This is a genomic window from Pseudomonas reactans (assembly GCF_013387025.1).
GTDB lineage: Bacteria > Pseudomonadota > Gammaproteobacteria > Pseudomonadales > Pseudomonadaceae > Aquipseudomonas > Aquipseudomonas reactans.
The window spans coordinates 284,531-342,201 of sequence record NZ_JACAQP010000005.1 but is presented as its reverse complement, the minus strand read 5'-3'; the positions used below and the strand labels follow the sequence as shown (position 1 = coordinate 342,201).

Here is a 57,671-nt window from a genome sequence, read left to right as displayed (position 1 = left end):
TGAATAGCCAAGCAAACGTCAACGTTGTCCACGAATCCGAAGCCCAGCGCCAACATGCCCGCGTGAAAATCCCGGCCAAGCTGCGCTTCTTCAACACTGACCGCACGCCGACCGAAGCCCGGGTGATCGACCTGTCCGCCGGCGGCCTGGCCTTCACCTCGACCCAGCCGTTGACCGTCGGCGAAGTGCACAAGGGCCGCCTGCAATTTGTGATCGATAACCTGGGCCTGGCCATGGACGTGGAGCTGCAAATTCGCTCCTACGACCGCCAGACCGGCCGCACCGGTTGCCAGTTCCAGAACCTTGAACCTCAGGATATTTCCACCCTGCGCCACCTGATCACTTCACATTTGTCCGGTGACATCGTGACCATGGGTGACGTGCTGGCGACCCTGCAACGTGACAACTTCACCAAGGCGCGCAAGGTCAAAGATGGCGGCAGCAACATGAGCGCCGCCGGCCGTCTACGCGCCGTGGTGTTCAGCACAGGCATCTTCATCGTGGGCCTTGCCGCCTTCGGTTTCGTCTTCAAATCGGTGTACGGCATGTACTTCGTCAGCCACGCCCAGGCGGGCCTGGTCAGCGTACCTGGCATGAACGTGACCATGCCGCGCGACGGCACCGTGCAAAGCCTGCTCAAAGGAGACGCGATCGCCGCCAAAGGCGCGCCGCTCGCCACCTTCAGCACCAGCATGCTCGATGTGCTCAAGGGCCACCTGGACGAAGACCAACTGCAACCGGCCAAGGTCGAAGAGCTGTTCGGCAAGCAAATGACCGGTACCCTGACCTCGCCGTGCGATTGCGTGGTGGCCCAGCAAATGGTCGCCGACGGTCAGTACGCCAACAAAGGCGACGTGATCTTCCAACTGGTGCCACGCGGCAGCCTGGCCAATGTGGAAGCGCGCTTCACTTATCGCCAGTTCGCCGATGTTCGCCCAGGCACGCCGGTGAGCTTCCAAGTGGCCGACGAAGAACAGGTCCGCACCGGCACCATCGTCAGCAGCACCAGCCTGAACAGCGCCGACCTGTCGTCCGACATCCGCGTGCAGATCAAGCCTGACGCGCCACTGGACAGCACCTACGCCGGTCGCCCGGTGGAAGTGACCAGCGACCGTGGCCCCTCGCTGAACTGGCTGATCGATAAAGCCATGGCTGCGGGTCTTTAATCATGAGCGCCCTTCGAAACCTGCCGGTGCCCCTGGCGCTGGCCATCGCCCTCGCCGGTTGCGCCGGCCTGCCCGACCAACGCCTGGCTAACGAAGCTTTGAAACGTGGCGACACCGTCACCGCGCAGCAGAATTACCAGCAACTGGCAGACCTGGGTTACAGCGAGGCCCAGGTGGGCCTGGCCGATATCCAGGTAGGCACCCGCGATCCGGCGCAAATCAAACAGGCCGAAGCCACCTACCGCGCAGCGGCGGACACTTCGCCCCGCGCCCAGGCCCGCCTCGGTCGCCTGCTGGTGGCCAAGCCTGGCAGCACCGAAGCCGAACACCATGAAGCCGAAGGCCTGCTGAAAAAAGCCTTTGCCAATGGCGAAGGCAATACCCTGATCCCGCTGGCGATGCTGTACCTGCAATACCCGCACAGTTTCCCGAATGTGAATGCGCAGCAGCAGATCAGCAAATGGCAGGCAGCGGGTTACCCGGAAGCCGGCCTGGCCCAGGTGCTGCTGTATCGCACCCAGGACACCTACGACCAGCATCTGGATGATGTGGAGCGCATCTGCAAAGCCGCGCTGAACACCACCGATATCTGCTACGTCGAGCTGGCCACGGTCTACCAGAAAAAAGCCCAGCCGGAGAAACAGGCCGAGCTGCTCAAGCAGATGGAAGCCGGCTACAGCCGTGGCACCGTCACCGCACAACGCGTCGACAGTGTTGCCCGCGTACTCGGCGATGCCACGCTTGGCCAGCCGGACGAAAAAACCGCCCAGGCCCTGCTGGAAAAAATCGCCCCTGGCTACCCGGCGTCCTGGGTCAGCCTGGCGCAGTTGCTCTACGACTTCCCGGAACTGGGTGACGTCGACCAGATGATGAAGTACCTGGACAACGGCCGCGCCGCCGACCAACCGCGCGCCGAGCTGTTGCTGGGCAAGCTCTACTACGAAGGCAAGTGGGTGCCGGCTGACGCCAAGGCTGCCGAAGCGCACTTTGAAAAAGCCGTGGGCAAGGAAGTGGCCGCCGATTACTACCTCGGCCAGATCTATCGCCGTGGCTACCTGGGCAAGGTCTACCCGCAAAAAGCTCTGGACCACTTGCTGACCGCTGCGCGCAACGGCCAGAACAGCGCCGATTTCGCCATCGCCCAACTGTTTTCCCAAGGCAAGGGCACCAAGCCCGATCCATTGAATGCCTACGTCTTCAGCCAATTGGCCAAAGCCCAGGACACGCCAGAGGCCAATGACTTGGCCACGCAGCTGGAAACCCCGCTGACGCCTGAGCAACGCGCCCAAGGCCAACGCCTGGTGCAACAGGAACTGGCCGCCCGCGGCACCCTGGCCCAGAGCACGCTGCAACTGCACGCCCTGGAAGAAGACGACGGCGAGGAATCCCTATGAAGCTCAACCCATTCGTCAAGGCCGGTATCGGCCTGACCTTCGCCCTGCTGTGGTCGTGTCCGACCCTGGCCGCGCTGACCGAAGCCAAGAACTTCGGCCTGGAAGTCAAAGCCACCGCGCAGTCCGAAGACGACCGCGACCTCGGCACGCAGAAAGGCGGCGACGTCAACGGCGTCGGCCTCGACCTGCGCCCGTGGATCTACGGCGAAAGCGGCGCGTGGAGCGCCTACGCCATGGGCCAGGCCGTGGTCTCCAGCGACATCATCGAGACCGACCCGCTGCAACAGTCGGCCGATGACGAAAACCAGCAAACCACCAACAACGACCGCAAGACCAAGAAAAACTACTTGGCCATGCGTGAGTTCTGGGTTGGCTACAGCGGCTTCACGCCCTACCCTGGCGAGATCCTCAAGCTGGGCCGTCAACGCCTGCGCAACGACGACGGCCAGTGGCGCGACACCAACATCGAAGCGCTGAACTGGACCTTCGACACCACCCTGCTCAAGGTCAATGTCGGGGTTGCCGAACGCTTCAGCGAATACCGCACCGACCTCAAGGAACTGTCGCCCAAGGACAAGGACCGTCAGCACCTGTACGCCGACGCCGCCTACCAGTGGACGCCCGGCCAGTGGATCGGCTTGCGCGGCCATCACACCCATGACAACGGCAAGCTCGACTACCCGGAACCCGGCGTACCGACCGACTCGTTGGACAAGCGTGAAAATGGCGACCTGAGCTGGCTCGGCATCGAAGCCAACAGCGACGCCTACAACTGGCGCAACACCAACACGGTCAACTACTGGGCCAGCGTCACCGGCATGCGCGGTGACCGTGATTCGGTCAACGCGTTGAACGCCGACGGCACCCGCCCGACCAACGCCAAGCGCAGCGACGATGTCAGCGGCTGGGCCACCGACCTCGGCGTGCGCCTGCGCCTTGATCCACAGTGGCAAGTCGGTGCGGCCTACTCCCGCGCCAGCGCCGAGTACGAACAGAACGGCCTGCAGAGCAACCGTTCGAACTGGACCGGTACCCAGTCTCGTGTACACCGTTTCGGCGAAGCCTTCCGTGGCGAGATGAACAACATGCAGTCCATGAGCCTGTTCGGTTCCTGGCAACTGCGTGAGGACTACGACGCAAGCCTCGTGTACCACAAGTTCTGGCGTGTCGACGGCAACAAGCCAGTCGGCAGCAACGGCATCGACGCGGTGCAGAACAATACCGACGACGTGACCGGCGCGATCCTGTCCAGCACTTCCCTGCCGCTTGAAGACGGCAAGAAAGACCTGGGCCAGGAGATGGACCTGGTCGTCACCAAATACTTCAAGACCGGCCTGCTCCCGGCCGCCCTCAGCCAATCCATTGACGAACCGTCGGCCCTGGTGCGCTTTCGTGCTGGTGTATTCAAGCCGGGCGATGCCTATGGCAGCAACGTCGACTCGTACATGCACCGCGCGTTCGTCGACGTGATCTGGAAATTCTGATGGGAGCCTGCGCTATGAAACCTCATAAGTTGCTGGTCGCGGCGATGCTGATGGCTAACGCCACCGCCTTCGCCGACACCGCGCAGCCGGTCAAGGCGCCAACCATCGCCAAAGAGCTGCAACAGGCCAAGACCTACACCATCTCCAGCCCGCCGACCGCGCCGCTGGAAATGGCCAAGCCGGCCCTGCCGGATCTGTCGGGCTACACCGATGCGGCGATGGAAAAAAAGATCGTCCGAAGCAAGCCGGGCAAGATCAGCATCCGCCGCATGATGCAGGAAGACGCCCTCAAGGACTTCATCGGCGGTGACAACAAGATGGCTGAATGGGTGGTGCGCCAACACGGCATTCCCCAAGCGATCTTTGTCGACGACGGCTACATGAACCTCAAGGACCTGCTGGGCAAGGTGCCCAAGCAGTACCTGAGCGAAACCTCGCCGGGTGTGATCGTGGCCAAACTGCCGATCGTGGTGGGCCGCAAGGGCATCCTGGAAATCGACAAGAAGACCCAGGAACTGCGCCTGTCCCAGGAAGCCGGTTCGTTCCTGATCAACGACGGCCAGTTGTTTGTGCGTGATACTAAAGTTACCGGCTGGAGCGAAAAGGCCAACGGCCCGGCGCTGTTCAAGTCGCCCAAGGAATTCCGCCCGTTCCTGCTGGCCTGGGGCGGTACCGAGACGTACATCTCCAACACCAAGATGGCCAGTTTCGGCTACGCCAACAGTAAGTCGTACGGGGTGAGTATTTCCCAGTACACGCCGAACATGGCCAAGGTGCTCAAGCGTCCGGAGCCGACCGGCTGGATCATCAACTCCGAGTTCTCGGACATGTGGTACGGCTTCTACTGCTACGAGACCACGAACTTCGTGATCAAGGGCAATACCTACAAAGACAACATCGTCTACGGCATTGACCCCCATGACCGCTCCCACGGCCTGATCATCGCGGACAACACCGTCTACGGCACCAAGAAGAAGCACGGCATCATCATTTCCCGGGAAGTGAACGACAGCTTCATCTTCAACAACCGTAGCTACGACAACAAGCTCTCGGGCCTGGTACTCGACCGTAACAGCGTCAACAACATCGTGGCCGACAACGAGTTCTACCGTAACCACACCGACGGCATCACCCTCTACGAGAGCGGCGACAACCTGCTGTGGGGCAACAAGGTGATCGCCAACCGTCGCCACGGCATCCGCGTGCGTAACAGCGTGAACATCAAGCTGTACGAAAACACCTCGATGGCCAACGGCTTGACCGGCCTCTACGGCCACATCAAGGACTTGACCGACACCGACCGTGACATCGCCCTCGACCCGTTCGACGCCAAGGTCTCGCTGATCGTGGTCGGCGGTGAACTGGCGGGTAACGGCAGCGGGCCGCTGTCCATCGACTCGCCATTGAGCGTGGAGCTGTACCGCGTGTCGATGCTGGCGCCGACCAAATCCAGCGGTATCAGCTTCAACGGCGTGCTGGGCGATCGCCAGGAAGAGATTCTCGACCTGCTGGTGCGCCAGCAGAAAGCCGTGCTGATCGACCCTGTCGAACGCCAGACCGAATTGCAGGACTGAGGATGACCCTTATGCACCCACACATGATCAAACTGCTGAGCCTCTCGGGTCTGACCCTCGGCCTGCTCGCGGCCAGCCAGGGCGTACGCGCCGACGAAATCAAGGCGCCGACCTTTACCGCCGAGCCGTGCTGCAGCCTGTGCCCGGCCGCTCACGATGCAAAGAACTACACCACGCGCTACCAGCAGAACTTCACCACCCTGGTGCAAGCCCAGGGCGACTGGCTGTTCCGTACCCAGGAAGACTTGCGCACCGAGTTCGACACATCGCCTGCCGGCTACAAACGCATGCAACAACTACACGATGCGTTCAAGGCCAAGGGCGTGGAACTGGTGGTGGTTTATCAGCCGACCCGTGGCCTGGTGAATCGCAACAAGCTCAACCCTGAAGAAAAAGCCAAGTTCGACTTCGACAAGGCGCTGGGCAACTACAAGACCATGCTCGGCCGTTTCGCCAAGATGGGCTACGTGGTGCCGGACCTGTCGCCGTTGACCAACGAGCAGTTGCCGGACGAGTTGCCGGCCCACGATTTCTACTTCCGTGGCGACCAACACTGGACCCCGTATGGCGCCCAGCGCACCGCGAAAATCGTCGGTGAGAAAGTACGCGCCATGCCTGAGTTCGCGGATATTCCGAAGCGCGAATTCGAGACCAAACGCTCCGGGCGCATGGGCAAGACCGGCACCCTGCACAACATGGCCGGGCAACTCTGTGGCACCAGCTATGCGATCCAGTACATGGACCAGTTCACCACCGAGCCCAAGGGCGAAGCGGGCGACGGCGACCTGTTCGGCGATTCGGGCAACCCGCAGATCACCCTGGTGGGCACCAGCCACAGCGGCAAGAACTACAACTTCGCTGGCTTCCTGGAACAGGAAATCGGCGCCGACATCCTCAACGTCGCCTTCCCCGGCGGTGGCCTTGAAGGCTCGATGATCCAGTACCTGGGCAGCGATGAATTCCAGAAGACCCCGCCGAAGATCCTCATCTGGGAGTTCTCGCCGCTGTATCGCCTGGACCAGGAGACCATCTACCGCCAGATGATGTCGCTGCTCGACAACGGCTGCGAAGGCAAGCCGGCACAGATGACGGCCAGCACTTCATTGAAGCCCGGCAAGAACGAATTGATGGTGAACAGTTCGAACAAAGACCTGCGTAATGCCAATCACCAGGTTGATATCCGCTTCGCCGACCCCTCGGTGAAAACCCTGCAAGCCACCCTCTGGTACATGAACGGGCGCCACGAGGACATCAAGATCGAGAAACCCGAAACATCCGATACAGACGGGCGCTTCGCCTTTGAACTGCGTACCGATGAAGACTGGGCCTCGCAGAACTTGCTGGCCGTGGAAGTCCAGGGCCCGGAAGCGGGCCAGGCTGCGCAGAAGGTTGAAGCGAAAATTTGCACACGCAACGTATTCCCAGCCGGTGGTCAACAGACCGCTTCAACTGGGCAATGAGGTTACTTATGCAGAAGTTATTGATTCCAACGTTACTCGGCCTGGCGATGTTCGCAGGCTCAGTCAACGCCGCCGCGCCACTGCGTCCACCCCAGGGCTATTTCGCCCCGGTGGAAGCGTTCAAGACCGGCGACTTCAAGAATGACTGCGACGCCATGCCGGCGCCGTACACCGGCTCGCTGCAATTTCGCAGCAAGTACGAAGGTTCGGACAAAGCCCGCGCCACCCTGAATACCCAGTCCGAAAAAGCCTTTCGCGACAGCACCGCCGACATCACCAAGCTGGAAAAAGACACCAGCAAGCGCGTGATGCAGTTCATGCGCGACGGTCGCCCGGAGCAGTTGGAATGCACGCTCAACTGGCTGACCAGCTGGGCCAAGGCAGACGCACTGATGTCCAAGGACTTCAACCATACCGGCAAGTCCATGCGCAAATGGGCACTGGGCAGCATGGCCTCGGCCTATGTGCGCCTGAAGTTCTCCGACTCGCACCCGCTGGCCAACCACCAGCAGGAATCGCAACTGATCGAAGCCTGGTTCAACAAACTGGCCGATCAGGTGGTGAGCGACTGGGACAATCTGCCGCTGGAAAAAACCAACAACCACTCCTATTGGGCCGCCTGGTCGGTGATGGCAACGTCCGTCGCCGTCAACCGTCGCGACCTGTTCGATTGGGCAGTGAAGGAATACAAGGTCGGCGTGAACCAGGTCGACGACCAAGGCTTCCTGCCCAACGAATTGAAGCGTCAGCAGCGGGCCTTGTCGTACCACAACTACGCCCTGCCACCGCTGTCGATGATCGCCAGTTTTGCCTTGGTCAACGGTGTCGACCTGCGCCAGGAAAACAACGGCGCGCTCAAGCGCCTGGGCGACAAGGTTCTGGCCGGGGTCAAGGACCCGGAGATCTTCGAGCAGAAGAACGGAAAAGAGCAGGACATGAAGGACTTGAAACAGGACATGAAATTCGCCTGGCTCGAACCCTTCTGCACCCTCTACACCTGCGCGCCGGATGTGCTCGAGCGCAAGCACGGGATGCAGCCGTTCAAGACGTTCCGCCTCGGGGGTGACCTGACCAAGGTCTACGACCCGACGCATGAAAAAGGCAACAAAGGTTCCTGATGATTGGACTCGGTCCAATTGTGGGAGCTGGCTTGCCTGCGATAGCGGTCTGACATTCAACATTGATGTCGACTGACACAAAGCTATCGCAGGCAAGCCAGCTCCCACAATTAACCAGGTTCCTTCAGTGAAATTGCAATACAGCCCTCCCCCAAAATTGGGTGGGGGGGTTTGGGGGGGCTCTGGCCCTTGACTGTTGGTTAAACATGGAGAGATCGGGATGGTTTTCTCGTCCAATGTGTTCCTGTTTCTGTTCTTGCCGATCTTTCTCGGCTTGTACTACTTGAGCGGGCAACGCTATCGCAACTTGCTGCTGCTGTTGGCCAGCTACGTGTTCTACGCCTGGTGGCGAGTGGACTTCCTGGCGCTGTTCGCCGCCGTGACGCTGTGGAACTACTGGATCGGCCTCAAGGTCGGTGCGGCCGGCGTGCGCACCAAGCCGGCCCAGCGCTGGCTGCTGCTCGGCGTGGTGGTTGACCTGTGCATCCTCGGCTACTTCAAGTACGCCAATTTCGGCGTCGACAGCATCAACGTCATGATGAAGTCGGCCGGCCTGGAGCCGTTCATCCTCACCCATGTGCTGTTGCCGATCGGGATCTCGTTCTACATTTTCGAGTCCATCAGCTACATCATCGACGTGTACCGTGGGGATACGCCGGCGACCCGCAACCTGATCGACTTTGCGGCGTTCGTGGCAATCTTCCCGCACCTGATTGCCGGCCCGGTGTTGCGCTTTCGCGACCTGGCCGACCAGTTCAACAACCGCACCCACACCCTCGACAAGTTCTCCGAGGGCTGCACGCGGTTCATGCAGGGTTTCATCAAGAAGGTTTTCATTGCCGACACCCTGGCAGTGGTGGCCGACCATTGCTTCGCCCTGCAAAACCCGACGACGGGCGACGCCTGGCTCGGCGCGCTGGCCTACACCGCGCAGCTGTACTTCGACTTCTCCGGCTACAGCGACATGGCCATCGGCCTGGGCTTGATGATGGGCTTCCGCTTCATGGAGAACTTCAAGCAGCCGTACATCAGCCAGTCGATCACCGAGTTCTGGCGGCGCTGGCACATCAGCCTGTCCACCTGGCTGCGTGACTACCTGTACATCACCCTGGGCGGCAACCGTAAAGGCACGCTGACCACTTACCGCAACCTGTTCCTGACCATGCTGCTCGGTGGCCTGTGGCACGGTGCGAACATCACCTACATCGTCTGGGGTGCGTGGCACGGCATGTGGCTGGCGATTGAAAAAGCCATCGGCCTCAACACTTCGCCGCGCAGCTTCAACCCGGTGCGTTGGGCCTTCACCTTCCTGCTGGTAGTAATGGGCTGGGTGATCTTCCGCGCCGAAAACCTGCACGTCGCCGGCCGTATGTACGGTGCGATGTTCAGCTTTGGCGAGTGGTCGCTGTCGGAACTCAACCGCGCCAACCTCACCGGCCTGCAAGTGGCAACCCTGGTGGTGGCGTACGCAACCCTGGCGTTCTTCGGCCTGCGCGACTTCTACACCAACCGTCCTGCCGAGAAGACCGAGAAAACCGAGAAAACCCAGCCGGCCGACCCGAGCCTGATCAAGGCCGTACCGGGCGACAACCCAGGCAGCATCCACGAGCCCGGTTTCACCGTGGGCAAAGATGCCGCCGTGCAACCGGCCTACTGGACCGCTGACTGGCCACGCTACGCCATGCGCGCTGCGGTGCTGCTGCTGTTCGTGGCGTCGATTCTCAAACTGTCGGCGCAGAGTTTCTCGCCGTTCCTTTACTTCCAATTCTGAGGGAGCCGACCATGACCCGTTCATTACGCGTCCTCTATATCGGCCTGTTCCTGGTGCTGCTGTTGGCTCTGGGCGCCTGGTCGCTGCGCAGTTTCTTCGGTTTCAGTACCAATGCCGACGCAACCGTGCTCAATGGTCGCTGGAGCAAAGCCGTCGAGACGCACTACGACGACGAGTTCCCGATCAAGCGCATCGGCACCAACCTGTGGGCGGCGCTGGACTACAAGCTGTTCAATGAAGGCCGCCCTGGCGTGGTGCTGGGCCGCGATCACTGGTTGTACAGCGATGAAGAGTTCAACCCAGCCGTCAACGAAGACCAGAACCTGCAAGGCAACTACGCGCTGGTCGAAGGCGTGCGCCAGAAGCTCAAAGCCCAAGGCATTCAGCTGGTGATGGCGATCGTGCCAGCCAAGGTGCGCCTCTACCCGGAACACCTGGGTGAAGTGAAACCGGCGAGCATCCACGCCAACCTGTATGAGGACTTCCACGCCCGTGTCGCGGCCGACAAGATCATCGCCCCGGACCTGCTCGGCCCGCTGCAACAGGCCAAGCTCGGCGGTAAGCAGGTGTTCCTGCGCACCGACACCCACTGGACGCCGGACGGTGCTGAAATCGCCGCCAAACAGTTGGCCAAGACCATCGCCGACAAGACGCCACTGAGCGGTGAGCCACAGCGCTTTGTCACCGAGGCGGAAAAAACCGAGCCGCATAAAGGCGACCTGCGGCTGTTCCTGCCGCTGGACCCGCTGTTTGAAAACCTGATGCCGCCGAAAGAGCCGCTGGAAAAACGCGTGACGCACCTGGCCGAAACCAAAGGTGACGACGCCCTGTTCAGCGACAGCGAAACCCCAGTCGCCCTGGTCGGCACCAGCTACAGCGCCAACCCCAACTGGAACTTCGTCGGCGCACTCAAGCAAGCCCTGGGCAGCGACGTGGTCAGCTACGCCGAAGACGGCCACGGCCCGATCCTGCCGATGCTCAGTTACCTGAAAAGCGATGACTTCAAGAACAGCCCGCCGCAGGTGCTGATCTGGGAGTTTCCTGAACGTTATCTGCCCGTGAACAACGAAATCGGTGATGCCGACCCCGCGTGGGTTGCGCAGCTTAAACAAGCCGGTTCGCGCCAACAGAACATGGCAATCAACACCACAAAATCCGAGACGCCCGACCGGGCGCAAAACTGAAAGAGAGGTAACTCACATGACTTTCACTACAACTCCGCGTCGTCTCGCTAAAACCCTGGCTATCGCAGCAGGCCTGAGCTTCGTATCGATGTCCGCCTTCGCCGGTGGCGACGCCGCCCTCTACGGCCCGACCGCGCCAAAAGGTTCGAGCTTCGTGCGTATCTACAACGCCAGCAACCAGGAAGTCAGCGCCACCGTCGGCGCCACCAACCTGAGCGATGTTGCGCCACTGGCCAGCAGCGACTTCAGCTTCATGCCCGGCGGTGACTACAGCGCCAAGGTCGGCAGCCAGACCGTGCCGGTCAAACTCGCCGCCGACCACTACTACACCCTGGTCAACAGCGGCAGCGGCCAGCCCCAGCTGATCGAAGAGCCACCGTTCAAGAACAAGCAGAAGTCCCTGGTGCGCGTGCAGAACCTCAGCGACAAGGCCCTGACCTTGAAGACGGCTGATGGCAAGACTGATGTGGTCAAGGCAGTTGCGGCCAAAGGGCGTGGCGAGCGCGAGATCAACCCGGTGAAGGTCAGCCTGGCACTGTACGACGGCGACAAGAAAGTCGGCGATGTGAAGCCGGTGGCCCTGGAGCGTGGTGAGGCAGCGGTGCTGTACGTCACCGGCTCCGGTTCGAGCCTGTCGCCAGTGTGGGTGAAACGCCCTGTATCGACCCGCTAATTAGATTTTCGACCTGGCTCCGCTCCCCTGTGGGAGCTGGCTTGCCTGCGATGGCATCACCTCGGTGTACCTGACAAACCGAGTCGTCTGCATCGCGGGCAAGCCCGGCTCCCACAGGGACCGAGGAGTCCGGTCGGACCGAGACAAAAACAAGAGTGAAACGACAAACCTTCGTAGCTCTGACCCAAATCGATTCAAGGAGAAACACCCATGATTCCAGTCATCCTTTCCGGTGGTAGCGGCTCACGTCTTTGGCCGCTTTCCCGTAAACAGTTCCCTAAACAATTCCTGGCCCTGACCGGCGAGCACACACTGTTCCAGCAAACCCTGGAACGCCTGGTGTTTGAAGGTATGGACGCTCCGATCGTGGTCTGCAACAAGGACCACCGTTTTATCGTCAACGAGCAACTGGCCGCCCGCAAGCTGGAAAGCCAGCGCATCCTGATGGAGCCGTTCGGCCGCAACACCGCGCCGGCCGTGGCCCTCACTGCGATGATGCTGGTCAATGAAGGCCGCGACGAGCTGATGCTGGTGCTGCCCGCTGACCACGTGATCGACGACCAGAAAGCCCTGCAACGCGCGCTGGCCCTGGCCACCGTGGCCGCCGAACGTGGCGAGATGGTGCTGTTCGGCGTACCGGCGACCCGTCCGGAAACCGGTTATGGCTACATCAAGTCCACCAACGATTCGCTGCTGCCCGAGGGCGTGAGCCGCGTCGAGCAGTTCGTGGAGAAACCCAATGAAAAACGCGCCGTCGAGTTCGTCAAAAGCGGCGGGTATTTCTGGAACAGCGGCATGTTCCTGTTCCGCGCCAGCCGCTTCCTCGAAGAGCTGAAAAAGCACGATCCGGATATCTACGACACCTGCCTGCTGACGCTTGAGCGCAGCGAACAGACCGCTGACACCGTGACCTTCGACGAAGCCACCTTCGCCTGCTGCCCGGACAACTCCATCGACTACGCCGTGATGGAAAAAACCCAGCGCGCCTGCGTGGTGCCGCTGAGCGCCGGCTGGAGCGACGTGGGTTGCTGGGCATCGCTGTGGGCCGTCAACGACAAAGACGTGCACGGCAACGTGAGCAAGGGCGACGTGGTGATCCAGGACAGCCGCAACTGCATGATCCATGGCAACGGCAAACTGGTGTCGGTGATCGGCCTGGACAACATCGTAGTGGTGGAAACCAAGGACGCGATGATGATTGCCCACAAGGACAAGGTCCAGGGCGTCAAGCAGATGGTCAACACCCTGAACGACCAGGGCCGCAGCGAAACCCAGAACCACTGCGAAGTCTATCGTCCGTGGGGCTCCTACGACTCGGTGGACATGGGCGGACGTTTCCAGGTCAAGCACATCTCGGTCAAGCCGGGCGCGTGCCTGTCGCTGCAGATGCACCACCACCGTGCCGAACACTGGATCGTGGTCAGCGGCACCGCCGAAGTCACCTGCGACGAGAACGTGTTCCTGCTTACCGAGAACCAGTCCACCTACATCCCGATCGCTTCGGTGCACCGCCTGCGCAACCCGGGCAAGATCCCGTTGGAGATTATCGAGGTGCAATCGGGCAGTTATTTGGGTGAAGACGATATCGAGCGTTTTGAAGATATCTACGGTCGCTCGACGCCGATTGAACGTGGCGTGTCGGTGAAAACTATCGCGCAGTAAAACAGTCGTACAAGAAGCCCTCGCCCAGCCCACTGCGTCCCCTATCCGCAGTGGGTTGGGTGGGGGCTTTTTCTTTGGGGCCGTGGTGATCAATCCCACCTACGCTTAAGTTAGGATGCTCATTCCCTACTTGAGGTGGTCTCCATGTTTTTCGGCGTTCTACTGATCATCACCTGGCTGATCCTGTTGCTGCGCTACCCCGCCAAGGCACTGCCCGTATCCCTCGCGGCCGCCGTGGGCTTGGGTTTCGTCGCGATCTGGGTGGTGTGGCTGGACAGCCGGGAAGCCTCGCAACTGGCACGCCTGGAACTGCGCATCAGCTACGCCCCGCAGGAATGCCCCGCCGATCGTCCACTGAAACTGGTCCTGAACAACGGCAATGACGTGCCCCTCACCGAGCTGCGTTGGCGCGTCGCTGCCTATGCGCCGGGCGACACGGTCAACCTGGCCGACAACGTCTACGCGGCCCCACGCTATCGCGGGCCCGGCGAGTTGCAGGCCGGCGCCACCTGGGATGATTGCCTGCCCACGCCGCCCTTGCGCCCCGGCTACCGCCCGCAAACCCTGGAATTTCGCGCCGAGCACCTGCAAGGCAGTTTTTCGGACTGACAAAGGATTGATCCATGCCAAACGTACTCATCACCGGTTGTTCCAGCGGCATTGGCCGCGCTCTGGCGGATGCCTTCAAAGCAACCGGCTACACCGTCTGGGCCAGCGCCCGCCGCCCGGAAGACGTCGCCGCCCTTGCCGCTGCCGGCTTTAATGCCGTCGAACTGGACGTCAACGACAGTACCGCTTTGCAACGGCTGGCCGAACAACTGGGCGAACTGGATGTACTGGTCAACAACGCCGGTTATGGCGCCATGGGTCCGCTGCTCGACGGCGGCACCGACGCCATGCAGCGCCAATTCGAGACCAATGTGTTTTCCATCGTCGGCGTGACCCAGGCGCTGTTCCCGGCCCTGCGGCGCAGCAAGGGATTGGTAGTGAATATCGGCAGTGTTTCCGGTGTGCTGGTAACGCCGTTTGCAGGCGCCTATTGCGCGTCAAAAGCCGCCGTGCATGCCTTGAGCGATGCGCTGCGCATGGAACTGGCGCCGTTTGGCGTGCGGGTCATGGAAGTGCAGCCCGGCGCCATCAACACCCACTTCGCCAAAAACGCCGGCGCCCAGGCCGAACTGCTGATCAATGAACAATCGCCATGGTGGCCGTTGCGCGACGGCATCCGCGCGCGCAGCCAGGCTTCCCAGGACAAGCCAACGCCGGCCAATGTGTTTGCTACGGATGTATTGAAGGCGGTGCAACAACCACAACCGCCCCGTCTGCTGCGCTCGGGCAATGGCAGCCGCGCGTTGCCGTTGATGGCGGCGTTGTTGCCCAAAGGGTTGCTGGAGAAGGTGTTGAAGAAACGCTTCGGGCTGGCCGGTTCGCTCTAACCCTTCATAAAGTCAATAAACGCCCGCACCTTCAGGGGCAAATGCCGGGTATCCGGATACATCGCGTAGATCCCTTGCGGGGCAAAGCGATGGTCCGGCAACAGGCGCACCAATCGTCCGGCGTCCAGGTCATCCTGCACCAGCCATTGCGGCAACACCGCCACACCGTGCCCACGCACGGCGAAGGCTTGGAGAACGGCTGCGCTGTCAGCCACTAGCGACGCATGGCCGGGGCGATAAGAATGTTCGCCGCCTTGTGGATCGGTCACGCTCAACTCCGTCAATCGGCTATGTCCCAGCTTGGGCAACTGCTCCAAGTCATCCAGCGTATCAACCCCTCCAAACTGTGGCGCCGCCACGGCAAACACGTCGAACGTCGACAACTGCACCGCGCGGTGATTGGAGTCCAGCAAGCGTCCCAACCGAATCGCCACGTCGAAACGCTCGGAGATCAGGTCCGCGTGAGTGGAGGATGTGGATAAGTGTATGTCCAGGTCCGGGTGCAGGCGGCGGAAGGCTTCGACCGCCGGGGCAACCACGGCCAATGCGTATTCCACGGTGGTAGTAATGCGCAACGTGCCTTTGAGTTGGGCATGCTCCGAGCGCGCCTCCTCCACCGCCAATCGTGCTTCTTCGAGCATGCGTGTGCAGCGCAGGTAGAAGCGCTCGCCGGCATCGGTCAGCGCCAGTTGACGGGTGTTGCGGGTCAGCAGAGTGACGCCCAGTTCCGCTTCCAGGCGCTTGAGGTTGAAGCTGACCACGGCGCGAGTCTGGCCCAGCAGGTCAGCAGCAGCGGTGAGCGAGCCGGCCTCGACCACGGCCTTGAAGGTGTCGAATCGGTCCAGGCTGACCATCGGCGGCGCCCTCCTTTGTCAAAATATTTTTGACAAAGTAACAGGCAAACCGACGTATCCCAAATAGCGCGCCCCGCCTACCCTGCCCGCTTCACTCGCCGGATCGCACTCATGACCTACCGCTCGAAAGTCGCCTGGATCTTTTTATTGGGCTTTGCCCTGGACCTGGTGAACATGTTTGTCGCCACGGTCGCCTACCCGGATATCGCCCGCGACCTGCACGCCTCGGTCACGCAATTGGCATGGATCAGCAACGCCTACCTGCTCGGCCTCACCGTGATCATTCCGCTCAGTGTCTGGTTGGCTGCGGTGATGGGGGAGCGAACTCTGATCGCGGCAAGCCTGTTGCTGTTCGCCGGGGCGTCGGTGATGGTGGGCCAGGCGAGTACGATTGAAACACTGATCGGCTGGCGTGCCCTGCAAGGGCTGGGTGGTGGCTTGCTGATTCCCGTCGGGCAGGCCATGGCTTACCGGCATTTCCCGGCGGCTGAACGCAGCCAACTGACAGCGCGAGTGATGTCGGTGGCATTGCTGGTGCCGGCGCTGTCACCGGCGCTGGGTGGTTTGATTGTCGATAACGTGTCGTGGCGCTGGATTTTCTACGCCAATCTGCCACTGGCGTTGATGACCCTGCTGCTGACCATGCTGTGGATAAAACCTGACAGGCCGTCGAGCCGTCGTGTGCCACTGGACGTGGGCAGTATTTTCCAACAGATGCGCAGCCCGATGCTGCGCACCGCGATGCTGATCTACCTGTGCATCCCCGGTGTGTTCATCGGCACCAGCCTCATCGCCATTCTCTATCTTCGCGGCCTCGGGTACGACGCCACACAGACCGGCGCCTTGATGCTGCCGTGGGCACTGGCGTCGGCACTGGCGATTTTCCTCAGCAAGAAACTGTTCAACCGATGTGGCCCGAAGCCGTTGCTGTTGGCGGGCATGCTGCTGCAATGCCTGGGCATCCTGTTGCTGAATGGCCCTGCACTGATCATTCCAGCCTATTTGTTGATGGGTTTGGGAGGCAGCCTGTGCAGCAGTACCGCGCAGACCCTGGCCTTTCTCGATATTCCTGCCGAACGCATGGGCCACGCCAGCGCACTGTGGAACATCAACCGACAACTGAGCTTCTGCCTGGGCGCGGCGGCGCTGAGTGCATTGCTGTCGGCCTTGGATTCCTTCGCTATAACCTTCACGATGGCGGCAACCCTGACCCTGCTGCCTCTTTTTGCGGTGCTGCGTCTGGATACGTCCCGAATACGCGCACTGCTCCACCCTGCCAGCGAGGCTCACCCATGATTGATTACAGCGACTTCTTTGAAGAAGTGATCCAGACCCATGTCGAGATCGAACAATGGTTTGCCGGCGTTGCGCCCGAAGGTACCTTGCAAAACCTGCTCGCGCGCTTCTCCCCGGAATTCAGCATGGTTGCCCCGGCGACCGGCGCACGGGTGAATGCGGCCGGGGTCAATGCCCTGTTCACGCGCTTGGGCGGCATGCGCCCGGGATTGAAAATCACCTTGAGCGAGATGGCCGGCATCGATCGCCATGCACGTGGCGCCACGGTGACTTACCGGGAACATCAAATCGACGACAGCGGTACCCAGACTGACCGCCGCGCCACAGTAGTTTTCGAAAAGCAGGCGAGTGGCGCGTTGCTGTGGCGTCATCTGCATGAGACCTACACGGCCGCATAATGGCGGCCTGACACCTGTCAGAGTTGACAGTAGACCCGGTATTACACCGGGGCCAGACTGGACCCTCGTCGCATGGGCTGAGTTCGTACCCTGCCCATGCAGCCAAGTCCCTCTGACCCATGGCGGAATACCAAAATGGCTACCACACAACCTGGTACTCCAGATCCAGCCTTCGGCACCCTCGGCGAAGCCGTCCTGGCCAAGATCGTAGAGGAACACCCCGAGCTGATCGTTCAACACCACATCAAAGGGCTGACAACCGATCAAGACGGCAACGTTCTATTCAGCGCCAGCTTTTATCGCGACGCCCCCGATTACACCGGTTACATATATGGTTTGGGCCGCCTGGACGCCAAGGGCAACCTTGATAAAAAATTCGGAAACAACGGGCTGGTTTTCGACAGGTTCGTGCCCGATTTACCCGCCGGAGGTTCAAGGCTGACTGTCCAGCACGATGGAAAAATCCTAATGCTCGGCTGGACATTGCCTACATCAAACGACCCATGGGCGGCCTTGGCCATCGCACGTTTCAACAGTCAGGGCAATCTCGATACGGGTTTTGCCGAGAATGGAGTGCGCGTTCTAACAACCCATTTAGACGACGAGTTGATAGAAGACTCGCCCACCGTGCACGAGCAGCCTGATGGGTACATTCTGGTCACCGCCAATTACTTTAAGCGTGGTAACACCGAGTTGACGACCGGCACGCTGTTTCGCCTGCAACCAGACGGTGTGCTGGACAACAGTTTTAACCGCGATGGCAGGCTTGACTTCAAACTGACCGACTCCACTGCACCCACGGCCATCAACGCGTGCATCAGCCAGGGTAGCGATCACAAAATCGTGATTGCCGGTCATGCCCGGCGCCCCTCCGGGCTCAATACTGCCCTATTCGCCCGGTTCAACCGTGACGGTACGCTGGACACCCTCTTTGGCAATCTTCTGACGCCTGGCTTTCACTACGTCGAGGATGAAGCCATCAACAATCACTCCAGCCTATACGACCTCACGGAACGATCAGACAGCAGCCTCGTTGGTGCCGGCCAAGTCGCAGGGATCAAGACGAAAGGGTTACTGCGGGCCATAACACCCAGCGGCGCAACGCATCAGTTGTTCAATAATGGAAAGCCTTTGATCACGCAATTTGATCCCATGCGCGACAATGGCTGGCAGTGCATCATGAGCACCCACTCGGGACACCTTGTCACGGCCTCAACGGGAGGGGGAATCTACATCGCTCAATTCAAAGCCGATGGTGCACTGAATCTGGCCTTCAACCACCGTGGTTACACCTACATTGACTCCCAGGTCCTGACTAAACCGGTGTCATTGACTGAGCGGGGAGACCAGCGAGTGATCGTAGCCGCAAACATCACAGGCATTGATCCTGACGGCTTGGGCGTTTTGCATGGTTACTTCGGCTAAACACCCGCCTCGACTCAACGAGCAGGGCCGACGATCACCGTGCAGGTAATCCCCGCCGCCAACAACACCCCTTCCGGCACCTCATCGATATGAATCCGCACCGGCACCCGCTGGGCCAGGCGCACCCAGTTGAAGGTCGGGTTCACATCGGCAATCAGCTCGCGGCTTTCGGGGTTGTCGCGGTCGTAGATGCCGCGTGAGATGCTTTCTACGTGGCCCTTCAGGGTTTCGCCGCTCATCAATTGCATATCGGCCTTATCACCGACCTTGACGTGGGGCAGCTTGGTTTCTTCGAAGAAGCCATAGACCCAGAACGAGTTCATATCCACCACGGCCATCTTGGCTTCGCCGATGCGGGCGTAGTCACCGCGATGCACATTGAGGTTGGTGACGTAACCATCGACCGCCGCCAACACTTGGGTGCGCTTGAGGTTCAGCTCGGCGGCTTCCAGTTGGGCCTGCGCATGTTGGTAATCGGCCAGCGCCGAGTCGGCGATGTTGCTGGCGTCGTCGCGGTTTTCCCTGGAGATCACCAGGGCATCAAGGTCGGCGCGGCGGTGGGCGTTGACCTTGCGCATTTCCCAGGTGGCTTTGCGGGAGGCCACCAGCGACTGGGCCTGTTTGACGGCGATACGGTAATGCTCAGGATCGATCTGCATCAGCAGGTCGCCCTTTTTGACCAACTGGTTGTCACGCACCGGCACGTCGACCACTTCGCCGGTGACGTCGGCGGCGACGTTGATGATATCGGCACGCACACGCCCGTCGCGGGTCCAGGGCGTTTCCATGTAGTGCACCCACAACGTGCGGCCAATCCAGATGGCCAAGGCCAGTACCAGCAAGGTCGCGAGCAGGCTGAAAAACTTTTTCATCGGGACATTCTCAACGGTAGACGGTCAGCGCCAGGGCGCCGAACAGGCAAACGAACAGGCTCAGGCGCAGCAACGCCGGGTGCCAGAAAAAACGGTACAGGTCGAACCCGGCCAAAAAGCGATCGAGCGCCCAGGCCAACACGGCCGCGATCAGGAACATCAGGGTCATGGTTGGCATGTACACGCCATGGAAGGCGATTTCACGGGGCATGCGAGGGTCCTTTTAGAGCAGCCAGCGGCGATTGCGGGTCGAGCAGTGAAGTGCGGATAAAGTGCAGATAGCTTTTCACCCGGCGCAGGGCCGAGGTGTCGAAGTGCGGGGCAAAAGGCTCGTCGGTGGCCTGCACGCGACTGATGGCGTGGTCGACGGCGATCAGGCCGCGCTCCAGGTTGCTCGCGCTGGGTTGCAGGAACAGCCGCACCAGCGAGCGGCCCATCACGCGGATCGCCTGACGCCACGGCTGGGATTCGGCATAGGCAGGGTGCACCGGGAGAATCGCCTGTTCCTTGCGCAGTTCGATAATCGCGTGGCCGACTTCCAGCACCACGAACATCCAGCGCAGCAGGTCGCGCTGCACTTGCGGCTGGCCGACCGCGAGGCCGTAGGCCTGGTGCAGCAAGTCACGGGTGCGGCTTTCGAAACTCGACGCCAAGCCCTTGAGCTTGCCGCTGATCGCATACACCACTTGCTCGCGCAGGTCCTGCTCCAACCGCCGCCACAACCAGCGACTGTTGGGCGGCAGGATGATCGCCCCTGCCGCTGCGCACACCAGCATGCCGATGACCATGGCGATGTAGTCGTTGATGAAGGTGTAGGGGTTGTAGATCGTCAGGTTGTCCGGCACCGAGCCGGTGCTGAAGAAGATCAACAGCCCCACGCCAACACCTGCGTATTGCGGACGCGAAGCGAGAAACGCGCCAAAGATGATCACCGGCGCAAGCATCACGCACAGCAGTGGAAAGCCGTCGATCCAGGGGAACACGAAAAACATTTCGACAAAGCCCACTAAGGCCCCGATCAAGGTGCCGCACGCCATTTGGAACGCCATGCGTTTCGGGTTCGGCGTAGCGGCCGATAGGCCCACGGTGGCAGCGGCGATCAGGGTCATCGTCGCGCCGCTGGGCCAGGCGGTGGCCACCCAATAGCTGCCCAAGACGATGAGGATGAATGACGCGCGGATCCCCGAGGCAGCGCACGCCAGCCAGTTGGTCTTGGGGATGAAGGTTTCGTCCCACTGCTCGCGCGCATGGCTGTGATCCGCCAGGGACGCGTGGGTTTGCGCGTAGTTATGCAGGTCGTCGACAAAACGATAGAGCAGTTCGTAGGCGGTGTGGAAATCCAACTGCTCGGCTTCACTCGGGTGCTCTTCCTGAAAGGCCGCACGCAGGCTGCGGACCTTGGCGGGCAGGCCGTCCTTGTAAGCGCTGAGCTGGCTGACCAAGCGTGCCGCGTCCGGGCTGGTGAGCGCACGGCCGGAGAAGCCGTCGAGCACTTCAGCAAGGTCTTGCAGCCCAGGCTTGATAGCCGCGACCACATGGTCCGCTTCATCGGTGCGCAAGCGCTCCAGCAACTGGTGCAAGGCATTGAAGCGTGTGGTGATGCTCATGAATTCGCTATTGAGGCGACTGAGCCGGCCGTTGCGCCGACGCATGTGCGGGTCTTCAAACACCGTGATGCTGCGCAGCCCTTCCAGGCCCACCGCTTCGGCGATAAAACGCACATTGCTGGCTTCGAAACCATCGCGCTGGCTGCGCCCACGCAGGCCATCGGTGACGAACAGCGCAAACACGCCGAAGCGTTGGTACAAGGCGTTGCGCATGGCGGCGCTGCTGGTTTGCGGCAGGATCGCGGCGCTGACCAGGGTGGAACACAGAATCCCCAGGGAAATTTCCAGCACCCGCCACACCGCCGCCATGAAAGCGCCGTCCGGATGCGCCAGGGCCGGCAAACCGACCATCGCCGCCGTGTAGCCGGCAAGTACAAACCCGTAGGCGCGGAAGTTGCGATTGCGCGTCGCGCCAGCGGTGCAGATGCCCACCCAGATCGCCAGCGCGCCAAGGAACAACTCGGTGTTCTGCGCAAACAGGGCAATCAACACCACCATCACCGCCGACCCCGCCAGGGTGCCGAGGAAGCGATAGAAACTCTTGGCGAACACCTGGCCGCTCTGCGGTTGCATCACGATAAACACCGTGATCATCGCCGTGCGCGGTTGCGGCAGTTCCAGGCGCATGGCCAGCCACAGCGTGAGGAACGCGGCAATCAGCACCTTGAAGATATACACCCAGGTCACGCCGTCGCTGCGTGCCCAGTCGAAAAAGCCACGGCGCCACTCAAGGGAATGCAGCCAGCGCAGCGGTGCAGGCAAGGGAGTCATCAAATCCTACTCAGTGATCAAACACGGCCAGCGCCGCCGGGGTCTTGCTCGGGAGGGTCTTGGCGTCTTGCGGCACATCGTTGCCGGCGCCGAGGCCGCCGCCCAGGGCCGTCACCAGTTCGGCGTGGGCACTCAGGCGAGCCGCTTGTACCTGTTGCTCGATCTGTTGCTGATGAAACAGCAAGGTCTGCGCATTCAGGACATTGAGGTAATCGGTGAGGCCGCGTTGATAGGCGATCATCGCGATGTCATAGGTTTTCTGCGCCGAAGCCACCGATTGCGCGGCGAAGGTCGCTTGCTTGTCCATGGATTCGCGGCGAATCAATTGGTCGCTGATGCCCTTGAGCGCATTGACCAGGGTCTGGTTGTAGCGCGCCACGGCGATGTCATAACCGGCACTGGCCTCGCCCAGTTCCGCACGCAGACGGCCACCGTCGAAGATCGGCAAGGTGATCGCAGGTCCCACGTTGTAGTTGAATTTCTTGCCCGCCAGGAATTCCAGCATGCCGCCACCGGTGGCCATGTAGCCGAGGCTGCCGACCAGGTCGACGTTGGGGTAGAAACCGGCGTGGGCCACATCGATACCACGAGCCTGGGCCGCGACCTGCCAGCGACTGGCGACCACGTCGGGGCGTTGGCCGAGCAACTGCGCGGGCAGGCTCGACGGCAATTTCAACGGTGCGGCCAGGGACAGGCTCGGGCGTTGCAACTGCGCGCCTTCCCCCGGGCCTTTGCCCGCCAGGGCCGCCAGCTGGTTACGGCTCAGGGCGATCTCTTCGTCGAGGGCGTCCAGTTGGCGATGGGTTTCCGGCAACGGGGTTTCGGCCTGGCTGACATCGAAGTGGGTGCCGATCCCGGCATTCAAGCGCTTGTTGGCCAGGTCGAGGATCTGCTGCTGTTGCGCCAGGGTCGCCGCGGCGATATCGCGGTTGGCGTAATGCAACGACAACTGGATATAGGCGCGCACCACGTTGTTCTGCAATTCGAGTTGGGCCTGGCGCGCTTCGGCGGCGCTCATGTGCGCCAGGTCGACGGCACGTTCGGTGGCATTGCTTTCGCGGCCCCACACGTCGAGGGCGTAGCTCAGGCCCAGGGACGTAGTGTTGTCCCAGGTGCTGGCACCGCTCAGCTCGCCGGGACCATAGAACTGATCCTTCGGCCAGTTGTGGCGCTTGAGGGTGGTGTCGCTGTTGATCTGCAGCGATTCGGCCGACTCGGCAATCCCGGCCATGGCCCGCGCCTCACGCACTCGCGCGGCGGCCATGGCCAGGCTCGGGCTATGCTGCGTGGCCAAGTCGACCCAGCGGTTCAGTTGCGGGTCGCCGTAGGCTTGCCACCATTGCCCGGTGGGCCAGCGGGCGTCCTGGGCGGCGCTCTGGATGGCTTCGTCGGTGGCCAGGTGGTTGGCGTCGAGAGACTGGCCTTGTGGGGCGATTCCTCCGGTTCCGATGCAGCCGCTGATTGCTAACGATAAAGCCCAAACACTGAGAGTCTTAAGCTCTCTGCTGATGCGACGCGGCACGGCGAACGTATTCCTGAGAGGGTGGAGCGGGAAAGGTGGCGCAATTCTAGGCGGCGCCATGAAGGACGATAAGCTGGTATTCCTGTGAATCTTTGTTACCGTTCAGGCGATAATCCGTTGGTAGGGATCACTGGACGGCGTAACTTTCTGTCACAATTTGTTATCTCCCCTGAGAACACTCCATGGACACTTTGCAAAACATGCGCGCCTTCAGTTGCGTGGCCGAAGCCGGCAGCTTCACCGCCGCCGCCGTGCAACTGGACACCACCACGGCCAATGTGTCGCGCGCGGTCTCCAACCTTGAGGCCCATCTGCAAACCCGCTTGCTCAACCGCACCACCCGGCGCATCGCGCTGACCGAGGCCGGCAAACGTTATCTGCTGCGCTGCGAACAGATCCTGGCCTACGTCGAGGAAGCCGAGGCCGAAGCCAGCGACGCCCACGCGCGTCCCGCGGGGCAGTTGAAAGTGCACACCATGACCGGCATCGGCCAGCACTTCGTCATCGATGCGATTGCGCGCTACCGCCGTACCCACCCGGACGTGACCTTCGACCTGACCCTGGCCAACCGCGTGCCGGACCTGCTCGATGAGGGCTACGACGTGTCCATCGTGCTGGCCAGTGAGCTACCGGACTCAGGCTTCGTGTCCCAGCGCCTGGGCATCACCTACAGCATCGCCTGCGCCTCGCCGGATTACGTCAAGGCCAAAGGTTGTGCCCAGCGCCCACAGGACTTGCTCAACCACGCCTGCCTGCGCCTGGTCAGCCCGGTGATCCAACTGGACAAATGGACCTTTAACGGTCCCGAAGGTCAGGAAAGTGTGGCGATCAACACCTCGCCGTTCCTGGTGAACTCGGCCGACGCGATGAAAACCGCGATCACCAGCGGCATGGGCGTCGGCCTGTTGCCGGTGTATGCCGCCATCGAGGGGCTGCGCAACGGCACCCTGGTGCGGGTGATGCCCAACTACCGTTCCCAGGAACTGAACCTGTACGCCATCTACCCGTCACGCCAATACCTGGATGCGAAGATCAAGACCTGGGTGGAGTACCTGCGTGGTTCGTTGCCGGAAATTCTGGCGGCGCACCAGGCGGAACTGGTGGCGTATGAGTTGAGTGGCAGCCTCAGCGGCGTGCGGATGGCCAACTGAACACCTTTGTAGGAGCGAGCTTGCTCGCGAAAAACGTCAACGATAACGCGTGTATCCCGGATAACCGCGGTGCCCTGGCATTTTTCGCGAGCAAGCTCGCTCCTACAGGTTTTGTGGTGTTGTGTTGTGGGGATAAATGTTAGCGTGCTTGGCATTCTTCCGTAGTCGATGAGCCCGCCTGCAATGAAAAAGACTGTCCTCGCCTTCAGCCGCGTCACCCCGGAAATGATCGAACGCCTGCAACAGGACTTCGAGGTGATCGCGCCCAACCCCAAGCTGGGCGACATCAACGCTCAATTCAATGAAGCCCTGCCCCACGCCCACGGCCTGATCGGCGTAGGCCGCAAGCTGGGGCGCGAGCAGTTGCAGGGCGCGAGCAAACTGGAAGTGGTGTCCAGCGTTTCAGTGGGCTATGACAACTACGATGTGGCGTACTTCAACGAACGCGGGATCATGCTCACCAACACCCCCGACGTGCTCACCGAAAGCACCGCAGACCTGGCCTTTGCTTTGCTCATGAGCAGCGCCCGCCGGGTGGCCGAGCTGGACGCCTGGACCAAGGCCGGCCAGTGGAAAGCCAGCGTCGGCGCGCCGTTGTTTGGTTGCGATGTACATGGCAAAACGCTGGGCATCGTCGGCATGGGCAACATCGGCGCGGCCGTGGCGCGGCGTGGGCGCCTGGGTTTCAACATGCCGATCCTGTACAGCGGCAATAGCCGCAAGCCAGCCCTGGAACAGGAACTGGGCGCACAGTTTCGCAGCCTCGATCAGTTGCTGGCCGAGGCGGATTTCGTGTGCCTGGTGGTGCCGTTGAGCGACAAGACCCGTCATCTGATCAGCACCCGCGAGCTGGGTTTGATGAAATCCAGCGCGATCCTGATCAACATCTCCCGTGGCCCGGTGGTGGACGAGCCGGCGCTGATCGAAGCCCTGCAAAACCAGACAATCCGTGGCGCCGGGCTGGATGTGTATGAGCAGGAGCCGCTGGCCGAGTCGCCGCTGTTCCAACTGAGCAACGCCGTGACCTTGCCGCATATCGGCTCGGCCACCCACGAAACCCGTGAAGCCATGGCCAACCGCGCCCTGGACAACCTGCGCAGCGCCCTGCTGGGCCAACGTCCGCAGGACCTGGTGAACCCGCAGGTGTGGAAGGACTGACTTCAAGGGCCTGACCGTTCCCACTGCAGGAGCGAGCTGGCTCGCGAAAAAGCATCAACGATAACGCGCCCATCCTGGATAAACGCGGTGCCCTTGAGTTTTTCGCGAGCAAGCTCGCTCCTACAGTTTTGGGTGTACAGGTCGATAACCTTCCATAGAAGATCGTCATCCCTGATCCACAGAAGGTTTTTATGTCCACCACCAAAGCCCGCGCAGACTCACTCTCGCTTCTGCTCTTTACCTTGCGCAGCGGCAAGCTGATGGCGATCAACCTGCTGAAAGTCAGCGAAATCATTCCCTGCCCGCCGCTGACCAAGCTGCCGGAGTCCCACCCCCACGTCAAAGGTATCGCCACTCTGCGCGGTAACTCGCTGGCGGTGATCGACCTGAGCCGCGCCCTCGGCGAAATGCCCCTGGCGGACCCCGACGGCGGCTGCTTGATCGTCACCGACGTGAGCCGCTCCAAGCAGGGCTTGCACGTGCAGGCGGTGAGCAAGATCGTGCATTGCCTGACCACCGACATCCGCCCGCCGCCCTATGGCTCCGGCGGCAACCGCGCGTTCATCACCGGCGTCACCCAGGTGGAAGGCGGCCTGGTGCAGGTGCTGGACATCGAGAAAGTCATCCACGGCATCGCGCCGGCACCGATCGAAGCGGCGCCAACCGACCTGACCATGGAAGAGGCCGAAGTGCTCGGCAACGCGCGCATCCTGGTGGTGGATGACAGCCAGGTCGCCCTGCAGCAATCCGTACACACCTTGCGCAACCTCGGCCTCACCTGCCACACCGCGCGCAGTGCCAAGGAAGCCATTGATGTGCTGCTGGAGCTGCAAGGCACGGTCGAGCAGATCAATGTGGTGGTGTCGGACATCGAAATGTCGGAAATGGACGGTTACGCCCTGACCCGTACCCTGCGCGAAACCCCAGATTTCCAACACCTCTATGTACTGCTGCACACCTCCCTGGACAGCGCGATGAATAGCGAAAAAGCCCGGTTGGCCGGCGCCGACGCCGTACTCACCAAATTCTCCTCGCCGGAACTGACCAAGTGCCTGGTGGTGGCCGCGCAAACGGTGGCGCAAAAAGGCCTGTGAGCGATTATTTCCAACTGCTGCGCCGCGACCTCACCGGCAGCCTGCCCGCCCCGCAATGGCCCGCCGGTGTGCAGCTGGACCACTACCGCGACGACCTGGCTCCGGCGATTCATGCCGTGTTGTGCCTGACCCAGGACCAGGGCGGCGGTCGCGTGCCCAACCTGGAAACCTGGCGGCACCGGTTCACCACCGATGCAGAGTTCGATCCCACCCTGTGCCTGGTGGTCAGCAACGACGAAGGCATTCTCGGCGTGGCCCAGTGCTGGACCAGCGCCTTTATCAAAAACCTTTCCATTCATCCTTGCGCCCAAGGCCAAGGGCTGGGGCGTGCCTTGTTGCTGCACAGCTTCCAGGCGTTCAAGCAACGCGGCGAACCCTATGTGGACCTCAAGGTGCTGGAGAGCAATGGGCGAGCTCGCCAGCTGTATGAAAGTGCGGGGATGAAATTTGTCCTACGCGACGTAGTCGCTCAGGACTGATACGCACTGGCGTGTAACTTGCTTCCAGAGAGCGAATCGGTGAACAGAGGTAAAAACCCGTCACCGTTCTTGCGTGCCCTCTGACCTAGCCTGGTGACAGATCCGCCATGAATACTCATTTTTCCTGCGTCGGTTGCGGCAAATGCTGCTCCGACCACCACGTGCCCCTGACCCTCGAAGAAGCCCGGATGTGGGCGGCGGACGGCGGTAACGTCATCGTTCTGGTGGAAGGTTTCCTCGGCAATGGCCTGGGCCTGCCGCAGCAACAACGCGAGCATGCCGAGCGCCGTTCGGTGGTGGTGCCCAGCGGCAATACCGAGGCGTTTGTGGCAATCACCTTTGCCGCCTACAACGCCGGGCGCTGCCGGAATCTTGACGACGACAACCGGTGCCGCATCTATGAGCGCCGCCCGTTGGTGTGCCGCATCTATCCAATGGAGATCAACCCGCATATCCCGCTGAACCCCGCCGCCAAGGATTGCCCGCCGGAATCCTGGGAACAGGGGCCGGCGCTGATCGTCGGCGGTGAGCTGATGGACCAGGAACTGGCTGAACTGATCCGCCGCTCGCGTCAGGCCGACCGTGACGATGTGCAGACCAAGGAAGCGGTGTGTGCCTTGCTGGGCATTCGCACCACGGCGCTCAAGGGCGATGGATTTACGGCCTATCTGCCGGACATGAGTGCATTCGCCCAGGCGATCGAGTTGGCGGTGAATCAGCCTTCCGTGGCCAATGAATGGGTGTTCCATGTGTCGGGGCTGGACATCGCCGAGCAGGTGCTGGATGCCGGGGCGCAGATTGCGACCCAGGTGCCGGCCAACTATGCGTTTATCCCGCTACGCGCGGCTTAGACCAGAACTCCCGCGCCAATTGACGCAAATCCTCCGCCAACGCCGCCACATCGCTTGAGCTGAGCTGGCTTTGCTGCCCGGCGCTGACGGTGGCCTCCCCCGCGTTCCGAATGCCGACGATATTGCGGTTGATGTCTTCGCTCACCATGCTCTGCTCCTCCACGGCTGTTGCGATCTGCTGACTCATGGCGGTGATTTGCGTGACGCGCTGGCTGATGCCATCCAGCGCGGCGGCGGCACGTTGTGCTTGTTCGACGCTGGCTTCGACATGTTCGCTGCTTTGCGCCATGGCCTGCACCGCATCACGGGCGCCGTTTTGCAGGGTGCTGATCATGCGCTGGATTTCATCGGTCGATTGCTGGGTGCGTTGGGCCAGGCCACGCACTTCATCGGCCACCACGGCAAAACCGCGCCCCTGCTCGCCCGCGCGTGCGGCTTCGATAGCGGCATTCAGCGCCAACAGGTTGGTCTGCTCGGCAATCGTACGGATCACCTCCAGCACGCCGCTGATCTCGCCGCTGTGGCTTTCCAACTGATTAATCACCTCGGAGGCACGCGCCAGTTCCTGGGACAGGCGCAACACCGCATCACGGCTTTGATCCACACGTAGATGGCCTTCGCGGGTTTCGCTGCCGGCCTGGTCGGCGGCCTTGGATGCCTGCTGCGCATGGTTGGCCATTTCGGCCACGCTGGCGGCCATCTGGTGGATCGCCGCCGCCACCTGGTCGGTCTGGGTTTGCTGAGCCAGGCTGCTGACGTGGCTGCTGTCGAGGTGCCGCACCAATTGCGCGGCATGCCCGGACAGGCGCTGAGAGGCATCGCCGATACGGCCCACCACGGCACCCACCTGGGCTTCGAGCATATGCAGGGCAAACTCGATTTGCCCGCACTCGTCGCGACGTCCGGTATAGATAGCCTGGCTCAGGGGATTGTCGGCGATGCGGCGCGCCCGTTCTTGCAAGTGGGCCAGGGGCCGCAGGATCGCCCGCACACCCACAGCCCCGACCGAACATCCCGCCAGAAGCGCCAGTAATTGCCAGGCCAACGCGTGTTCCGCCAGGCCCAGGCCCAACGCCCAGGTCGCACCACAGGTGACGGCGACCCAAGCCAGCAGTTTCATACTCATGCCGATGGCCGGCAACGTCGGGCGCTGGCCGGCTCGCAAGCGTGCGTAGACCCGCTCTGCCAGGGCAATCCTGCGGGCATCCGGCTTGGTGCGCACCGATTGATACTCCACCGTCGCTCCGTCGCGGGTGACCGGCGTGGCATAGGCGCTGACCCAATAGTGATCGCCGTTCTTGCAACGGTTTTTCACCATGCCCATCCACGACCGCCCGCCCTTGAGGGTTTGCCACATGTGGGCAAATGCCTCGGGCGGCATATCCGGGTGGCGCAGCACGTTATGCGGCATGCCCAGCAGTTCGTCACGGCTGTAGCCGCTGATGTCGATGAAATCCTGGTTGGCGTAGGTCATCGCGCTGGTCAGGTCGGTGGTCGAAAGGATGTTGGCGTCGGGGGCAAAGTCCACATTCCGACCGGTGACCGGCAGATTGATCTTCATGGAGAAGCGCGCTCGTAATTATTGGAGGAGTCGGCAGGGCGTCGACTCTAAGCGCACCGAGAGGGCAAATACTGATCCAGCTCATGTTCCGCGCAATTAATTGGCCATCATGGTGGGTCCAATCGATAAGGCGCAAGGATCCGTTGGTATTCACCATTGTGCTTGAGTTGTTCGAGGGCGCGGTTGAGTTCAGTACGCAACGCAGTGTCCGTGTTGCGCAATGCGATCGCGATGCCGTCGCCCAGCAGCTCAGCGGAAACAGCAGGGCCCAGGAAGTCGAAATCCGCGCCGGCAGCGGTGTCGAGCAGTACGTTGCGGATTTCCACGGGGCCCTGCAGTGTCGCATCGATATGCCCTGCCACCAGGCTACGGACCAGTTCGTCGTTGAGCCAAAAACTTCTGATGATCACGCCTTCGCGAGCCCACTGAGACAAGGCAAAGGCTTCGCGATTACTCCCCAGCAAAACGCCGACACGCTTGCCTTTGAGTGACTTTGTAGTCGGCATGAGACCCGAGGCCCTGTGCGCAACGAGGCGCGTGGTGAACGGGTAGAGGTTGTCGGTGAAACTCACCCGGCGGCGCCGTAGAGGTGTGGAGGCAATGCCCATGATTGCATCGAATTTCCGGGCGTCAAGGTCGTCGAAGTTTTCGACCAGCACCTGATCGATCCAGGTACAGCGCACATTCAATTGCTGGCACAGGGCATTACCGAGCTCAATGTGCATGCCGACCAGTTGCCCTTGCGGATCGCGACTCTGGAAGGGAGGGAACAACGCGGCAACCGCAAAACGGATTTCGCGCCGTGGTTGATCAATGCCTGCGACGGCATCCACCGCGAGCAATAGGACAAGCGCTACACAAAGGTGTATCAGAGCCACAGGAAACGTCCTTTTCCAGAAAGTGCACGCTGCGCTCCCCCACTAAAAACCTAGGGAAGCGCGAAAGCTGTGCAAGCTTTCAAGAAACGGTCGCATGCCTACAAGCAGAATCATCAACGGGAGCTGTAGGCAACATCCGCCAAATATTACAACCGATTGATCTTAACGTTTACCCATGGAGCGGCGGGTGCCCGGCGGGGCCATGCCCGGGGATTTGGTGTGGCCGTTCTTGGCTCCATTCTTGTACCAGGGCTGGGCGGCATTCTTGGCCCCTGCCAGTTCACCCGGCTTGAAGGGAAACTTGAACGCCGGGATCTCGGCTTTTTCAACGCCTTCGGCGCTGGCCGGATCGACGAGGTCGGCCGCTTCAACAGGGGGTTGTGTCGGGGAAGTCATGGAGGCTCCGGAGCGTGCAAAAAAATGACGCGGGACCTGCTTGCGGGCCACGCTGGCGCGCAGTATACCTGCCCGCCTCGGATCTTTAACCATCGCCTGTACGAATGGTCGGCCTTTACTGACAGCGCCGTCAGTTAGCAGTCACCGTGCTGACCCGGTTGACCGGCTATAAAGGCCTCACACACCTCCAATCCTTTGCCCTGGCGCCTCACCCCATGCACATTCAACGCAAAACCGCCCTGATCGTGGGTGTCCTCGTGGTGTTGGCCGTTGCAGCCTGGGCACTGAGCCGCCCAGCCAAGTCCAAACTGGCGGCGCCCACTGCAATTCCGGTACGGGTGGTAAGCGTGGCGCAACAGGATATTCCGCGCTTTGTCAGCGGGATTGGTTCGGTGCTGTCGCTGCACAGTGTGGTGATTCGCCCGCAAGTGGACGGCATTCTGACTAAATTGCTGGTCAAGGAAGGCCAGTTGGTCAAGGCCGGTGACCTGCTGGCGACCATCGACGACCGCTCGATCCGCGCCAGCCTGGACCAGGCCAAGGCTCAACTGGGCGAAAGCCAGGCGCAGCTGCAGGTGGCGCTGGTCAACCTCAAGCGCTACAAGGAATTGAGCGTCGACAATGGCGTATCCAAACAGACCTATGACGAGCAACAAGCCCTGGTCAACCAGCTCAAGGCCACCGCGCAAGGCAACCAGGCCGCAATCGATTCGGCGCAGGTACAACTTTCCTACACCCAGATTCGTTCGCCGGTCAGTGGTCGTGTCGGTATTCGCACCGTGGATGAAGGCAACTTCCTGCGCACCGCCGACACCCAGGGCCTGTTTTCCGTGACCCAGATCGACCCGATTGCCGTCGAGTTCTCCCTGCCGCAACAGATGCTGCCCACCTTGCAGGGCCTGATCGCAGCGCCCACAAAAGCCAGCGTCGATGCCTACCTGGGTGCCGACACCGATGGCCAGACCGGCGACCTGCTCGGCGAAGGCCACTTGAGCCTGATCGACAACCAGATCAGCTCCACCACCGGCACCCTGCGCGCCAAAGCTGAATTCAACAACGCCTCGCAGCGCCTGTGGCCGGGGCAACTGGTGACCATCAAGATCCAGACCGCCCTCGACAAAAACGCGCTGGTGGTTCCGCCGACGGTGGTGCAACGCGGCCTGGATTCGCACTTCGTATACCGGGTCAACGGTGACAAAGTGGATGTGGTCCCAGTGCAGGTCACCTACCAAGACAGCGACATCAATATCATCAAAGGCGTGCAGCCCGGCGATGTGCTGGTCAGCGACGGCCAGTCGAGGCTCAAGGCCGGCGCCCAGGTGGAAGTCCTCAAGGAGCCGCCGCAGGTGATCCAGACCGTTGATGCCAAGGTGCAGCCATGAGCCGTTCGCCGTCAGCCTGGTGCGTCGACCACCCGGTCGCCACCCTGCTGCTGACCTTTGCCCTGGTGCTGCTTGGGCTCATTGCCTTCCCCCGCCTGGCGATCGCCCCACTGCCGGAAGCGGAATTTCCGACGATCCAGGTCACCGCCACCTTGCCCGGTGCCAGCCCGGACACCATGGCCTCGTCCGTGGCCACGCCGTTGGAGGTGCAATTCAGTGCCATCCCCGGCATGACCCAGATGACCTCCAGCAGTGCACTGGGCTCCAGTTTGCTGACCCTGCAATTCACCCTGAACAAAAGCATCGATACTGCCGCGCAGGAAGTGCAGGCGGCGATCAACACCGCCTCCGGCAAGCTGCCCAGCGATATGCCGAGCCTGCCGACTTGGAGAAAGGTCAACCCGGCGGACAGCCCGGTACTGATCCTCAGCGTCAGCTCCAACAGCATGCCCAGCACCGAACTGAGTGATTACGTGGAAACCCTGCTGGCCAGGCAGATCAGCCAGATCGACGGCGTCGGCCAGATCAACATCACCGGCCAGCAGCGCCCGGCGATCCGCGTACAGGCCTCGCCAGACAAACTCGCCGCCATCGGCCTGACCCTGGCCGATATCCGCCTGGCCATCCAGCAATCGAGCCTCAACCTGGCCAAGGGCGCGATCTACGGCGAGAACAGCGTGTCGACCCTGTCGACCAACGACCAGTTGTTTCATCCGGAGGACTACGCGCAGTTGATCGTGTCCTACAAGGACGGAGCACCCGTTCAACTGCGGGATATCGCCAAAGTCATCAACGGTTCGGAAAACGCCTACGTACAGGCCTGGTCCGGCGACACGCCTGGCGTCAACCTGGTGATCTCGCGCCAACCCGGCGCGAACATCGTCGAGACCGTGGACCGCATTCAAGCCGAGCTGCCGCGTCTGCAAGCCATGCTGCCGGCGTCGGTGCAGGTCAGCGTGTTGACCGACCGCACCAAGACCATCCGCGCCTCCCTGCATGAAGTGGAGGTGACGCTGCTGATCGCCATCCTGCTGGTGGTGGCGGTGATGGCGCTGTTCCTGCGCCAATTGTCGGCAACGATGATTGTGTCCAGTGTGCTGGGCGTATCGCTGGTCGCCAGCTTTGCATTGATGTACCTGATGGGCTTCAGCTTGAACAACCTCACGCTGGTGGCGATTGTGATCGCCGTGGGGTTTGTGGTGGACGACGCCATCGTGGTGGTGGAAAACATTCACCGCCACCTGGAAGCCGGGCTCGACAAGCGCGAAGCGGCGATCAAAGGCGCCGGTGAAATCGGCTTTACCGTGGTGTCCATCAGCTTCTCGCTGGTGGCGGCGTTCATTCCGCTGCTGTTCATGGGCGGGGTGGTTGGGCGGCTGTTCAAGGAGTTCGCCCTGACGGCCACCTCGACCATCCTGATTTCGGTGGTGGTCTCGCTGACGTTGGCGCCGACACTGGCCGCGCTGTTCATGCGCGCGCCCACTCATCCTGCCCACGACAAACCCGGTTTCAGCGAGCGACTGCTGGCCGGGTATGCACGTAACTTGCGTCGTGCCCTGGCCCATCAACGCAGCATGGCGGCGATCTTCGTGGTGACCCTGGCCTTGGCCGTGGTCGGCTATGTGTTTATCCCCAAGGGCTTCTTCCCTGTGCAGGACACCGGCTTTGTGCTGGGCACCAGCGAAGCGGCGGCCGACGTGTCCTACCCGGACATGGTCGCCAAGCACAAAGCCCTGGCCGAGATCGTCAAGGCCGACCCGGCGGTGGAGGCGTTTTCGCACTCGGTCGGCGTGACGGGCAGCAACCAGACCATCGCCAACGGCCGTTTCTGGATCGCCTTGAAAGATCGCGGCGACCGCGATGTGTCGGCCAGCCAGTTCATCGACCGCATCCGCCCGAAACTGGCCAAGGTGCCGGGCATCGTGCTGTACCTGCGCGCCGGCCAGGACATCAACTTGAGTTCCGGCCCCAGCCGCGCCCAGTACCAGTATGTGCTCAAGAGCAACGACGGCCCGACGCTCAATACCTGGACCCAGCGCCTCACCGAAAAACTGCGCGCCAACCCGGCGTTTCGCGACCTGTCCAACGACCTGCAACTGGGCGGCAGCATCACCCACATCAGCATCGACCGCCAGGCCGCTGCGCGCTTTGGCCTCACCGCCACCGATGTGGACCAGGCGCTGTACGATGCTTTCGGCCAGCGCCAGATCAACGAGTTCCAGACCGAGATCAACCAGTACCAAGTGGTGCTGGAACTGGACACCCAACAACGCGGCAAGGCCGAGAGCCTCAACTACTTCTACCTGCGCTCGCCGCTGACAGACGAGATGGTGCCGCTGTCGGCCCTGGCCAAAGTCGATCCGCCCACCGTGGGGCCGCTTTCGATCAGCCACGACGGCATGTTCCCGGCCGCCAACCTGTCGTTCAACCTGGCGCCGGGCGTGGCCCTGGGCGACGCGGTGATCATGCTCAACCAGGCCAAGAATGAAATTGGCATGCCGACCACCATCATCGGCAACTTCCAGGGCGCGGCCCAGGCGTTCCAGAGTTCGCTGGCCAGCCAGCCGTGGCTGATCCTGGCGGCACTGGTGGCGGTGTATATCATCCTCGGCGTGCTGTACGAGAGCTTCGTGCACCCACTGACGATCATTTCGACCTTGCCCTCGGCAGGGTTGGGCGCGCTGATCATGCTGTCGCTGATGGGCCAGGACTTTTCGATCATGGCCTTGATCGGCCTGGTGCTGTTGATCGGTATCGTGAAGAAGAACGGCATCCTGATGATCGACTTTGCCCTGGAGGCTCAGCGTGTCAGGGGCCTGTCGCCGGAAGATGCGATCTATGAAGCCTGTGTCACACGGTTCCGGCCGATCATCATGACCACCCTCGCCGCCCTGCTTGGCGCGGTGCCGCTGATGCTCGGCGCCGGCCCCGGTGCAGAGATGCGCCAGCCGCTGGGTATCGCGGTGGTCGGCGGCCTGCTGGTGAGCCAGGCACTGACGCTGTTCACCACACCGGTCATATACTTGTACCTTGAGAAGTTTTTCCACCGGCCCACACCAACGCCTGCGTTGGTGACCACAGCTTGAGGCGGTGATATGCGCGTCCTGATTATTGAAGATGAAGAAAAAACCGCGGACTACCTGCACCGTGGTCTGACGGAACAAGGCTACACCGTCGATGTGGCCCGCGAAGGCGTCGAGGGCCTGCACCTGGCGCTCGAAAACGACTACGCAGTGATCGTGCTCGACGTGATGCTGCCCGGCCTCGACGGCTTTGGCGTGCTGCGCGCCTTGCGTGCGCGCAAACAGACACCGGTGATCATGCTGACCGCTCGCGAACGCGTGGAAGACCGCATTCGCGGCCTGCGCGAAGGCGCCGACGATTACCTGGGTAAACCCTTCTCCTTCCTGGAACTGGTCGCCCGCCTGCAAGCCCTGACCCGCCGCAGCGGTGGGCATGAACCTGTGCAGGTGACCGTTGCGGACCTGTGGATCGACCTGATCAGCCGCAAGGCCAGCCGCAACGGCCTGCGCCTGGACCTGACCGCCAAGGAGTTCTCGCTGCTCAGCGTATTGGCGCGGCGCCAGGGCGAAATCCTGTCCAAGACCGCAATTGCGGAAATGGTCTGGGACATCAATTTCGACAGTGACGCCAACGTGGTGGAAGTGGCAATCAAGCGCCTGCGCGCCAAGCTTGACGGGCCGTTCGACACCAAGTTGCTGCACACCATCCGGGGCATGGGGTATGTGTTGGAGAGCCGGAGTGGCAACTAACTCCATTGCCCTGCGCCTCAGCAGCCTGTTCACCCTGGTGGCGGCGCTGATCTTCCTGTTGATCGGCGGCGCGCTGTATCAACAGGTGGACCGCAGCCTGGGCTTGTTGCCGGGCGCCGAGCTGGATGCGCGCTACAGCGTGTTGGAGTCCTCGGTAAATCGCTTTGGCACGCCGGACCATTGGGTGAAGATGCAGGCCAAGCTCAAGCTCTTGGGCGAGGAGGACAAACGCATCCGCTTCTGGGTCGTGAGCAGCGATCCAAACTACGAGTATGGCAACCCCGACGCACAGATCCGCGCCTTTGCCGAAGGGCCGACGGGCAAGCGCGACCTGCGCCTGCCGGGGCGCGAATATCCGCTCAAAGTGCTGGTGAGCCAGTTCCCAGCCAAGGATCAACGCCCGCCGCTGCGCTTCATGATTGCCATCGACACCGAAAACTTCCGCGCCACCCAGCACCACCTGCTGGTAGCGCTGGTCAGTCTCGCATTGGTCGGTGTGGTGCTGGCGTCATTACTGGGTTTCTGGGTCGCCCGTATCGGCCTCAAGCCGTTGGGCAAGCTCTCGGATGAGGCACAGAAACTCGCACCGCCCAAGCTCTCCGGGCGCCTGCAACTGTCGCCGCTGCCGCCGGAATTGAGCCAGTTCGTCAACTCGTTCAACTCTACGCTGGACCGCGTCGAGCAGGCCTATTCGCGCCTGGAGTCGTTCAACGCCGATGTGGCCCACGAACTGCGCTCGCCGTTGACCAACCTGATCGGCCAGACCCAAGTGGCCCTGACCCGCGGGCGGTCGGCCGAACATTACTTCGAGGTGCTGCAATCCAATCTTGAAGAACTGGAGCGCCTGCGCTCGATCATCAACGACATGCTGTTCCTGGCCAGCGCCGATCAGGGCAGCAAGGCCACCAAGCTGATCGAAAGCTCGCTGGCAGATGAAGTGGCGACCACCCTCGACTACCTGGACTTCATCCTCGAAGACGCGCAAGTCGAGGTACAGGTACGCGGCGATGCCACGGTGCAGATCGAAAAAGCCCACCTGCGCCGAGCGCTGATCAACCTGCTGAGCAACGCGGTACAACACACCGCGCCGGGTCAGGTCATCGTTGTGAACATCGAGGTGCAGGAGCATCAGGTGGCCATCGGCGTGACCAACCCTGGCGATGCGATTGCCAGTGAGCATCTGCCGCGCCTGTTCGAACGCTTCTATCGGGTGGACGCGTCGCGCAGCAACAGCGGGGCCAATCATGGCCTGGGGCTGGCCATCGTCAAGGCGATTGCCCTGATGCACGGCGGCGATGTGTTCGTGCGCAGCGACGGCGGCGGGAATACGTTTGGCATTACCCTGCCGGTCTAATGCCTGACTGTTGCGATTTGGGCAACAGTCATTATCTTGTTACACTCTGTATCGTACCGCTCGCCTGCGTTAATTTGACGCATCGATGAGCGCGACGGCAAAGGCAGTCTCCGCTTACCCGAATTTCCCTCGACTTTTTTCCAGGGCTCTACACTGGGAATCTGTCTTAAAGCCGCTGACTTCAGCGGCTTTTTTTTGCCGTAAAAAAGGCCGGGCACACCCAACGACACTGGCCGTTTTCGATTGACCAAAGGAGCTCCACCGGTGAAGAACTCGCTGACGTTCACCCCGTTATTCCTCGCGATTGCAGCAACGATTGCCCCCCTTGCCCACGCGGCAGACACCACCCCCGCCGACGGTTTCGTCGAAGGTGCCCACCTCACCATCAACACCCGCAACTACTACATGAACCGCGACCGTCGCGACATTCACACCGATGACAGCAAGGAATGGGGCCAGGGTTTTCTCGGCACCTTCGAATCCGGCTACACCCAAGGCACCGTCGGCTTCGGCCTGGACGCCCACGCCATGCTCGGCCTCAAACTGGATGGCGGTGGCGGCACCGATGGGTCCAGCATCCTTCCGTACGGCGGTGGCAACGGCAAGGCGCCCGGTTCGTTCTCGACGGCCGGCGGCACCCTGAAAATGCGCGCGTTCGACACCGAATTGAAGGCCGGTGACCTGTTCCTCAACAACCCCGTGATCGCCGGTGGCATGACCCGCATGCTGCCGCAGACCTTTCGTGGCGCCAGCCTGACCAATCACAGCTTCGACGGCTGGATGTTCGAAGGCGGCCAGGCCAGTTTCACCAAGCTCTATAACCAGAGCGGCCACCGCCGCATCGGCACCAGCTACGGCGCTCTGCCGAATAATACCGACAGCCAGCACATGAACTGGGCCGGAGTGTCGTTCAGCGGCGTTGAAGGGCTGACCAGCAACCTCTACGCCTCCGAACTCAAGGATGTGTGGAACCAGTACTACTACGACCTGGACTACACCTACGCACTGAATGACCTGGTCAGCCTCAACCCGGGCCTGCACTACTACCACACCCAGGACACCGGCCAATCCCTGCTCGGGGATATCGACAACAACACCTACAGCCTGCATTTCACCGTCGGTGTGGGAAACCATAGCGTCACTGCCACCTACCAACGGGTCAACGGCAACACGCCGTTCGACTACATCGCCCAGGGCGACAGCATCTACCTGGACAACTCCCAGCAGTACTCCGACTTCAACGGCCCCAACGAACGCTCATGGAAGCTCAAGTATGCCTACGACTTCGCCGGCCTCGGCATGCCCGGCTTGACCTCGGCCGTGTCCTACATCAGCGGTAAGACCGACCTGACCAAGGTCGACCCGCAAAGCCGTGGCTACAGCGCCTGGTACAGCGCCGATGGCAAAGACGCCAAGCATTGGGAACGGGACATCGACCTCAAGTACGTGGTACAGGGCGGCAAGGCCAAGGACTTGTCCGTGCGTCTACAGTGGGCGACCAATCGCGGCGGCAACGGGTATTCAGCGGTGGATCGGGATGTGGATGAGTACCGAGTAATCGTCGATTACCCGATCAACGTGTTCTGACGGACACATCTTTCTTTTTAACCAAGTATTTAATTTTCATCGGGTAGAACTAAACTGCCAGCATCCTCACCGCTGAAGTCTGCCCGATGAGTCAAGCCAGTTCTCGCACCCCGCCGGCCCGCCCGGAGCTGTTTCTGATGCTGGGCAGTGGTTTCACTGTCGTCCTGATCGTGGTGATCGTCGCGGCGCTGCTGATCCGCGAGCACGCCAGCACCCTGCAGGCTGCCAAGCGCGCGACCAGCAACATCACTCAACTGATCAATGCCGACGTGCTGCGCAACGTCGAACTCTACGATTTAGCCCTGCAAGGGTTGATCGCCGCCACCACGCGCAAGGACTTGAACCAGGTGTCGCCGGACATCCGGCACCTTGTGCAATTTGATCAATCCACAGCGGCGCCCTTCAAAGGTGAGGTGCTGTTACTGGACGCCAACGGCGCAGTAATCGCCGACTCGTCGACGCTGTGGCCGACGCCGCGCAACTTCGCTGACCGCGATTACTTCCAGACTCATCAACGCACGTCCCAGGCCGGTTTGTTCATCAGCCGGCCATTCAAGGTCCGCTGCGCCTGCGACCAGGTGTGGCGCATTGCATTCAGCCGCCGGGTGACCGGGCCCAACGGCGAGTTTGCGGGCGTGGCCGTGGCGACCATGCGCTTGGCGTATTTCGATCAATTGTTCAACCGCCTGGCCATCGGCAATGGCAGCTCCGTCAATCTGCTGAATACCCACGGCATTCTCCTGGCCCAGCAGCCCTTGCTGGAGCGCGACATGATCGACAAAGACCTGAGTGATCGCCCCAACTTCAAACGCATGCTGCGCGAGGGCCAAGGCAGTTTCCGGGCGATTTCTGCCATTTCTGGCCAGGAACGGCTGTATACGTTCAGCAACGTCGGAGAGCTGCCGCTGATAGTGGTAGTGGCGTTATCCGCCGATGATGTGTTCGCCCCCTGGCAACGCGCCGCGCTACTGGTCAGTAGCGCCACCGGCATCCTCTGTATCGGCCTGCTGTGGCTGACCTGGATGCTGCGCCGGGAACTGCGCCGCCGTTATCGCACTGAGCGAGTGCTGTCAGAACTGGCAGCTACCGACGCGCTCACCGGCCTGGCCAACCGCCGTATCCTCGACGAGCGCCTGCGCTTGGAGTGGGATCGCGCGCAACGCTCGACCGAACCGCTGACCGTGTTGATGATTGATGTGGACCACTTCAAGGCGTTCAACGACCGTCATGGCCATCACGGCGGCGATGCAGCATTACGCACCGTCGCCCAGGTAATCGGCACCAACATCCGCCGCCCGGCCGACCTGGCCGCACGTTATGGCGGCGAAGAGTTTGCAGTAGTGCTGCCGGTGACCGACGCCCAGGGCGCCTGGGTGATTGCCGAGCATATCCGCAGCGGTATCGAGCACTTGCCGAGGGTGGGAGGGGATGAGCAGCCGATTACGGTGAGTATTGGCATGAGCACGTGGGACAAGCGCAGTCGACAGTCGTTGGAGGCGTTGTTGCTGAGTGCGGATCAGGCGTTGTATGAAGCCAAGCACACTGGGCGTAACCGAATTGTGGAGGCCTCGGTCCTTTAATGAACACGGCGTTTCTGTGATAAGCCTGCTTAATGTGGTGAGCGGGCTTGTTGTGGCGAGCGGGCTTGCCCCGCTCGCCACAACAGCCCACTCGCCATAGAACAAACCCGCAGGAATAAAAAAAGGCCACCCGAAGGCGGCCTTTCAAAACTAAAGAAAGAGAGTTGTTACTTACACCGCCGCAACGGGACGCATGTAAGAGATCGGTGCGGTGCTGGCATCTTCGAAGGTCACGACTTCCCAAGCGTCTGTCTGCTCAATCAACTTGCGCAGCAGCTGGTTGTTAAGGGCGTGGCCCGACTTGAAGCCTTTGAACTCGCCTATCAGGCTATTGCCCAGCAGGTAGAGGTCACCGATTGCATCGAGGATCTTGTGCTTCACGAATTCGTCTTCATAGCGAAGGCCGTCTTCGTTCAGTACACCATCCGCGTCGACCACAATGGCGTTTTCAACGCTGCCGCCGAGTGCGAGGTTGTGCTTGCGCAGGTACTCGATGTCACTCATGAAACCAAAGGTACGGGCGCGGCTGACTTCTTTTACGAACGAAGTGCTGGAAAAATCCACGCTTGCACTTTGGGTGCGGTCACGGAATACCGGGTGATCGAAATCGATCTCAAAGCTCACTTTAAAGCCTTCGAACGGGACGAAGGTGGCGCGCTTGTCGCCGTCTTCTACTGTCACTTCCCGCAGAATGCGAATGAACTTCTTCGCTGCGTCCTGTTCTTCCAGGCCGGCAGATTGAATCAAGAATACGAAGGGTCCAGCGCTGCCATCCATGATCGGGACTTCGGACGCGGAGAGCTCGACGTAGGCGTTATCGATGCCCAGGCCAGCCATGGCCGAGAGCAAATGCTCCACCGTGTCCACTTTGACGTCACCGTTGACCAATGTGGTCGACATCGTGGTTTCGCCAACGTTTTCCGCGCGAGCAGGAATATGCACGACAGGGTCCAGGTCGGCACGCACAAACACGATGCCGGTGTCGACAGGTGCAGGCTTGAGGGTCAGGTATACCTTCTCCCCGGAGTGCAGACCTACACCTGTGGCACGAATAATATTCTTCAGGGTGCGTTGTTTAATCATGGCTTGGACCGCTTCAGCGCAAATTGCGAACTGGTATCAACAAAGGCTGGCGATAATAGCAGACCAGACCTTTGCTGAACACCAATCACCTTCATAGCCCTGATACATTCCATTAATCGGCCTGACGACGCAGGAATGCCGGGATGTCCAGATAGTCCAGATCATCTTGCGGATTCGGGCTACGGGACGCCGCAGCACCGGCCTGAGCCTGGTTGCGCATCACGGTCGGACGGTCCAGATCACGGTAGTTCACCGACGGCAGTTCCTGGCGCGAAGGCGCTGGAGCGGCAGCCGCTTGGCTGGCGTGGCTGGCTTGGGCGTTGTGCAGGGTGTTGTCGATCACCTTCACAGGCTTCTCGATTTTTGCACCCAGGCCGGTCGCAACCACGGTTACATGCAGCTCGTCGCGCATGTCCGGATCGATCACCGTACCGACTTTGACCATCGCATGCTCGGAAGCGAAGGCTTCGATGATGCTACCCACGTCGGAGTACTCACCCAGGGACAGGTCAGGACCGGCGGTGATGTTCACCAGGATGCCGCGTGCACCTTGCAGGTTCACGTCTTCCAGCAACGGGTTGCGGATGGCCGCTTCAGTGGCTTCACGTGCACGGTTCGGACCGCTGGCGCAGCCAGTGCCCATCATCGCCATGCCCATTTCGCTCATCACGGTGCGTACGTCGGCAAAGTCGACGTTGATCATGCCAGGACGCTTGATGATGTCGGAGATACCGCGAACGGCACCGGCCAGTACATCGTCAGCCTTGGCGAACGCGGACAGCAGGCTTGCGTCCTTGCCCAGGATGGTCAGCAACTTCTCGTTGGGGATGGTGATCAACGAGTCGACGCTTTCAGACAGCAGACGGATGCCTTCGTCGGCGATCTGCATGCGCTTGCGGCCTTCGAACGGGAACGGACGGGTCACGACAGCGACCGTCAGAATCCCCATTTCCTTGGCCACTTCGGCGATGATCGGCGCAGCACCAGTACCGGTACCGCCGCCCATGCCGGTGGTGATGAACACCATGTTGGTGCCTTGCAGCACTTCGGCAATACGCTCGCGGTCTTCCAGGGCGGCTTGACGGCCGACTTCCGGGTTGGCGCCAGCACCGAGGCCCTTGGTCACGGCTGTGCCTAATTGCAGGATGGTCCGCGCGCCGATGCTTTTCAGCGCTTGGGCATCAGTGTTGGCGCAGATGAATTCAACGCCTTCAATGTTGCTCTTGACCATGTGGTTGACAGCGTTGCCGCCGCCACCGCCGACACCGATTACTTTGATAACCGGGCTTGCGGGGATGTTGTCTACGAGTTCGAACATGTTCCCTCTCCTTTCATTTCTCTAGTTTTTTCGCCTACTGCTTACAACGGTGTCGCGGTAAATCTTAAAAATTGCCTTTGACCCATGCCTGCAGACGTTCGAACAACGGCGCTTTCGCCTCGTCGTCGCTGCGGTAGCTGTCACGGTTGCTCGGGCCCGACAGGGAAATGCCGTCGGTCTGCTTTTGCAGCCCGTACAACAGCAAGCCCACACCGGTGGAATAAATCGGGTTGCGCACCACGTCGCCCAGGCCTTTGACTCCATGGGGCACGCCCAGGCGGACGGGCATGTGGAAGATTTCCTCGGCCAACTCGACCGCGCCTTCCATCTTCGAGGTGCCACCGGTCAGCACGATGCCGGCCGGGATCAGGTCTTCGTAGCCACTGCGGCGCAGTTCAGCCTGGATCAGGGTGAACAGTTCGTCGTAGCGCGGCTCGACCACTTCGGCCAGGGCCTGGCGCGACAGCTCACGCGGTGGGCGGTCGCCCACGCTTGGTACCTTGATGGTCTCGCCGGCACCGGCCAGCTTGGCCAGGGCGCAGGCGTAGCGAATCTTGATTTCTTCGGCGTACTGGGTCGGTGTACGCAGCGCCATGGCGATGTCGTTGGTCACCTGGTCGCCGGCAATCGGGATCACGGCGGTGTGACGGATCGCACCCTCGGTGAAGATCGCGATGTCGGTGGTGCCGCCGCCGATGTCCACTAGGCACACACCCAGTTCTTTTTCGTCGTCGGTCAGTACCGAGTAGGCCGACGCCAACTGCTCAAGAATGATGTCGTCGATTTCCAGGCCGCAGCGGCGCACGCATTTTTCAATGTTCTGTGCGGCGTTGACGGCGCAGGTCACTACGTGAACCTTGGCTTCCAGACGTACGCCGGACATGCCCAGCGGCTCACGAACGCCTTCCTGGTTGTCGATCACGTAGTCCTGCGGCAGGGTGTGCAGTACACGCTGGTCAGCCGGGATCGCCACGGCCTGGGCGGCGTCGAGGACGCGCTCAAGGTCGGCGGAGCTGACTTCGCGGTCGCGGATCGCCACGATGCCGTGGGAGTTCAGGCTGCGGATATGGTTGCCCGCCACGCCAACGAACGCCGAGTGGATCCGGCAACCGGCCATCAGCTGCGCTTCTTCGATGGCGCGCTGGATCGATTGCACGGTGGACTCGATGTTCACCACCACGCCCTTCTTCAGGCCCCGGGACGGATGCGTGCCAATACCGACGATTTCGATAACGCCGTCTTCCCCGACCTCGCCCACCAGCGCCACCACCTTGGAGGTGCCGATATCGAGACCGACGATCATTTTGCCGCTTTGCACGTTTGCCATGGGTCCTGCCTCTTCTTAATTCTTCGCGACAGCGGGTTGCGCTGCCGTGGGCGCAGCCGGTTCACGCCAGCCGACGGCAAGGCCGTTGGCGTAACGCAGGTCGACGCTCGCAATGTTCGTAATCTGTTCTTTCAAGGTCTTGTCATAGATGGCAATGAAGCGGCGCATCTTTTCCACCAAGCGGTCGCGTCCCAGCAACAACTGGATGCCCGGGCCGGAACTGCCTGCCCCGGTCGTCAAAAACCAGCTACCCCGCTCACGCAGTTCCAGGCGTGCGATGGAGAAGCCCATGGGACGCAGCATCTGGCTCAAAGCCTGGTACTGCTGCATCACTTGTTGCTGCGCCCGCTGCGGCCCGAACAACTGCGGCAGGTGCTCATAGTTGGCCAGTTCACGCGGGGTGAACGCCTGGCCCTGGTTGTTCAACAGCGCTTCGTCGCCCCAACGGGCCACGGGCAGTTGTTCTTCCAGGCGGATCGTCACCTGGTCTGGCCATACGCGGCGGACCTCGGCGTGGGCGATCCACGGCATCTGTTCCAGCTCTGCGCGCATACCGGCCAGGTCGATGGTAAAGAAGCTCGCCGCCAGGTACGGGCCGATGCGCTGCTGTACCGCTTGCTGGCTGATGTAGCTCAAGTCGCCCTGCACGCTGATCTTGGTGATCGGCCGGTCGGCATACGGCAACAGACGCTGCGCGCCTTCGTAGGTTCCGAAACCCAGCACCACCAGCAACACCGGCCAGAACAGCGCCTTGAGGAAACCAAAGTTGGCTTTCGGCAGGCGCGCCGACATCGGCTCTTTAGCCACCATTCGGCTGGCACCCCGTGGCACCGGCTTGCGGCTCGGTGCTTGTGGGGGCTGATGACGAAGCGATGCGCCTTTCATGTCCTTAGCCTCTTGGCTCAATGCTGTCGGCCAGGATCGCCAGCACCAACTGCTGGAAATCCAAACCGGCCGCACGGGCTGCCATGGGGACCAGGCTGTGGTCGGTCATGCCCGGTGCAGTGTTGACTTCCAGGAACCAGAAATTCCCTTGGTCATCCTGCATCACGTCTGCCCGCGCCCAACCGGCGATACCCAGCGCCTCACAGGCTTTCGCCGTGAGGTCCATCAATTCCTGTTCTTTGCTTGCGTCAAGGCCGCACGGGATCCGGTACTGGGTATCGGAAGCCAGGTACTTGGCGTCGTAGTCGTAAAAGGTGTGGGGCGTGCCCAATGCGATAGGCGGCAAAACCTGACCACGCAGGGTGGCGATGGTGTACTCGGGACCGGAAATCCACTGTTCCACCAACACTTGCGAATCGTAGGTACTTGCCGCTTTCCATGCGTCGATCAATTCGGCGGCCGAGTTCACTTTAGCCATGCCGATACTGGAGCCTTCATGGGCAGGTTTGACGATCAAAGGCAGGCCCAGTTCCTTGGCTGCAGAAATACAATCGTCTTCGCTGCACAGAACGCTGTGACGCGGGGTTGGAATGCCCAGGCTGTGCCACACCTGCTTGGTGCGCAACTTGTCCATCGCCAGCGCCGAAGCCAGGATGCCGCTGCCGGTGTAAGGGATGCCAGCGCACTCCAGCAGCCCTTGCATGCTGCCGTCTTCACCGCCACGGCCGTGCAGGATGATGAAGGCGCGATCAATCTTCTCGGCCAGCAGGCGAGCGAGGAAGTCGTCGCCCACGTCGATGCCGAAGGCGTTTACGCCGGCGCTTTGCAGGGCTTCGAGCACAGCGTTGCCGGACTTGAGCGACACTTCACGTTCAGCGCTTTTGCCGCCGAACAACACCGCTACGCGGCCGAAGTCAGCGGGTGCGATTGTGGAAAACAGGGAGCCGTAGTCGTTGATCATTTCGACTTCCCCTTTGCGGCGGCAAACAGTGGGCTCGCCAGTAATTTAGGGGCAAGGCCACCAATGTCACCGGCGCCCTGGCACAGCAAAATGTCACCGGCCCGCAGCAACGGCTTGACGATCGGCGCCAGGTCCACACCACGCTCGATGTAGATCGGGTCCAACTGGCCACGCTGACGAATGCTGTTGCACAGCTTGCGGCTGTCAGCGCCCGGGATCGGTTCTTCACCGGCCGGGTACACCTCCATCAACAGCAGCACGTTGGCATCGGCCAATACATTGACGAAATCGTCGTACAGGTCGCGGGTACGGCTATAGCGGTGTGGCTGGTAGACCATCACCAGACGGCGCTCCGGCCAGCCACCGCGCACAGCCTTGATCACGGCGGCAACTTCGGTCGGGTGATGACCGTAGTCGTCCACCAGCATCACGTCACCACCTTCTACCGGCAGTTGGCCGTAGACCTGGAAGCGACGGCCCACGCCGGCAAAGCGCGACAGTCCTTCGACGATGGCTTCATCGCTGACGCCCTCGTCGGTGGCGATGCAGATGGTCGCCAGGGAGTTCAAGACGTTGTGATTGCCCGGCATGTTCACCGACACATCCAGCGGCTCGCGGTCGGGACGCAGCACGGTGAAGAAGGTTTGCATGCCTTCCTGACGCACATTGATGGCGCGCACGTCGGCGTCTTCGCTGAAGCCGTATGTCACGGTCGGACGTTTGACCAAGGGCAGGATTTCACGCACCACCGGATCGTCCAGGCACACCACGGCCAAACCGTAGAACGGCAGGTTGTGCAGGAACTCGACGAAGGTTTTCTTCAACTTGTTGAAGTCACCATCGTAGGTCGCCATGTGGTCTTCGTCGATGTTGGTGACGACAGCGACCAGCGGTTGCAGGTGCAGGAAGCTCGCGTCACTTTCATCGGCTTCAGCGATCAGGTAACGGCTGGTGCCCAGTTGTGCATTGGTGCCGGCTGCATTCAGGCGGCCACCGATCACGAACGTCGGGTCCAGGCCACCGGCCGCGAACACCGAGGCGATCAGGCTGGTAGTGGTGGTTTTGCCGTGGGTACCGGCGACGGCGATGCCGTGGCGATAACGCATCAGCTCGGCCAGCATCTCGGCGCGTGGCACCACGGGAATGCGGCGCTCCAGGGCAGTGGCCACTTCCGGGTTGGAGGTGTTCACGGCGCTGGATACCACCAGCACGTCGGCCTCGGCGGCGTTCTCGGCGCGGTGGCCGATGAAGATCTGTGCACCGAAGGTTTTCAGGCGATCGGTGACCGGCGACTCTTTCAAGTCAGAGCCGGACACCTGGTAGCCCAGGTTCAGCAACACTTCGGCAATACCGCACATGCCCACGCCGCCGATACCGACGAAGTGGATGCGACGGATGCGGCGCATTTCCGGTTGCGGCATGGCTTTCTGATTCTCAACCATGGGCCACCTCCAGGCAGATATCGACCACGGTGCGGGTTGCGTCAGGTTTGGCCAGGCGGCTTGCGGTGCTCGCCATGCTATTGAGTCGTTCCGGTTGCATCAAAACCTCAGTCAGGCGTGCGGCCAAATCGGCGGCGCCAGTCGTTCTTTGCGGCAGCAGGAAGGCAGCGCCCTCCCCGGCCAAATATTCGGCGTTGCGGGTCTGGTGATCGTCGATCGCGTGGGGCAAAGGCACCAGCAAGGACGGCAGACCGGCGGCAGCCAGTTCACTGACGGTCAGCGCACCGGAGCGGCAGACCACCAGGTCGGCCCAGCCATAGGCGTGGGCCATGTCTTTGATGAAGGGCTGTACGTTCGCCTCAACACCGGCTTCGCGATAACGCGTGGCGGTGACTTCACCGTGATCTTTGCCAGCCTGATGGAAGACTTCCGGGCGCAATTCCACAGGGAGTTGCGCCAAGGCTTCCGGCAGCAGTTTGTTCAAAGGCTCGGAGCCCAGGCTGCCGCCCATGACCAGCAGGTGCGGCTTGCGCCCTTGCAGTGCTTCACGGGCGATGTCCATAAACAGTTCGGTACGCACCGGGTTGCCGGTGGTACGCAGTTTGTCCGAAGCGCCAAAAGTCTTCGGGAACGCTTCACACACCCGCGCAGCCAACGGCACCAGCAGGCGATTGGCGGTACCGGCGACGGCGTTCTGTTCATGCACGATCACCGGCACACCGGCGAGCTTGGCGGCGACACCACCAGGGCCGGTTACATACCCACCAAAACCGAGCACACACACCGGCTTCAGCTCACGAATGACTTTGCGCGCCTGCCACACCGCCTTGAGCAACACGAACGGCGCCTTGAGCAGGGACAACTTGCCCTTGCCACGCAAGCCCGTGACGTTGATCAGGTGCAGTGGCAAACCGGCATTCGGCACCAATTCGTTTTCGATGCCACGCGGCGTGCCCAACCAGTGCACGGTGTAGCCACGGTTCTGGAATTCGCGTGCGCAAGCCAGGGCCGGGAACACATGGCCCCCGGTGCCGCCCGCCATGATCAGCACGTTAGCGCCCATGGGTCGGCTCCTCGGCGAAGTCGCTTTCGCTGAACTCCATCTCTTCGCTGCCCAGGTGGGTTCGACTCTCCCACTCGATGCGCAGCAACAAGCCCAGGCACGCGCAGCAGATCACCAACGAACTGCCGCCATAACTGAGGAACGGCAAGGTCAGGCCTTTGGTCGGCAGCAGACCGACGTTCACCCCGATGTTGATCAGGAACTGGCCGATCCACAGGAACGACAAGCCGTACGCCACATAGGCAGCGAAATACTGTTTGGCCTTCTCTGCCCACAGGCCGATGTACATGCCGCGCACACACACGAACACGAACAGTGCGACGGTGCACAGCGAACCGACCACGCCCAGCTCTTCGGCGAGTACCGAGAACACGAAGTCGGTGTGGGCTTCCGGCAGGTAGAACTGCTTCTGCACGCTGTTGCCCAGGCCCACGCCCAGCCACTCGCCGCGACCGAAGGCGATCAGCGCCTGGGTCAACTGGTAGCCGGAACCGAACTGGTCGGACCAGGGGTCGGTAAAGGTAATCAGACGTGCCATGCGGTAGGGTTGCGCCTGTACCAGGATGGTCACGGCCGCCACGGCCAGCACCACCATCAAGGTGAAGCGGAACAGGCCGACGCCACCCAGGAACAGCATCGCCGCCGCTGCCCCCATCATCACGACGGTGGCACCGAAGTCAGGCTCCATCAGCAACAGGCCTGCCATCGGCAACAGCACGATGAAAGGCTTGAAGAAGCCCATCCAGCTTTCGCGTACTTCTTTCTGGCGACGCACCAGGTAACCGGCCAGGTAGATCACCACGAACACCTTGGCGATTTCCGACGGCTGCACGTTGAACGCGCCGAAGCCGATCCAGCGCATCGAACCGTTCACCTCCCGGCCAATGCCGGGCAGGATAACCATGATCAGCAGGCCGAACGCACCGATCAGCATCAGCCAACCCAGGCGCTGCCAGGTGGCGATCGGGATCATCATGGTGACGATGCACGCGCCAAGGCCGATCACCAGGTACACCAGGTGACGGATCATCATGTACAGGGTGTTGCCCGACTGCACGGCCGCCACTTCGGACGAAGCCGAGGTGATCATCACCAGGCCCAGGCCCAACAGCGCCAGGCAACCGGCAAGCATCGGGAAGTCGAGGTCGATACCGCGCCCGGTGATGATCGGCGACGGGTACGGCTTGATGATGTTCCGGAAATTGATACTCATGCCAAGGCCTCCACGGCGGCGGCGAACAGCTGGCCGCGCTCTTCGTAGTTCTTGAACATGTCGAAACTGGCGCACGCCGGCGACAGCAACACCGCATCGCCCGGCTGGGCCAGGGCTTTGCATTGCGCGATGGCATCGTCCAGGGAGGTGGCGCGCACTTGCGGCACGGCATCGCCGAGGGCGGCGGCGATCAAATCGGAGTCGCGGCCCATCAGCACCACGGCGCGGCAATGCTCGGCAACCGGGCCTTTGAGGTCCTTGAAGTCGGCACCCTTGCCGTCGCCACCGGCGATCAGCACCAGCTTGCCTTCGATATCGGCGCCAAGGCCTTCGATGGCCGCCAGGGCAGCACCGACGTTGGTGGCCTTGGAATCGTTGTAATAGCTGACGCCGTCGAGATCACGCACCCACTGGCAGCGATGTTCGAGGCCGCCGAACGTGCGCAGGGCCGACAGCATGGCGTCGAACGACAGCCCGACAGCATGGCCCAGCGCCAGAGCTGCCAGGGCGTTGGACTGGTTATGGGCGCCACGGATTTTCAGCTCGCGCACCGGCATCAGGTTCTGGAATTCGAAGGCCAGGTATTTCTCGCCGTTCTCTTCGCGAATGCCAAAGGCTTTGAAGTCGGGTTTGCTCAGGCCGAAGGTCCAGCATGGCAGGCCCTCGCCCATCAGCGGACGGCTCAACGCGTCCTGACGGTTGACCACCACTTGCTTGGCGCCCCGGAAGATCCGGTGCTTGGCCAAGTGATAGGCCGGCAGGCCGCTATAGCGGTCCATGTGGTCTTCACTCACGTTCAACACGGTGGCCACTTCGGCACCGAGGTCGTGGGTGGTTTCCAGCTGGAAGCTCGACAGTTCCATCACGTAAAGCTCGACGTCGTCATTTAGCAGGTCCAGCGCCGGCGTGCCGAGGTTGCCGCCCACGGCGACGCGCTTGCCGGCCGCAGCCGCCATCTCGCCGACCAGGGTGGTCACGGTGCTTTTCGCGTTGGAACCGCTGATGGCCACGATCGGCGCCTGCGCGTTACGCGCGAACAGGTCGATGTCGCCCGACAGCTTCACGCCACGGGCAGCGGCGGCTTGCAGGGCCGGTGTCGCGATCGCCAGGCCGGGGCTCACGTAGAGCTCGTCGGCACGGCACAGAAACTCGACATCCAGCTCGCCACAACGCACTTCCACGTGCGGGTAGTCACGGCGCAGCGTGACCAGCTCCGGTGGATTTTCCCGCGTGTCGGCCACGGCAAACGGCTTGCCCCGGTTCGCCAGGAAGCGAACCAGGGACATGCCGCTCTTGCCGAGGCCGACAACGATGCGGAAGTGGTCTGAAGCGATCAGGGACACTCGTTTCTACCTCAGTTTCAGGGTGGCAAGGCCGATCAGCACCAGAATCACGGTGATGATCCAGAAGCGGACAATCACGCGCGGCTCGGGCCAGCCCTTGAGTTCAAAGTGGTGGTGAATCGGCGCCATGCGGAACACGCGGCGCCCGGTCAACTTGAAGGACGCCACCTGGATGACCACCGACAGGGTTTCCATCACGAACACACCGCCCATGATGAACAACACGATTTCCTGGCGAACGATCACGGCAATGGTGCCGAGGGCCGCACCCAGTGCCAGTGCGCCGACGTCACCCATGAAGACTTGTGCGGGATACGTGTTGAACCACAGGAAGCCCAGGCCCGCACCGATCAGCGCACCGCAGAACACAATCAGTTCACCCGCGCCCGGCACATACGGGATCAGCAGGTATTCAGCGAATTTCACGTTGCCCGACAGGTAGCAGAAGATGCCGAGCGCGCCGCCCACCATCACCGTCGGCATGATCGCCAGACCGTCGAGGCCATCGGTCAGATTGACCGCGTTGCTGGAGCCGACGATCACGAAGTAGGTCAGCACCACGAAGCCGACGCCCAGGGGAATGCTGGCGTCCTTGAGCATCGGGATGATCAGGGTGGTTTCGACCGCACTTGGTGCAGTGGTGTAGAGGAATATCGCAGCGCCGAGGCCGAACACCGACTGCCAGAAATACTTCCAGCGACTTGGCAGGCCTTTGGAGTTCTTTTCGATCACCTTGCGGTAGTCATCCACCCAGCCGATGGCGCCGAACAACAGGGTCACCAGCAACACGGTCCACACGTAGCGGTTGTGCAGGTCAGCCCAAAGCAAGGTGCTGATGCCGATGGACGACAGGATCAGCGCGCCGCCCATGGTCGGGGTGCCGGATTTGGACAGGTGCGACTGCGGGCCGTCATTACGAACCGATTGACCAATTTGCAGGTTCTGCAGGGTGCGGATCATCCACGGCCCCAGGAACAGCGACAAACACAGCGCGGTCAGCACACCCAGGATCCCGCGCAGGGTCAGGTACTGAAAGACCGCGAAGCCTTTGTGGAACTGTTGCAGATACTCAGCCAGCAGCAGCAGCATTAATGTTTCTCCGTACTTGAGCCACACAAGGCCGCGACGACGTTTTCCATCACCGCGCTGCGCGATCCCTTGATCAAAATGGTTGTGTGTTTGTCGTGTTCAGCCGCCGTCAGCGCCTGGATCAGCTCGGCCTGGGTCGCAAAATGACGGGCACCAGGGCCGAATACGCTGACGGCGTGCGCCATGTGCGGGCCGACGGCGTACAGCGCGTCGACTTTGCTAGCGGCGTAGGCGCCAACTTCGCGATGGGACTGTTCGGCCCACTCGCCCAGTTCGGCGATATCACCCAGTACCAAAACCTTGCGGCCGTCGAAGCTTTTGAGCAGGTCGATGGCGGCGCAGATGGAGGACTGGTTGGCGTTATAGGTGTCGTCGATCACGCGCATGCCGTTGCTGGCCAACTGCGCCACGGTGCGCCCTTTGACCGGCTGTACCGCGCCCAGGCCCGTGGCGATTCCGAACAGCGACACGCCCAGGGCGTAAGCGGCGGCGGCAGCAGCCAAGGCATTGGCGACGTTATGGTTGCCCAGCAGGTTCAACTGCACGTGTTCGTTGCCTTGCGGGGTGTGCAAGGTAAAGGACGGGCAGCCACGCGCATCAACAGTAATGTTGGAAGCATGGAAATCTGCCGCGGCGTTGAGCACGGCAAACGTCAGGACCTTGCGCCCGGCGGCACGTACACGCCAGGTTTCGAAGGCCTTGTCGTCGAGATTCAACACAGCGGTGCCCGAGGCATCGAGGCCTTCAAGGATTTCGCCCTTGGCTTCGACGATTTTCTCCGGGCCACCGAACTCGCCAACGTGGGCGGTCCCGGCGTTGTTGATGATCGCCACGTGGGGTTTGGTCAGCGCTACGGTGTAAGCGATTTCGCCAACGCGCGATGCGCCCAGTTCGATCACGGCCGCCGTGTGTTCCGGGGCCAGTTCAAGCAGGGTCAGCGGAGCGCCGAAATCATTGTTCAGGTTGCCACGGGTCGCGAGGACCGGGCCGCGCGTGCGCAATACGCCGGCGAGCAGTTCCTTGACCGTGGTCTTGCCGCTGGAGCCGGTAATGGCTGCAACGGGCTTGTCAAAGGCCGCACGGTTCAGCGCACCCAGTTGGCCCAGCGCCAGGCGTGTGTCGGCGACCAGCAACTGCGGCAACGTTGAATCAGGCACTTCGCGCTGCACCAACGCACCGACGGCACCTTTGGCAGCGACATCATTCAGGTAGTCGTGACCATCGAAACGCGGGCCCGCCAGGGCAACAAACAACTGCCCAGGTTTGATGGCGCGGCTGTCGATACTGACACCGTCGAAGCTGCAATCGCTCGACAGCACACGGGCCGACAGGGCCTGGGTCAGTTCGCTGAATGTCATCGCTTTAAGCATGGGCGACCTCCCAGGCGGTCAAGGCGTGATCGGCCTCGACCAGATCGGAGAAGGCGTGGCGCTCGCCGTTGATTTCCTGATAGTCCTCGTGACCTTTACCGGCCAACACCACCACGTCGTCAGCACCGGCGCTGGCGATCAATTGTGCGATGGCTGCACCGCGACCGGCGACAAACGTGGCCATGGACACGTCTTTGAAGCCGACACGGATGTCGTCGAAAATCTGGCTCGGGTCTTCACTGCGGGGGTTGTCGTCGGTGACGAGCACGCCATCGGCCAGGCGTTCGACAATCTCGGCCATCAACGGGCGTTTGCCGCGGTCGCGATCACCGCCGCAACCGAACAGGCACAGCAGTTTGCCCTTGGCATGTGGGCGCAGGGCGACCAGGACTTTTTCCAGGGCATCCGGCGTGTGGGCGTAATCGACCACCACCAGCGGCTGCTTGCCGCCGCCCAGACGCTGCATGCGACCGACCGGGCCTTCCAGCTTCGGCAGTACACGCAGGATTTCGTCGAGGGCGTAATCCAGGCCGAGCAAGGCACCGACGGCCGCCAGGGTATTGCTCAGGTTGAAACGACCGAGCAGGCTGCTGCGCAGATGATGCTCGCCCTGCGGCGTCACCAGTGTGGCGCGCACGCCTTCATCATTGAAGTGGGCTTCGCGGCAATACAGGTACGCGCTGGAATCCTCCAGGCTGTAGCTGATCAGGCGCGATTCACGGTCTTCGGCAGCCAGTTGGCGGCCGAACGCATCATCCAGGTTTACCACGCGGCACTTGAGGTCGTTCCAGGCAAACAGCTTGGCCTTTTCAGCAGCGTAGGCTTCCATGGTGCCGTGGTAGTCGAGGTGATCGCGGGACAGGTTGGTCATCACCGCCACATCAAACGCCAACGCAGCCACGCGGCCCTGGTGTAAACCGTGGGACGACACTTCCATGGCAACCGCCTTGGCACCGGCCTTTTTCAGGTCGGCCAGGGTCGCTTGCACGGCGATTGGATTCGGCGTGGTGTGCAGGCCGCTTTGCAGCGCGCCGTAGAAACCGGTGCCCAGTGTGCCGACGATGCCACAGTGCTGACCCAGCAGGTCAAGCGCCTGGGCAATCAGTTGAGTCACGCTGGTCTTGCCGTTGGTGCCGGTGACACCGACCAGATTGACGTGTCGACTCGGATCACCATAGAAACGCCCGGCGATATCCGAAAGTTGCTTGGACAAGCCTTTGACCGGAATCAACGGCACGTCGGTGATCGGCAGCACAGTAGCGCCTTCCACTTCATAAGCCACGGCGGCCGCACCGCGTTGCAACGCATCCGCGATATGCGCGCGACCATCGAATTTACCGCCAGGCACGGCCAGGAACAGGTCACCGGCACGCACATTGCGGCTATCCAGACTCAATTCGCGAATCAGCAGATCGCGACCGGCGTGGGCAAAAATCTTGTTCAGGCTAAGAGACATCAGCCGCGCCCTCCATTGGCTTTTACGGCAGCGGCCGGTGGTCCGGCGTTCGCTTGTTGGGTCGGCGGCAGGTTGTCCGGCGTGATGTTCATCAGGCGCAGGGTGCCGGACATCACTTTGCTGAACACCGGCGCCGATACCAGGCCACCGAAGTAACCGGCTTTGCTCGGCTCATCAATCACAACGACGATGGCGTAGCGTGGATCGCTCATCGGGCCGAAGCCGGCGAACAGTGAACGGTAGGAGTTTTCGGCGTAGCCCTTGGTGCCCACCGAGGTTTTACGCGCAGTACCCGACTTGCCTGCCACGTGATACGCCGGCACCTGGGCACGGAATACGCCGCGCGGTGCTTCGATCACTTGTTGCAGCATGCCTTGCATGGTCTTGGCGACGTTTTCCGGAATCACCTGGGTGGCTTTCGGCGCTTCGTCGACGTGGATCAGGCTCAGCGGAACCATCCGGCCATTATTCGCCAATACAGAGAAAGCGTGGGCCAGTTGGATCGCGGTCACCGACAGGCCGTAACCGTAGGAAAGTGTGGCGGTCTCGGCCTTTTTCCAGTCGCGGTAGTTCGGCAGGTTACCTACACGCTCGCCTGGGAAATCCAGGCCGGTAGGCTGGCCCAGACCGATCTTCTGCGCCAGGTGGTAGATGGTTTCGCCACCGATATCGAAGGCGACCTTACTCATGCCCACGTTACTGGAGTTGATCAGGATACCTGTCAGATCCAGCACCGGACCTTCGGTACGCGACACGTCACGAATGGTGTATTTGCCCAACTGCAAGGTGCCTGGATACACCTCGACCTTGTCGCTGGGCTTCCAGCGTCCGGTTTCGAGGGCGGCACTCATGGAGATGGCTTTCATGGTCGAACCCGGTTCGAACACGTCGATCATCGCGCGGTTGCGCATCATCGCCGGCTGCAGGTTGCGACGGTTATTCGGGTTATAGGTCGGCTGGTTGACCATGGCGAGGATCTCGCCGGTCTTCACGTCCATGATCACCAGGCTGCCGGCCTTGGCGCCGTTCTCGATGATCGCGTTACGCAGCTCGCGGTTGGCCAGGTATTGCAGGCGCAAGTCAATCGACAACGCCAAGGGCTTACCGGCCTTGGCGTTTTTGGTGACTTGGACATCCTTGATCAGTCTGCCACGCCGATCCTTGATGACTTGTCGTTTGCCGGGAACCCCGGCGAGCCATTCATCGTAGGCGAGTTCCACGCCTTCGCGGCCATGGTCATCGATGTCGGTGAAGCCGACCATATGCGCAGTGGTTTCACCCGCCGGGTAGAAACGACGGAATTCCTCGATGCCGTAGACACCGGGGACTTTAAGGTCGAGCACTTGCTGGCCTTGTTCAGGGGTCAGCCCGCGAACCAGGTAGATAAACTCTTTATTGGCCTGGGCTTCCAGGCGCTCAGCCAAGGCTTTCGGGTCTTGTCCCAACGCAGAGGCAAGGGCCGGCCAACGATCCTTGGCGACCTGCAATTCCTTTGCGTTCGCCCACAGGGTGGTCACCGGGGTACTAACGGCCAAGGGCTCGCCGTTGCGGTCGGTGATCAGGCCGCGGTGTGCAGGAATCGGGATATGACGCAAGCTACGGGCGTTACCCTCGCCGATCAGGAAGTCACGGTCGACCACTTGCAGGTCGATGATCCGCCAGGCAATCGCACCCACCATCAATGCCAGCAAGCCGAGCATCAGGCGGAAGCGCCAGGGGTAGAGTGCGCCCTCAAGTTTCATCATGGCGCCACCATGCGGACTTCAGCCGCGCCAGGAATGTGCATTTTCAGCTGTTCGGTGGCCAGCACTTCGATACGGCTATGGGCCGTCCAGGTGCTTTGCTCCAGGATCAACCGGCCCCACTCCGCTTGTGCCTTGTCACGCACACTCAGTTCCCCGTACAGGGTATTGAGCAGTTGACGGTTGTAGTGGGCGCTGTAGGACACCGCAATCGCGGAAACCAGCACACCGACAAACAGCAGCATCATAAAGAAGCTGCCGCCCGGGAGGGGCTTGGCAAAAAGCTTGCTCACCGCAGCTTCTCGGCAACGCGCATGACGGCGCTGCGGGAACGTGGGTTGGCCTTGAGTTCGGCTTCGGAAGCGAACTGCGCTTTGCCATGGATTTTGATTTTCGGCACAAAGGCTTCGAAACGTACCGGCAGGTTGCGCGGCAGGTTGTCGGACTCACCCTTGACCAGGCGACGCA

The 57,671-nt window shown here is 61.4% G+C and carries 49 protein-coding genes and 1 pseudogene (2 of these 50 running past the window's edge); 26 read left to right on the top strand and 24 right to left on the bottom strand.

The window, feature by feature from the left end; translation table 11 throughout:
* From HX793_RS05960 to HX793_RS05905, 12 genes are all read left to right on the top strand, one after another.
* Positions 1-1,166, top strand: partial view of an alginate biosynthesis protein Alg44 gene (locus HX793_RS05960; RefSeq protein WP_177050168.1) — the 3' portion only. 1 nt of this gene lie to the left of the window's left edge; only the last 1,166 of its 1,167 coding nucleotides appear in the window; only part of the start codon is in view: it crosses the left edge, with 2 bases visible at positions 1-2; the stop codon is at positions 1,164-1,166.
* A gap of 2 nt (positions 1,167-1,168) precedes the next feature.
* Positions 1,169-2,560 carry an alginate biosynthesis TPR repeat lipoprotein AlgK gene (gene algK, locus HX793_RS05955; protein ID WP_177058605.1) on the top strand — a complete coding sequence of 464 codons (1,392 nt, stop codon included), beginning with the start codon at positions 1,169-1,171 and terminating at the stop codon, positions 2,558-2,560.
* Positions 2,557-4,044 carry an alginate export family protein gene (locus HX793_RS05950; protein ID WP_177058607.1) on the top strand — a complete coding sequence of 496 codons (1,488 nt, stop codon included), beginning with the start codon at positions 2,557-2,559 and terminating at the stop codon, positions 4,042-4,044. The genes algK and HX793_RS05950 overlap by 4 nt, the downstream gene beginning before the upstream one ends.
* Positions 4,044-5,618 carry a mannuronan 5-epimerase AlgG gene (algG, locus tag HX793_RS05945; RefSeq protein WP_016978199.1) on the top strand — a complete coding sequence of 525 codons (1,575 nt, stop codon included), beginning with the start codon at positions 4,044-4,046 and terminating at the stop codon, positions 5,616-5,618. Before HX793_RS05950 ends, algG begins: the two co-directional genes overlap by 1 nt.
* An 11-nt stretch (positions 5,619-5,629) precedes the next feature.
* Positions 5,630-7,078, top strand: a complete 1,449-nt coding sequence (locus HX793_RS05940; protein WP_016978198.1) for an alginate O-acetyltransferase — start codon at positions 5,630-5,632, stop codon at positions 7,076-7,078.
* An 8-nt stretch (positions 7,079-7,086) separates the two neighbouring features.
* On the top strand, positions 7,087-8,196 hold the full coding sequence (locus HX793_RS05935; RefSeq protein ID WP_095014772.1) for a mannuronate-specific alginate lyase: 1,110 nt from the start codon (positions 7,087-7,089) through the stop codon (positions 8,194-8,196).
* Positions 8,197-8,416: 220 nt separating this feature from the next.
* Complete coding sequence (locus HX793_RS05930; RefSeq protein ID WP_177058609.1) at positions 8,417-9,967, top strand: MBOAT family O-acyltransferase; 1,551 nt, start codon at positions 8,417-8,419, stop codon at positions 9,965-9,967.
* 11 nt (positions 9,968-9,978) lie between these two features.
* On the top strand, positions 9,979-11,151 hold the full coding sequence (locus HX793_RS05925; protein ID WP_177058612.1) for an alginate O-acetyltransferase: 1,173 nt from the start codon (positions 9,979-9,981) through the stop codon (positions 11,149-11,151).
* A 16-nt stretch (positions 11,152-11,167) separates the two neighbouring features.
* Entirely contained in the window at positions 11,168-11,824 is a 657-nt protein-coding gene (locus HX793_RS05920) for an alginate O-acetyltransferase AlgF (RefSeq protein WP_021491856.1), read from the top strand.
* Positions 11,825-12,034: 210 nt separating this feature from the next.
* Entirely contained in the window at positions 12,035-13,486 is a 1,452-nt protein-coding gene (locus tag HX793_RS05915; RefSeq protein WP_016978193.1) for a mannose-1-phosphate guanylyltransferase/mannose-6-phosphate isomerase, read from the top strand.
* Between the two features lie 144 nt (positions 13,487-13,630).
* The gene (locus tag HX793_RS05910) at positions 13,631-14,095 is read left to right on the top strand and encodes a hypothetical protein (RefSeq protein ID WP_016978192.1); all 465 of its coding nucleotides are present in this window, start codon (positions 13,631-13,633) and stop codon (positions 14,093-14,095) included.
* A gap of 14 nt (positions 14,096-14,109) precedes the next feature.
* Complete coding sequence (locus HX793_RS05905) at positions 14,110-14,922, top strand: SDR family oxidoreductase (RefSeq protein WP_177094917.1); 813 nt, start codon at positions 14,110-14,112, stop codon at positions 14,920-14,922.
* Here the strand turns inward: HX793_RS05905 and HX793_RS05900 are convergent.
* Positions 14,919-15,776, bottom strand: a complete 858-nt coding sequence (locus tag HX793_RS05900; RefSeq protein ID WP_177094919.1) for a LysR family transcriptional regulator — start codon at positions 15,774-15,776, stop codon at positions 14,919-14,921. The two genes, HX793_RS05905 and HX793_RS05900, sit on opposite strands and share 4 nt — an antisense overlap.
* A gap of 111 nt (positions 15,777-15,887) precedes the next feature.
* On the opposite strand from HX793_RS05900, the gene HX793_RS05895 reads away from it, so the two are divergent.
* The 3 genes from HX793_RS05895 (at position 15,888) to HX793_RS05885 (ending at position 18,895) form a co-directional block, all read left to right on the top strand.
* Positions 15,888-17,072 (top strand): MFS transporter, encoded by a 1,185-nt coding sequence (locus HX793_RS05895; RefSeq protein ID WP_177094921.1) that lies wholly within the window; start codon positions 15,888-15,890, stop codon positions 17,070-17,072.
* The gene (locus HX793_RS05890; protein WP_177094923.1) at positions 17,069-17,470 is read left to right on the top strand and encodes a DUF4440 domain-containing protein; all 402 of its coding nucleotides are present in this window, start codon (positions 17,069-17,071) and stop codon (positions 17,468-17,470) included. Before HX793_RS05895 ends, HX793_RS05890 begins: the two co-directional genes overlap by 4 nt.
* A gap of 135 nt (positions 17,471-17,605) precedes the next feature.
* On the top strand, positions 17,606-18,895 hold the full coding sequence (locus tag HX793_RS05885; RefSeq protein ID WP_177094925.1) for a hypothetical protein: 1,290 nt from the start codon (positions 17,606-17,608) through the stop codon (positions 18,893-18,895).
* A gap of 14 nt (positions 18,896-18,909) precedes the next feature.
* On the opposite strand, the gene HX793_RS05880 is transcribed toward HX793_RS05885, so the two are convergent.
* Genes HX793_RS05880 through HX793_RS05865 form a run of 4 tightly spaced genes read right to left on the bottom strand, consistent with a single transcriptional unit; the run spans position 18,910 to position 23,667 of the window.
* On the bottom strand, positions 18,910-19,767 hold the full coding sequence (locus HX793_RS05880) for an efflux RND transporter periplasmic adaptor subunit (protein ID WP_177094927.1): 858 nt from the start codon (positions 19,765-19,767) through the stop codon (positions 18,910-18,912).
* Between the two features lie 10 nt (positions 19,768-19,777).
* On the bottom strand, positions 19,778-19,978 hold the full coding sequence (locus tag HX793_RS05875) for a DUF1656 domain-containing protein (RefSeq protein WP_012722318.1): 201 nt from the start codon (positions 19,976-19,978) through the stop codon (positions 19,778-19,780).
* Positions 19,968-22,145 carry an FUSC family protein gene (locus tag HX793_RS05870; RefSeq protein ID WP_177058620.1) on the bottom strand — a complete coding sequence of 726 codons (2,178 nt, stop codon included), beginning with the start codon at positions 22,143-22,145 and terminating at the stop codon, positions 19,968-19,970. Before HX793_RS05870 ends, HX793_RS05875 begins: the two co-directional genes overlap by 11 nt.
* A 10-nt stretch (positions 22,146-22,155) precedes the next feature.
* Positions 22,156-23,667 (bottom strand): efflux transporter outer membrane subunit, encoded by a 1,512-nt coding sequence (locus HX793_RS05865; protein ID WP_177094929.1) that lies wholly within the window; start codon positions 23,665-23,667, stop codon positions 22,156-22,158.
* Positions 23,668-23,849: 182 nt separating this feature from the next.
* On the opposite strand from HX793_RS05865, the gene HX793_RS05860 reads away from it, so the two are divergent.
* From HX793_RS05860 to HX793_RS05840, 5 genes are all read left to right on the top strand, one after another.
* Positions 23,850-24,818 carry a LysR family transcriptional regulator gene (locus tag HX793_RS05860; protein ID WP_016974978.1) on the top strand — a complete coding sequence of 323 codons (969 nt, stop codon included), beginning with the start codon at positions 23,850-23,852 and terminating at the stop codon, positions 24,816-24,818.
* Between the two features lie 183 nt (positions 24,819-25,001).
* Positions 25,002-25,976: a 2-hydroxyacid dehydrogenase gene (locus HX793_RS05855; RefSeq protein WP_177094931.1), complete on the top strand. Its 975-nt coding sequence runs from the start codon at positions 25,002-25,004 to the stop codon at positions 25,974-25,976.
* 191 nt (positions 25,977-26,167) lie between these two features.
* Complete coding sequence (locus HX793_RS05850; RefSeq protein WP_016974976.1) at positions 26,168-27,070, top strand: chemotaxis protein CheV; 903 nt, start codon at positions 26,168-26,170, stop codon at positions 27,068-27,070.
* A complete protein-coding gene (locus tag HX793_RS05845; RefSeq protein ID WP_177058622.1) occupies positions 27,067-27,549 on the top strand; it encodes a GNAT family N-acetyltransferase in 483 nt (160 codons plus the stop codon). Before HX793_RS05850 ends, HX793_RS05845 begins: the two co-directional genes overlap by 4 nt.
* 107 nt (positions 27,550-27,656) lie before the next feature.
* Positions 27,657-28,400, top strand: a complete 744-nt coding sequence (locus HX793_RS05840; protein WP_177094933.1) for a YkgJ family cysteine cluster protein — start codon at positions 27,657-27,659, stop codon at positions 28,398-28,400.
* Here HX793_RS05840 and HX793_RS05835 read toward each other — a convergent pair.
* The 4 genes and pseudogenes from HX793_RS05835 to HX793_RS05825 all read right to left on the bottom strand — a co-directional run bounded on the left by HX793_RS05835 (position 28,378) and on the right by HX793_RS05825 (position 31,235).
* A complete protein-coding gene (locus HX793_RS05835; protein ID WP_438810833.1) occupies positions 28,378-29,460 on the bottom strand; it encodes a methyl-accepting chemotaxis protein in 1,083 nt (360 codons plus the stop codon). The two genes, HX793_RS05840 and HX793_RS05835, sit on opposite strands and share 23 nt — an antisense overlap.
* A 219-nt stretch (positions 29,461-29,679) precedes the next feature.
* Positions 29,680-29,874: pseudogene (locus HX793_RS31975) on the bottom strand (PAS domain-containing protein); the annotation flags it as partial.
* A gap of 194 nt (positions 29,875-30,068) precedes the next feature.
* Positions 30,069-30,839: a transporter substrate-binding domain-containing protein gene (locus tag HX793_RS05830; protein ID WP_177050199.1), complete on the bottom strand. Its 771-nt coding sequence runs from the start codon at positions 30,837-30,839 to the stop codon at positions 30,069-30,071.
* A 162-nt stretch (positions 30,840-31,001) separates the two neighbouring features.
* On the bottom strand, positions 31,002-31,235 hold the full coding sequence (locus HX793_RS05825) for a hypothetical protein (protein ID WP_016974972.1): 234 nt from the start codon (positions 31,233-31,235) through the stop codon (positions 31,002-31,004).
* A 215-nt stretch (positions 31,236-31,450) separates the two neighbouring features.
* Here HX793_RS05825 and HX793_RS05820 point away from each other — a divergent pair, with 215 nt between their 5' ends.
* The 6 genes from HX793_RS05820 (at position 31,451) to HX793_RS05795 (ending at position 40,911) form a co-directional block, all read left to right on the top strand.
* Positions 31,451-32,617: an efflux RND transporter periplasmic adaptor subunit gene (locus HX793_RS05820; protein WP_177094937.1), complete on the top strand. Its 1,167-nt coding sequence runs from the start codon at positions 31,451-31,453 to the stop codon at positions 32,615-32,617.
* The gene (locus tag HX793_RS05815) at positions 32,614-35,703 is read left to right on the top strand and encodes a multidrug efflux RND transporter permease subunit (protein WP_177050203.1); all 3,090 of its coding nucleotides are present in this window, start codon (positions 32,614-32,616) and stop codon (positions 35,701-35,703) included. The genes HX793_RS05820 and HX793_RS05815 overlap by 4 nt, the downstream gene beginning before the upstream one ends.
* 9 nt (positions 35,704-35,712) lie before the next feature.
* The gene (locus tag HX793_RS05810) at positions 35,713-36,390 is read left to right on the top strand and encodes a heavy metal response regulator transcription factor (protein ID WP_016974969.1); all 678 of its coding nucleotides are present in this window, start codon (positions 35,713-35,715) and stop codon (positions 36,388-36,390) included.
* Entirely contained in the window at positions 36,380-37,744 is a 1,365-nt protein-coding gene (locus HX793_RS05805) for a heavy metal sensor histidine kinase (protein WP_177050204.1), read from the top strand. The genes HX793_RS05810 and HX793_RS05805 overlap by 11 nt, the downstream gene beginning before the upstream one ends.
* A gap of 264 nt (positions 37,745-38,008) precedes the next feature.
* Positions 38,009-39,331 (top strand): OprD family porin, encoded by a 1,323-nt coding sequence (locus tag HX793_RS05800; protein ID WP_016974967.1) that lies wholly within the window; start codon positions 38,009-38,011, stop codon positions 39,329-39,331.
* Positions 39,332-39,417: 86 nt separating this feature from the next.
* The gene (locus HX793_RS05795; protein ID WP_177058630.1) at positions 39,418-40,911 is read left to right on the top strand and encodes a sensor domain-containing diguanylate cyclase; all 1,494 of its coding nucleotides are present in this window, start codon (positions 39,418-39,420) and stop codon (positions 40,909-40,911) included.
* A 171-nt stretch (positions 40,912-41,082) separates the two neighbouring features.
* Here the strand turns inward: HX793_RS05795 and lpxC are convergent, their stop codons facing one another.
* The 15 genes from lpxC to rsmH form a co-directional block, all read right to left on the bottom strand.
* Positions 41,083-41,994 (bottom strand): UDP-3-O-acyl-N-acetylglucosamine deacetylase, encoded by a 912-nt coding sequence (lpxC, locus tag HX793_RS05790; protein WP_016974965.1) that lies wholly within the window; start codon positions 41,992-41,994, stop codon positions 41,083-41,085.
* A gap of 112 nt (positions 41,995-42,106) precedes the next feature.
* Entirely contained in the window at positions 42,107-43,312 is a 1,206-nt protein-coding gene (gene ftsZ / locus HX793_RS05785) for a cell division protein FtsZ (protein ID WP_016974964.1), read from the bottom strand.
* Between the two features lie 64 nt (positions 43,313-43,376).
* Entirely contained in the window at positions 43,377-44,639 is a 1,263-nt protein-coding gene (gene ftsA / locus HX793_RS05780) for a cell division protein FtsA (RefSeq protein ID WP_010213031.1), read from the bottom strand.
* Between the two features lie 15 nt (positions 44,640-44,654).
* Positions 44,655-45,524: a cell division protein FtsQ/DivIB gene (locus tag HX793_RS05775; protein WP_016974963.1), complete on the bottom strand. Its 870-nt coding sequence runs from the start codon at positions 45,522-45,524 to the stop codon at positions 44,655-44,657.
* A gap of 4 nt (positions 45,525-45,528) precedes the next feature.
* Entirely contained in the window at positions 45,529-46,485 is a 957-nt protein-coding gene (locus HX793_RS05770) for a D-alanine--D-alanine ligase (RefSeq protein WP_177002439.1), read from the bottom strand.
* Positions 46,482-47,927 carry a UDP-N-acetylmuramate--L-alanine ligase gene (murC, locus tag HX793_RS05765; protein WP_016974961.1) on the bottom strand — a complete coding sequence of 482 codons (1,446 nt, stop codon included), beginning with the start codon at positions 47,925-47,927 and terminating at the stop codon, positions 46,482-46,484. The genes HX793_RS05770 and murC overlap by 4 nt, the downstream gene beginning before the upstream one ends.
* Complete coding sequence (murG, locus tag HX793_RS05760) at positions 47,920-48,990, bottom strand: undecaprenyldiphospho-muramoylpentapeptide beta-N-acetylglucosaminyltransferase (RefSeq protein ID WP_133074626.1); 1,071 nt, start codon at positions 48,988-48,990, stop codon at positions 47,920-47,922. The genes murC and murG overlap by 8 nt, the downstream gene beginning before the upstream one ends.
* Positions 48,980-50,203, bottom strand: a complete 1,224-nt coding sequence (ftsW, locus tag HX793_RS05755) for a putative lipid II flippase FtsW (protein WP_016974959.1) — start codon at positions 50,201-50,203, stop codon at positions 48,980-48,982. The genes murG and ftsW overlap by 11 nt, the downstream gene beginning before the upstream one ends.
* Positions 50,200-51,546, bottom strand: a complete 1,347-nt coding sequence (gene murD / locus HX793_RS05750) for a UDP-N-acetylmuramoyl-L-alanine--D-glutamate ligase (RefSeq protein WP_177058634.1) — start codon at positions 51,544-51,546, stop codon at positions 50,200-50,202. The genes ftsW and murD overlap by 4 nt, the downstream gene beginning before the upstream one ends.
* A gap of 6 nt (positions 51,547-51,552) precedes the next feature.
* The gene (gene mraY / locus HX793_RS05745; RefSeq protein ID WP_028618893.1) at positions 51,553-52,635 is read right to left on the bottom strand and encodes a phospho-N-acetylmuramoyl-pentapeptide-transferase; all 1,083 of its coding nucleotides are present in this window, start codon (positions 52,633-52,635) and stop codon (positions 51,553-51,555) included.
* A complete protein-coding gene (locus HX793_RS05740) occupies positions 52,635-54,005 on the bottom strand; it encodes a UDP-N-acetylmuramoyl-tripeptide--D-alanyl-D-alanine ligase (protein WP_177050211.1) in 1,371 nt (456 codons plus the stop codon). The genes mraY and HX793_RS05740 overlap by 1 nt, the downstream gene beginning before the upstream one ends.
* A complete protein-coding gene (locus HX793_RS05735) occupies positions 53,998-55,461 on the bottom strand; it encodes a UDP-N-acetylmuramoyl-L-alanyl-D-glutamate--2,6-diaminopimelate ligase (protein WP_177094939.1) in 1,464 nt (487 codons plus the stop codon). The genes HX793_RS05740 and HX793_RS05735 overlap by 8 nt, the downstream gene beginning before the upstream one ends.
* The gene (locus tag HX793_RS05730) at positions 55,461-57,203 is read right to left on the bottom strand and encodes a peptidoglycan D,D-transpeptidase FtsI family protein (protein ID WP_017738701.1); all 1,743 of its coding nucleotides are present in this window, start codon (positions 57,201-57,203) and stop codon (positions 55,461-55,463) included. The genes HX793_RS05735 and HX793_RS05730 overlap by 1 nt, the downstream gene beginning before the upstream one ends.
* Entirely contained in the window at positions 57,203-57,496 is a 294-nt protein-coding gene (gene ftsL, locus HX793_RS05725) for a cell division protein FtsL (protein WP_016974953.1), read from the bottom strand. Before ftsL ends, HX793_RS05730 begins: the two co-directional genes overlap by 1 nt.
* Positions 57,493-57,671, bottom strand: partial view of a 16S rRNA (cytosine(1402)-N(4))-methyltransferase RsmH gene (gene rsmH, locus HX793_RS05720; RefSeq protein WP_016974952.1) — the 3' portion only. Its footprint extends 769 nt past the window's final position; the window shows 179 of its 948 coding nt (coding positions 770-948); its start codon lies off the right edge, out of view — the gene reads right to left on this strand; the stop codon is at positions 57,493-57,495. The genes ftsL and rsmH overlap by 4 nt, the downstream gene beginning before the upstream one ends.

Excerpts from the sequence above, each read along its gene's own strand:
- algK (WP_177058605.1), top strand. The coding sequence starts at position 1,169 with ATGAGCGCCCTTCGAAACCTGCCGGTGCCCCTGGCGCTGGCCATCGCC.
- HX793_RS05950 (WP_177058607.1), top strand. The coding sequence starts at position 2,557 with ATGAAGCTCAACCCATTCGTCAAGGCCGGTATCGGCCTGACCTTCGCC.
- algG (WP_016978199.1), top strand. The coding sequence starts at position 4,044 with ATGGGAGCCTGCGCTATGAAACCTCATAAGTTGCTGGTCGCGGCGATG.
- HX793_RS05940 (WP_016978198.1), top strand. The coding sequence starts at position 5,630 with ATGCACCCACACATGATCAAACTGCTGAGCCTCTCGGGTCTGACCCTC.
- HX793_RS05935 (WP_095014772.1), top strand. The coding sequence starts at position 7,087 with ATGCAGAAGTTATTGATTCCAACGTTACTCGGCCTGGCGATGTTCGCA.
- HX793_RS05930 (WP_177058609.1), top strand. The coding sequence starts at position 8,417 with ATGGTTTTCTCGTCCAATGTGTTCCTGTTTCTGTTCTTGCCGATCTTT.
- HX793_RS05925 (WP_177058612.1), top strand. The coding sequence starts at position 9,979 with ATGACCCGTTCATTACGCGTCCTCTATATCGGCCTGTTCCTGGTGCTG.
- HX793_RS05920 (WP_021491856.1), top strand. The coding sequence starts at position 11,168 with ATGACTTTCACTACAACTCCGCGTCGTCTCGCTAAAACCCTGGCTATC.
- HX793_RS05915 (WP_016978193.1), top strand. The coding sequence starts at position 12,035 with ATGATTCCAGTCATCCTTTCCGGTGGTAGCGGCTCACGTCTTTGGCCG.
- HX793_RS05910 (WP_016978192.1), top strand. The coding sequence starts at position 13,631 with ATGTTTTTCGGCGTTCTACTGATCATCACCTGGCTGATCCTGTTGCTG.
- HX793_RS05905 (WP_177094917.1), top strand. The coding sequence starts at position 14,110 with ATGCCAAACGTACTCATCACCGGTTGTTCCAGCGGCATTGGCCGCGCT.
- HX793_RS05900 (WP_177094919.1), bottom strand. The coding sequence starts at position 15,776 with ATGGTCAGCCTGGACCGATTCGACACCTTCAAGGCCGTGGTCGAGGCC.
- HX793_RS05895 (WP_177094921.1), top strand. The coding sequence starts at position 15,888 with ATGACCTACCGCTCGAAAGTCGCCTGGATCTTTTTATTGGGCTTTGCC.
- HX793_RS05890 (WP_177094923.1), top strand. The coding sequence starts at position 17,069 with ATGATTGATTACAGCGACTTCTTTGAAGAAGTGATCCAGACCCATGTC.
- HX793_RS05885 (WP_177094925.1), top strand. The coding sequence starts at position 17,606 with ATGGCTACCACACAACCTGGTACTCCAGATCCAGCCTTCGGCACCCTC.
- HX793_RS05880 (WP_177094927.1), bottom strand. The coding sequence starts at position 19,767 with ATGAAAAAGTTTTTCAGCCTGCTCGCGACCTTGCTGGTACTGGCCTTG.
- HX793_RS05875 (WP_012722318.1), bottom strand. The coding sequence starts at position 19,978 with ATGCCCCGTGAAATCGCCTTCCATGGCGTGTACATGCCAACCATGACC.
- HX793_RS05870 (WP_177058620.1), bottom strand. The coding sequence starts at position 22,145 with ATGACTCCCTTGCCTGCACCGCTGCGCTGGCTGCATTCCCTTGAGTGG.
- HX793_RS05860 (WP_016974978.1), top strand. The coding sequence starts at position 23,850 with ATGGACACTTTGCAAAACATGCGCGCCTTCAGTTGCGTGGCCGAAGCC.
- HX793_RS05855 (WP_177094931.1), top strand. The coding sequence starts at position 25,002 with ATGAAAAAGACTGTCCTCGCCTTCAGCCGCGTCACCCCGGAAATGATC.
- HX793_RS05850 (WP_016974976.1), top strand. The coding sequence starts at position 26,168 with ATGTCCACCACCAAAGCCCGCGCAGACTCACTCTCGCTTCTGCTCTTT.
- HX793_RS05840 (WP_177094933.1), top strand. The coding sequence starts at position 27,657 with ATGAATACTCATTTTTCCTGCGTCGGTTGCGGCAAATGCTGCTCCGAC.
- HX793_RS05825 (WP_016974972.1), bottom strand. The coding sequence starts at position 31,235 with ATGACTTCCCCGACACAACCCCCTGTTGAAGCGGCCGACCTCGTCGAT.
- HX793_RS05820 (WP_177094937.1), top strand. The coding sequence starts at position 31,451 with ATGCACATTCAACGCAAAACCGCCCTGATCGTGGGTGTCCTCGTGGTG.
- HX793_RS05815 (WP_177050203.1), top strand. The coding sequence starts at position 32,614 with ATGAGCCGTTCGCCGTCAGCCTGGTGCGTCGACCACCCGGTCGCCACC.
- HX793_RS05810 (WP_016974969.1), top strand. The coding sequence starts at position 35,713 with ATGCGCGTCCTGATTATTGAAGATGAAGAAAAAACCGCGGACTACCTG.
- HX793_RS05795 (WP_177058630.1), top strand. The coding sequence starts at position 39,418 with ATGAGTCAAGCCAGTTCTCGCACCCCGCCGGCCCGCCCGGAGCTGTTT.
- lpxC (WP_016974965.1), bottom strand. The coding sequence starts at position 41,994 with ATGATTAAACAACGCACCCTGAAGAATATTATTCGTGCCACAGGTGTA.
- ftsZ (WP_016974964.1), bottom strand. The coding sequence starts at position 43,312 with ATGTTCGAACTCGTAGACAACATCCCCGCAAGCCCGGTTATCAAAGTA.
- ftsA (WP_010213031.1), bottom strand. The coding sequence starts at position 44,639 with ATGGCAAACGTGCAAAGCGGCAAAATGATCGTCGGTCTCGATATCGGC.
- HX793_RS05775 (WP_016974963.1), bottom strand. The coding sequence starts at position 45,524 with ATGAAAGGCGCATCGCTTCGTCATCAGCCCCCACAAGCACCGAGCCGC.
- HX793_RS05770 (WP_177002439.1), bottom strand. The coding sequence starts at position 46,485 with ATGATCAACGACTACGGCTCCCTGTTTTCCACAATCGCACCCGCTGAC.
- murC (WP_016974961.1), bottom strand. The coding sequence starts at position 47,927 with ATGGTTGAGAATCAGAAAGCCATGCCGCAACCGGAAATGCGCCGCATC.
- murG (WP_133074626.1), bottom strand. The coding sequence starts at position 48,990 with ATGGGCGCTAACGTGCTGATCATGGCGGGCGGCACCGGGGGCCATGTG.
- ftsW (WP_016974959.1), bottom strand. The coding sequence starts at position 50,203 with ATGAGTATCAATTTCCGGAACATCATCAAGCCGTACCCGTCGCCGATC.
- mraY (WP_028618893.1), bottom strand. The coding sequence starts at position 52,635 with ATGCTGCTGCTGCTGGCTGAGTATCTGCAACAGTTCCACAAAGGCTTC.
- HX793_RS05740 (WP_177050211.1), bottom strand. The coding sequence starts at position 54,005 with ATGCTTAAAGCGATGACATTCAGCGAACTGACCCAGGCCCTGTCGGCC.
- HX793_RS05735 (WP_177094939.1), bottom strand. The coding sequence starts at position 55,461 with ATGTCTCTTAGCCTGAACAAGATTTTTGCCCACGCCGGTCGCGATCTG.
- HX793_RS05730 (WP_017738701.1), bottom strand. The coding sequence starts at position 57,203 with ATGAAACTTGAGGGCGCACTCTACCCCTGGCGCTTCCGCCTGATGCTC.